The 57,671-nt window shown below is 51.3% G+C and carries 50 protein-coding genes (1 of these 50 running past the window's edge); 22 read left to right on the top strand and 28 right to left on the bottom strand.

Annotation, left to right across the window (positions count from 1 at the left end; all coding sequences use genetic code 11):
* A protein-coding gene (locus H8L32_RS20675; protein WP_186949161.1) for an AI-2E family transporter crosses the window boundary here: on the bottom strand, nucleotides 1-532 show its beginning. It extends 554 nt beyond the left edge of the window; the window shows 532 of its 1,086 coding nt (coding positions 1-532); its start codon is at nucleotides 530-532; the stop codon falls past the left edge of the window.
* Between the two features lie 154 nt (nucleotides 533-686).
* Between H8L32_RS20675 and purM the strand changes: the two genes are divergently transcribed.
* The 5 genes from purM to H8L32_RS20650 all read left to right on the top strand — a co-directional run bounded on the left by purM (nucleotide 687) and on the right by H8L32_RS20650 (nucleotide 6,511).
* The gene (gene purM, locus H8L32_RS20670; protein ID WP_186949160.1) at nucleotides 687-1,730 is read left to right on the top strand and encodes a phosphoribosylformylglycinamidine cyclo-ligase; all 1,044 of its coding nucleotides are present in this window, start codon (nucleotides 687-689) and stop codon (nucleotides 1,728-1,730) included.
* 380 nt (nucleotides 1,731-2,110) lie between these two features.
* Nucleotides 2,111-3,553, top strand: coding sequence for a circularly permuted type 2 ATP-grasp protein (locus H8L32_RS20665; protein WP_186949159.1), 1,443 nt, complete (start codon nucleotides 2,111-2,113; stop codon nucleotides 3,551-3,553).
* An 88-nt stretch (nucleotides 3,554-3,641) separates the two neighbouring features.
* The gene (locus H8L32_RS20660; RefSeq protein WP_186949158.1) at nucleotides 3,642-4,592 is read left to right on the top strand and encodes an alpha-E domain-containing protein; all 951 of its coding nucleotides are present in this window, start codon (nucleotides 3,642-3,644) and stop codon (nucleotides 4,590-4,592) included.
* A gap of 16 nt (nucleotides 4,593-4,608) precedes the next feature.
* Nucleotides 4,609-5,415, top strand: a complete 807-nt coding sequence (locus H8L32_RS20655; RefSeq protein ID WP_186949157.1) for a transglutaminase family protein — start codon at nucleotides 4,609-4,611, stop codon at nucleotides 5,413-5,415.
* A gap of 217 nt (nucleotides 5,416-5,632) precedes the next feature.
* Nucleotides 5,633-6,511: a proteasome-type protease gene (locus H8L32_RS20650; protein ID WP_186949156.1), complete on the top strand. Its 879-nt coding sequence runs from the start codon at nucleotides 5,633-5,635 to the stop codon at nucleotides 6,509-6,511.
* A gap of 84 nt (nucleotides 6,512-6,595) precedes the next feature.
* Here the strand turns inward: H8L32_RS20650 and H8L32_RS20645 are convergent, their stop codons facing one another.
* Complete coding sequence (locus tag H8L32_RS20645; protein ID WP_186949155.1) at nucleotides 6,596-7,192, bottom strand: DNA-3-methyladenine glycosylase I; 597 nt, start codon at nucleotides 7,190-7,192, stop codon at nucleotides 6,596-6,598.
* 258 nt (nucleotides 7,193-7,450) lie between these two features.
* Here H8L32_RS20645 and H8L32_RS20640 point away from each other — a divergent pair, with 258 nt between their 5' ends.
* Complete coding sequence (locus H8L32_RS20640; RefSeq protein WP_186949154.1) at nucleotides 7,451-9,634, top strand: DUF4214 domain-containing protein; 2,184 nt, start codon at nucleotides 7,451-7,453, stop codon at nucleotides 9,632-9,634.
* Between the two features lie 140 nt (nucleotides 9,635-9,774).
* Here the strand turns inward: H8L32_RS20640 and H8L32_RS20635 are convergent, their stop codons facing one another.
* The 4 genes from H8L32_RS20635 to H8L32_RS20620 all read right to left on the bottom strand — a co-directional run bounded on the left by H8L32_RS20635 (nucleotide 9,775) and on the right by H8L32_RS20620 (nucleotide 14,829).
* Nucleotides 9,775-10,968: a trans-sulfuration enzyme family protein gene (locus H8L32_RS20635; protein WP_186949153.1), complete on the bottom strand. Its 1,194-nt coding sequence runs from the start codon at nucleotides 10,966-10,968 to the stop codon at nucleotides 9,775-9,777.
* Entirely contained in the window at nucleotides 10,965-12,341 is a 1,377-nt protein-coding gene (locus tag H8L32_RS20630) for a pyridoxal-phosphate dependent enzyme (protein WP_186949152.1), read from the bottom strand. The genes H8L32_RS20635 and H8L32_RS20630 overlap by 4 nt, the downstream gene beginning before the upstream one ends.
* A 359-nt stretch (nucleotides 12,342-12,700) precedes the next feature.
* A complete protein-coding gene (locus H8L32_RS20625; protein WP_186949151.1) occupies nucleotides 12,701-14,035 on the bottom strand; it encodes an MFS transporter in 1,335 nt (444 codons plus the stop codon).
* 533 nt (nucleotides 14,036-14,568) lie between these two features.
* Nucleotides 14,569-14,829, bottom strand: coding sequence for a hypothetical protein (locus H8L32_RS20620; RefSeq protein WP_186949150.1), 261 nt, complete (start codon nucleotides 14,827-14,829; stop codon nucleotides 14,569-14,571).
* Nucleotides 14,830-14,955: 126 nt separating this feature from the next.
* On the opposite strand from H8L32_RS20620, the gene H8L32_RS20615 reads away from it, so the two are divergent.
* Entirely contained in the window at nucleotides 14,956-16,299 is a 1,344-nt protein-coding gene (locus H8L32_RS20615) for a GH1 family beta-glucosidase (protein ID WP_222619437.1), read from the top strand.
* A gap of 564 nt (nucleotides 16,300-16,863) precedes the next feature.
* Here H8L32_RS20615 and H8L32_RS20610 read toward each other — a convergent pair.
* A complete protein-coding gene (locus tag H8L32_RS20610) occupies nucleotides 16,864-19,278 on the bottom strand; it encodes a TonB-dependent receptor (protein WP_186949148.1) in 2,415 nt (804 codons plus the stop codon).
* Nucleotides 19,279-19,640: 362 nt separating this feature from the next.
* On the opposite strand from H8L32_RS20610, the gene H8L32_RS20605 reads away from it, so the two are divergent.
* The 9 genes from H8L32_RS20605 to H8L32_RS20565 all read left to right on the top strand — a co-directional run bounded on the left by H8L32_RS20605 (nucleotide 19,641) and on the right by H8L32_RS20565 (nucleotide 32,927).
* Entirely contained in the window at nucleotides 19,641-21,242 is a 1,602-nt protein-coding gene (locus tag H8L32_RS20605; RefSeq protein WP_186949147.1) for a tryptophan halogenase family protein, read from the top strand.
* 381 nt (nucleotides 21,243-21,623) lie between these two features.
* Nucleotides 21,624-22,613, top strand: a complete 990-nt coding sequence (locus H8L32_RS20600; protein ID WP_329605211.1) for a LacI family DNA-binding transcriptional regulator — start codon at nucleotides 21,624-21,626, stop codon at nucleotides 22,611-22,613.
* A 459-nt stretch (nucleotides 22,614-23,072) separates the two neighbouring features.
* Nucleotides 23,073-24,893, top strand: coding sequence for a glycoside hydrolase family 28 protein (locus H8L32_RS20595; RefSeq protein ID WP_186949146.1), 1,821 nt, complete (start codon nucleotides 23,073-23,075; stop codon nucleotides 24,891-24,893).
* Nucleotides 24,894-25,299: 406 nt separating this feature from the next.
* On the top strand, nucleotides 25,300-25,926 hold the full coding sequence (locus H8L32_RS20590) for a TetR/AcrR family transcriptional regulator (protein WP_186949145.1): 627 nt from the start codon (nucleotides 25,300-25,302) through the stop codon (nucleotides 25,924-25,926).
* A gap of 236 nt (nucleotides 25,927-26,162) precedes the next feature.
* On the top strand, nucleotides 26,163-27,320 hold the full coding sequence (locus tag H8L32_RS20585) for an efflux RND transporter periplasmic adaptor subunit (protein WP_186949144.1): 1,158 nt from the start codon (nucleotides 26,163-26,165) through the stop codon (nucleotides 27,318-27,320).
* Between the two features lie 2 nt (nucleotides 27,321-27,322).
* On the top strand, nucleotides 27,323-30,523 hold the full coding sequence (locus tag H8L32_RS20580) for an efflux RND transporter permease subunit (RefSeq protein ID WP_186949143.1): 3,201 nt from the start codon (nucleotides 27,323-27,325) through the stop codon (nucleotides 30,521-30,523).
* 42 nt (nucleotides 30,524-30,565) lie between these two features.
* On the top strand, nucleotides 30,566-31,216 hold the full coding sequence (locus H8L32_RS20575) for a protein-L-isoaspartate O-methyltransferase family protein (protein ID WP_186949142.1): 651 nt from the start codon (nucleotides 30,566-30,568) through the stop codon (nucleotides 31,214-31,216).
* A gap of 37 nt (nucleotides 31,217-31,253) precedes the next feature.
* Complete coding sequence (locus tag H8L32_RS20570; RefSeq protein WP_186949141.1) at nucleotides 31,254-31,577, top strand: rhodanese-like domain-containing protein; 324 nt, start codon at nucleotides 31,254-31,256, stop codon at nucleotides 31,575-31,577.
* A 24-nt stretch (nucleotides 31,578-31,601) separates the two neighbouring features.
* Nucleotides 31,602-32,927, top strand: coding sequence for a TolC family outer membrane protein (locus tag H8L32_RS20565; protein ID WP_186949140.1), 1,326 nt, complete (start codon nucleotides 31,602-31,604; stop codon nucleotides 32,925-32,927).
* A 141-nt stretch (nucleotides 32,928-33,068) separates the two neighbouring features.
* Here H8L32_RS20565 and H8L32_RS20560 read toward each other — a convergent pair whose 3' ends face one another.
* The 6 genes from H8L32_RS20560 to H8L32_RS20535 all read right to left on the bottom strand — a co-directional run bounded on the left by H8L32_RS20560 (nucleotide 33,069) and on the right by H8L32_RS20535 (nucleotide 37,727).
* Nucleotides 33,069-33,932 carry a metal-dependent hydrolase gene (locus H8L32_RS20560; protein WP_186949139.1) on the bottom strand — a complete coding sequence of 288 codons (864 nt, stop codon included), beginning with the start codon at nucleotides 33,930-33,932 and terminating at the stop codon, nucleotides 33,069-33,071.
* Nucleotides 33,933-34,021: 89 nt separating this feature from the next.
* The gene (locus H8L32_RS20555; protein WP_186949138.1) at nucleotides 34,022-34,819 is read right to left on the bottom strand and encodes a helix-turn-helix domain-containing protein; all 798 of its coding nucleotides are present in this window, start codon (nucleotides 34,817-34,819) and stop codon (nucleotides 34,022-34,024) included.
* A 185-nt stretch (nucleotides 34,820-35,004) separates the two neighbouring features.
* Entirely contained in the window at nucleotides 35,005-35,334 is a 330-nt protein-coding gene (locus H8L32_RS20550; protein ID WP_186949137.1) for a DHCW motif cupin fold protein, read from the bottom strand.
* A 120-nt stretch (nucleotides 35,335-35,454) separates the two neighbouring features.
* Nucleotides 35,455-36,087, bottom strand: coding sequence for a Vat family streptogramin A O-acetyltransferase (locus H8L32_RS20545; RefSeq protein ID WP_186949136.1), 633 nt, complete (start codon nucleotides 36,085-36,087; stop codon nucleotides 35,455-35,457).
* Between the two features lie 74 nt (nucleotides 36,088-36,161).
* Nucleotides 36,162-37,100 carry an aspartyl protease family protein gene (locus tag H8L32_RS20540; protein WP_186949135.1) on the bottom strand — a complete coding sequence of 313 codons (939 nt, stop codon included), beginning with the start codon at nucleotides 37,098-37,100 and terminating at the stop codon, nucleotides 36,162-36,164.
* A gap of 24 nt (nucleotides 37,101-37,124) precedes the next feature.
* On the bottom strand, nucleotides 37,125-37,727 hold the full coding sequence (locus tag H8L32_RS20535) for a phosphorylase family protein (protein WP_186949134.1): 603 nt from the start codon (nucleotides 37,725-37,727) through the stop codon (nucleotides 37,125-37,127).
* Between the two features lie 366 nt (nucleotides 37,728-38,093).
* Between H8L32_RS20535 and H8L32_RS20530 the strand changes: the two genes are divergently transcribed.
* On the top strand, nucleotides 38,094-39,827 hold the full coding sequence (locus tag H8L32_RS20530) for a DUF4214 domain-containing protein (protein ID WP_186949133.1): 1,734 nt from the start codon (nucleotides 38,094-38,096) through the stop codon (nucleotides 39,825-39,827).
* 24 nt (nucleotides 39,828-39,851) lie between these two features.
* Here H8L32_RS20530 and H8L32_RS20525 read toward each other — a convergent pair whose 3' ends face one another.
* From H8L32_RS20525 to H8L32_RS20485, 9 genes are all read right to left on the bottom strand, one after another.
* Nucleotides 39,852-40,886 (bottom strand): glycosyltransferase family 2 protein, encoded by a 1,035-nt coding sequence (locus H8L32_RS20525; RefSeq protein ID WP_186949132.1) that lies wholly within the window; start codon nucleotides 40,884-40,886, stop codon nucleotides 39,852-39,854.
* 7 nt (nucleotides 40,887-40,893) lie between these two features.
* On the bottom strand, nucleotides 40,894-41,820 hold the full coding sequence (locus tag H8L32_RS20520) for an NAD-dependent epimerase/dehydratase family protein (RefSeq protein ID WP_186949131.1): 927 nt from the start codon (nucleotides 41,818-41,820) through the stop codon (nucleotides 40,894-40,896).
* A complete protein-coding gene (locus H8L32_RS20515; RefSeq protein ID WP_186949130.1) occupies nucleotides 41,817-42,953 on the bottom strand; it encodes a glycosyltransferase family 4 protein in 1,137 nt (378 codons plus the stop codon). Before H8L32_RS20515 ends, H8L32_RS20520 begins: the two co-directional genes overlap by 4 nt.
* Complete coding sequence (locus tag H8L32_RS20510) at nucleotides 42,934-43,809, bottom strand: glycosyltransferase family 2 protein (protein ID WP_186949129.1); 876 nt, start codon at nucleotides 43,807-43,809, stop codon at nucleotides 42,934-42,936. Before H8L32_RS20510 ends, H8L32_RS20515 begins: the two co-directional genes overlap by 20 nt.
* A gap of 31 nt (nucleotides 43,810-43,840) precedes the next feature.
* The gene (locus tag H8L32_RS20505; RefSeq protein ID WP_186949128.1) at nucleotides 43,841-45,763 is read right to left on the bottom strand and encodes a hypothetical protein; all 1,923 of its coding nucleotides are present in this window, start codon (nucleotides 45,761-45,763) and stop codon (nucleotides 43,841-43,843) included.
* Between the two features lie 62 nt (nucleotides 45,764-45,825).
* Nucleotides 45,826-46,293 carry a pilin gene (locus H8L32_RS28030; protein WP_186949127.1) on the bottom strand — a complete coding sequence of 156 codons (468 nt, stop codon included), beginning with the start codon at nucleotides 46,291-46,293 and terminating at the stop codon, nucleotides 45,826-45,828.
* Nucleotides 46,277-46,666: a hypothetical protein gene (locus H8L32_RS20495; RefSeq protein ID WP_186949126.1), complete on the bottom strand. Its 390-nt coding sequence runs from the start codon at nucleotides 46,664-46,666 to the stop codon at nucleotides 46,277-46,279. Before H8L32_RS20495 ends, H8L32_RS28030 begins: the two co-directional genes overlap by 17 nt.
* Nucleotides 46,657-46,845 (bottom strand): pilin, encoded by a 189-nt coding sequence (locus H8L32_RS20490; RefSeq protein WP_186949125.1) that lies wholly within the window; start codon nucleotides 46,843-46,845, stop codon nucleotides 46,657-46,659. The genes H8L32_RS20495 and H8L32_RS20490 overlap by 10 nt, the downstream gene beginning before the upstream one ends.
* Nucleotides 46,846-46,979: 134 nt before the next feature.
* Nucleotides 46,980-47,411 carry a pilin gene (locus H8L32_RS20485; protein WP_408058957.1) on the bottom strand — a complete coding sequence of 144 codons (432 nt, stop codon included), beginning with the start codon at nucleotides 47,409-47,411 and terminating at the stop codon, nucleotides 46,980-46,982.
* A 416-nt stretch (nucleotides 47,412-47,827) separates the two neighbouring features.
* Between H8L32_RS20485 and H8L32_RS20480 the strand changes: the two genes are divergently transcribed.
* The gene (locus H8L32_RS20480) at nucleotides 47,828-49,510 is read left to right on the top strand and encodes a PglL family O-oligosaccharyltransferase (protein WP_186949123.1); all 1,683 of its coding nucleotides are present in this window, start codon (nucleotides 47,828-47,830) and stop codon (nucleotides 49,508-49,510) included.
* Nucleotides 49,511-49,562: 52 nt separating this feature from the next.
* Here the strand turns inward: H8L32_RS20480 and moaC are convergent, their stop codons facing one another.
* Complete coding sequence (moaC, locus tag H8L32_RS20475) at nucleotides 49,563-50,066, bottom strand: cyclic pyranopterin monophosphate synthase MoaC (RefSeq protein ID WP_186949122.1); 504 nt, start codon at nucleotides 50,064-50,066, stop codon at nucleotides 49,563-49,565.
* Nucleotides 50,067-50,198: 132 nt separating this feature from the next.
* Here moaC and H8L32_RS20470 point away from each other — a divergent pair, with 132 nt between their 5' ends.
* Nucleotides 50,199-51,674 carry a M48 family metallopeptidase gene (locus tag H8L32_RS20470; protein ID WP_329605210.1) on the top strand — a complete coding sequence of 492 codons (1,476 nt, stop codon included), beginning with the start codon at nucleotides 50,199-50,201 and terminating at the stop codon, nucleotides 51,672-51,674.
* Between the two features lie 24 nt (nucleotides 51,675-51,698).
* On the opposite strand, the gene H8L32_RS20465 is transcribed toward H8L32_RS20470, so the two are convergent.
* Genes H8L32_RS20465 through H8L32_RS20450 form a run of 4 tightly spaced genes read right to left on the bottom strand, consistent with a single transcriptional unit; the run spans nucleotide 51,699 to nucleotide 53,977 of the window.
* Complete coding sequence (locus tag H8L32_RS20465) at nucleotides 51,699-52,322, bottom strand: DUF2946 family protein (RefSeq protein WP_186949120.1); 624 nt, start codon at nucleotides 52,320-52,322, stop codon at nucleotides 51,699-51,701.
* On the bottom strand, nucleotides 52,322-53,278 hold the full coding sequence (locus H8L32_RS20460; protein WP_186949119.1) for a YheT family hydrolase: 957 nt from the start codon (nucleotides 53,276-53,278) through the stop codon (nucleotides 52,322-52,324). Before H8L32_RS20460 ends, H8L32_RS20465 begins: the two co-directional genes overlap by 1 nt.
* 51 nt (nucleotides 53,279-53,329) lie before the next feature.
* Complete coding sequence (locus H8L32_RS20455; RefSeq protein ID WP_186949118.1) at nucleotides 53,330-53,761, bottom strand: YybH family protein; 432 nt, start codon at nucleotides 53,759-53,761, stop codon at nucleotides 53,330-53,332.
* A gap of 12 nt (nucleotides 53,762-53,773) precedes the next feature.
* A complete protein-coding gene (locus tag H8L32_RS20450) occupies nucleotides 53,774-53,977 on the bottom strand; it encodes a zinc-finger domain-containing protein (RefSeq protein WP_186949117.1) in 204 nt (67 codons plus the stop codon).
* 305 nt (nucleotides 53,978-54,282) lie between these two features.
* On the opposite strand from H8L32_RS20450, the gene H8L32_RS20445 reads away from it, so the two are divergent.
* The 3 genes from H8L32_RS20445 (at nucleotide 54,283) to H8L32_RS20435 (ending at nucleotide 56,373) form a co-directional block, all read left to right on the top strand.
* On the top strand, nucleotides 54,283-55,029 hold the full coding sequence (locus H8L32_RS20445) for an AzlC family ABC transporter permease (RefSeq protein WP_186949116.1): 747 nt from the start codon (nucleotides 54,283-54,285) through the stop codon (nucleotides 55,027-55,029).
* On the top strand, nucleotides 55,026-55,349 hold the full coding sequence (locus H8L32_RS20440; protein WP_186949115.1) for an AzlD domain-containing protein: 324 nt from the start codon (nucleotides 55,026-55,028) through the stop codon (nucleotides 55,347-55,349). Before H8L32_RS20445 ends, H8L32_RS20440 begins: the two co-directional genes overlap by 4 nt.
* Before the next feature lie 352 nt (nucleotides 55,350-55,701).
* Nucleotides 55,702-56,373: a hypothetical protein gene (locus tag H8L32_RS20435; RefSeq protein ID WP_186949114.1), complete on the top strand. Its 672-nt coding sequence runs from the start codon at nucleotides 55,702-55,704 to the stop codon at nucleotides 56,371-56,373.
* A 103-nt stretch (nucleotides 56,374-56,476) separates the two neighbouring features.
* On the opposite strand, the gene H8L32_RS20430 is transcribed toward H8L32_RS20435, so the two are convergent.
* Nucleotides 56,477-57,550 carry an IS3 family transposase gene (locus tag H8L32_RS20430; RefSeq protein WP_268977646.1) on the bottom strand — a complete coding sequence of 358 codons (1,074 nt, stop codon included), beginning with the start codon at nucleotides 57,548-57,550 and terminating at the stop codon, nucleotides 56,477-56,479.
* Nucleotides 57,551-57,671 lie beyond the last annotated feature (121 nt).

Raw genomic sequence — 57,671 nt, 5'->3', positions numbered from 1 at the left:
GATAGAACAGTACGATGGGGATCAGCAATAAATTGGCGACCATACCGAGCAGGGCAGTGCCGCCAACACGTATCGAATTCAGGACGGCTTTACCGATGACATCACCGCTGCTGGCCATCTGTTCCGTCAGTAATGCCTTGATGCCATTGCTGTCGAGACGGACCTTGATGCCAAATTCAGACAACATGGGAGCCAGCATCTGATCCAGCTTGTCAAAGAAACGTGGAATCTGATCCTGGAATTGCGGTACTTCCTTTTGCAGGATAGGTACCATGATCAGGACCATGGCCAGTATTGCCGCAATCAGGACTACGATGATCAGTGTGGCCGCCACCGAGCGCGGCAGGCTGAATTTGCGTATGCGCAGGGCGCACAGCTTGTCCACCCAGGGGGTCAGCACATAGGACAGGATACTGGCGACGATGAAGGGCATCAGCACCGGGCCCAGCAGTGACAGCAGTAACAGCAGGCCAAATGCCAGGGCCAGCCACAGCATGGATTGTTTTTGCTCCGACGTAAAAGAAAATGGCATTTTTATGGCTGGTTAGTAGTCAAAATGTTATCAAATTTGCTGCATGGTCCCAAAAAACAGAGTTTTCGCGGTCAATTTGTTAAAATAGCGGTTTTGCCGGACTTTTCTGGCAATTTCTCTATTTTACCGCCTCCTGCCCCTATTGCCGAATATCATGAGCACTTCTACCCCTGTTTCTCTCTCTTACGCCGACGCTGGTGTCGATATGGTCGCTGGCGACGCCTTGGTTGACGCCATCAAACCTTTTGCCAAACGAACAATGCGCGAAGGTGTCATGGCTGGCATAGGCGGTTTTGGCGCCATGTTTGAAGTCAGCAAAAAATACAAGGAACCTGTCCTGGTTTCCGGCACTGATGGCGTGGGCACCAAGCTGAAACTGGCTTTCCACCTCAACAAGCATGACACCGTGGGCATCGACCTGGTGGCCATGAGTGTCAATGACATTCTGGTGCAGGGGGCGGAACCACTGTTCTTCCTCGACTATTTTGCCTGCGGCAAGCTGGACGTGGCAACCGCCACTGACGTTATCAAGGGCGTGGCCTTTGGTTGCGAACAGGCGGGTTGCGCCCTGATCGGTGGTGAAACCGCCGAAATGCCGTCCATGTATCCTGATGGTGAATATGATCTGGCCGGTTTTGCGGTCGGTGCCGTAGAAAAGTCGAAAATCATTGATGGCAGCAAAATCCAGCCAGGTGACGTGATTTTGGGCCTGGCTTCTTCCGGCATCCATTCCAATGGTTTTTCGCTGGTGCGCAAGATCATCGAAGTCGCCAAACCAGACCTGAGTGCTGATTTCCATGGCCGCAGCCTGGGCGATGCCCTGATGGCTCCTACCCGTATCTACGTTAAACCGCTGCTGGCCCTGATGGAATCGCTGGAAGTCAAAGGCATGGCCCACATCACCGGTGGTGGCCTGGTCGAAAACGTCCCGCGTGTACTGGGTGACAAGCTGACTGCCGTCCTGCACAAAGACGCATGGACATTGCCACCGCTGTTCACCTGGCTGCAACAGCACGGCGGCGTCGCTGATGCAGAAATGCATCGCGTATTCAACTGCGGTATCGGCATGGTGGTGATTGTTGCTGCTGAACTGGCAGACGCTGCCCTGGCCCAGTTGGCCGCAGCCGGTGAAACCGTGTACCGTATTGGTGAAATCCGTGCACGTGCAGGTGATGAGCATCAGACTATCGTAGTTTAAAAACCTGTTCACGATCTTACTGCGCGAGCGCAATGGGAATCCACGCGGGGCTCATGTGCTGCTCAAAATGCTCATGTACTAGAGTACATGAGCATTTTGCGCTGCGCTTAGTCACCCTGACCCCGCTGACGCTCGCTCGCTACAGATCGTAAACAGGTTTTAAGTAGCGACACCCACGTAGTTCATACCGACGCAAGCTGCCAGCCAGCTTGTGCGTTTCTTCTCAATATCCCTGCATACTCCTTCATCTTGCATCCGGCAAGCATGTTTTGCTCGCCAAACAACACCCGCCTGAGAAAAATTCGCTCACTGCAAATCAGCACAAGAACTGGCACGTTTCTTGATATGCTGTTGTAGTACTGTAACCGCGAGACTTGAACATGGCAAAATTTTTCAATGAAATGGCGGCCGAATATGCAGGCACGCCAGGCAACCCCGGCAACAACAGTCACACCCGCGAGCACTATCGCGAATTTTGCAACTGGCTGGCACAGCAGTCTGCCGACAGGCTACAGCGCAAGCGCGCTGAAGCCGACCTCAGCTTCCGTCGTGTTGGCATCACCTTTGCCGTCTATGGCGACGATGCCGGTACCGAGCGCCTGATTCCCTTCGACATTATTCCCAGGATCATTCCTGCGAATGAATGGGCGCAATTGCAAAAAGGCCTGGTGCAGCGGGTACAGGCACTGAACATGTTCATTCATGATATTTATCATGACCAGAAAATCATCAAGGCAGGCATTATTCCTGCCGGACAAATCTACAAAAATGCCCAATACCGGCCAGAAATGCAGGGTATTTCGGTCGCTTCCGATATTTATGCCCATATTGCCGGTGTGGATATCGTGCGCGCCGGTGAAGGTGAGTTTTATGTGCTGGAAGATAATCTGCGCGTACCTTCCGGCGTGTCGTATATGCTGGAAGACCGCAAGATGATGATGCGCCTCTTCCCCGAGCTGTTTGCCCGCAACAAGATTGCCCCGGTTGATCATTATCCCGATATGTTGCTGGACAATTTGCGCTCGGTTGCACCTATGGGGGTGGATGACCCTACGGTAGTGGTCATGACCCCCGGCATGTATAACTCTGCCTATTTTGAACATGCTTTCCTGGCGCAGCAAATGGGCGTGGAACTGGTGGAAGGGCAGGATTTGTTTGTCAATGACAATGCCGTCTTCATGCGCACGACACGGGGCCCCAAGCGGGTCGACGTGATTTATCGTCGTATTGATGATGATTTTCTTGATCCGCTGGCCTTCCGCCCGGATTCTTCGCTAGGTGTCCCTGGCTTGCTGTCAGTCTATCGCGCTGGCAGGGTCACGCTGGCGAATGCCATCGGCACCGGCGTGGCAGATGACAAGTCCATCTATCCTTTTGTCCCGGACATGATCAAGTTTTACCTGTCTGAAGAAGCGATATTGAATAATGTTCCGACTTTCCAGTGCCGCAAACCGGAAGACCTTTCCTACACCCTGGCCAACCTGTCCGAACTGGTGGTCAAGGAAGTACATGGCGCCGGCGGTTACGGCATGCTGGTCGGGCCTGCATCCAGCAAGCAGCAGATAGAAGATTTTCGTCAGCGCCTGCTGGCCAAGCCGGACGGATATATCGCCCAGCCTACGCTGGCATTGTCATCCTGCCCGACCTTTGTAGAAAACGGCATCGCTCCGCGACATATTGATTTGCGTCCTTTTGTCTTGTCGGGCAAGCATATCTCCATGGTGCCGGGTGGTCTGACCCGCGTCGCCCTGCAGGAAGGTTCACTGGTAGTGAATTCTTCACAGGGGGGCGGTACCAAGGATACCTGGATACTGGAAAATTAATCGCCTCATGCACCTTCGCAGCCTTGTGCATAAATGCCGGGTTGCCATTGAATGTTGCAACAGGTTTTGAAGATTGAGGAAAAATACCATGTTAAGCCGCACTGCCGATCACTTGTTCTGGATGGCGCGTTATACCGAACGCGCTGAAAATACCGCACGCATGCTGGATGTCAATATCCAGACATCAATGTTGCCGCAGTCGGCAGAAGATGCAGAACGGGGCTGGCGCGCCATGCTCGGTATCTCTGAATTGCAGTCTGCCTTTGACCATCAGTATGGGATACTGACCAAAAAAGATGTGCTCGATTTCATGGTGAAAGACCCCATGAATCCGTCATCGATTGCCTCCTGCCTGAAAGAAGCGCGCGAAAATGCCCGTGCCGTACGCGGTACCCTGACCACTGAAGTGTGGGAAACCCAGAATGCCACCTGGCTGGACATGCAGGAAAGATTGTCTGACCATGTGCTGGAAAATGATCCCAGCCAGTTTTTTGAATGGGTCAAATACCGCTCCCATCTGTCACGTGGCGTCACCCTGGGTACCATGCTCAAAGATGAAGCCGTGCACTTCATTCGTCTTGGTACCTTCATTGAGCGTGCTGACAATACGGCGCGCATACTGGATGTGAAATTCCATGGTGCGAAAGAAAGCCAGCGTGGCAATGACAGCCTGCAAAGAGAGTTCTATTACTGGGCCGCGCTGTTGCGCTCGGTATCGGGCTTTGAAATATACCGCAAGGTGTATCGCGATGTCATCACCCCTGAACGGGTGGCTGAATTATTGATGTTGCGTGGTGATATGCCGCGTTCGCTGCTGGCCTGCATGGATGAAGTGGTCGCCAACCTGCGTGAAGTGCGCAATGACGTGTCTGCTGATACCGAGCGTTTTGCCGGTAAATTGCATGCAGAACTGAAATTTGCTCACATAGAAGAAATCCTTGCTGCCGGCCTGCATGATACCCTGACCACATTCCTGGAAAACATCTTTGAGCTGGGTAATCGTGTCAGCCGCGACTTCCTGGTTCCGCTGGCAGCTTAAGATCACCTGGAAAATCATGCAACTTATCATTCGTCACGAGACCATTTACCATTACTCTGCACCGCTGACCTATACCATACAGCAGCTACGGCTGACACCGCGTGCCGAGCAACACCAGCATGCGATGTCCTGGCAGATCAGGACGGCCGGGCAGCGCCATGCGTATATTGATGCGTATGGCAATCCTTCACACACGCTGACCATCACTGGCCTGCATCATGAGGTATCCATCATTGCTGAAGGTGTGGTTGAACTGGCCATGCCGTATCAGGGCAGGATTACTGATCAGGACACCTTTTCACCACTGGTATTTACCGTACCTACCCGCCTGACCGAGCCGGTTGCTTCCATTCTTGATTTTGCTGGTAGCCATTTACCCGATCAGGGCAAGACCACAACTGGTGCAATGCTTAATCTGGCGGCGCACATTCGTGGTGCGGTCGAGTACCAGACTGGTGCAACCATTGTCACTACCAGTGCCAGCGATGCCTTGCAATTGGGACGCGGGGTTTGCCAGGACCATGCCCACCTGTTTCTGGCTTGTTGCCATGCGCGCGGCATTCCGGCCCGTTATGTGTCTGGCTATATTGATCCGGAATCGACTAATCATGCCGAGAGCCATGCCTGGGTCGATGCCTGGGTGGAAGATGCAGATTACACCGGCTGGGTCAGTGTGGATGTGACTCACGCCCGCTTGATGACCGATACCTATTGCCGTTTGGCTATCGGTCGCGATTATGATTCGGCGGCTCCGGTGCGTGGTGTCAGGCGCGGCGGCGGGCTGGAGACCATGAGTGTCAACGTAGCTGTGACACAGCGTTGAGCGTGCTATCGCATCAATACAATATGTAAATGCAATGTGACAATACAATAAGCAATACAATAAGCAATTCAATATAAAAAATTTAATTGATTCAGAAACCTTTCCTGATTTACCCCGCATTTGCAGGCATGTGCGCCACATTTTGCAACATGCTGGTGCTTTATCCGGGACAGGATTAAGGTAGAATCCCCACTTCGTTCCACCAAGACTTTGCTCTATGACTTACTGTGTTGGCATGCGGCTTGACGCCGGCCTGGTGTTTCTTTCTGATTCTCGTACCAATGCGGGCGTGGATCAGGTAGGCACTTTCCGTAAAATGTCGGTATTTGAAAACCCGGGCGATCGCACCATGGTGCTGATGAGCGCTGGTAATCTGTCGATCTCGCAATCGATACGACAACTTGTTTCCGAACATATAGATGGCAAAGGTAATACCATCTGGACCGCCCCGAATATGTATGAAGCCGCCCGCATCGTCGGTGAGGCGGTACGTATGGTGCATCATCGCGATGCCCAGGCTTTGTCCGAATTCGGTATCGATTTTAATGTCAGCCTGATTTTCGGTGGACAGATCAAGGGTGAGCGCTGCCGCCTGTTCCAGATTTATTCCGCCGGTAATTTCATTGAATCGCATAATGAAAACACCTATTTCCAGATTGGCGAAGCCAAGTACGGCAAGCCCATCATAGACCGTGTGGTTACCCCCACCACGCCGCTGGATGAAGCCGCAAAATGCGCACTGATTTCCATGGATTCGACACTGCGTTCCAATGTGTCTGTTGGTTTGCCGCTGGATTTGCTGGTATATGAAGACAATAAACTGGCAATCACCCATTTCGTCACCATCGATGAAAAGAACCAGTATTTCCAGATGATACGCAATACCTGGGGCAAGCAATTGAAAAGCGTATTTGAAAGTATCGATGACCCGGTCTGGAATGCCAGCCCCGAGGTCGATAGCAATGTCCTGTCTGCCACCAACATGCATAGCAAGCCCGTGCGCGTGGAAGTGCCGGTGCAGCTGTTGGAAAACCCGCAACCGCCGGGACCTCTGCAATCACTGGCACAACATCCCAACAGTAATACACAGGCCTGAATCGAGACGCCTGAATCAGCAAGCTTGAATCTTGCACCCACAGGTGCAGGTGCAATCAGGCGGCACCTGCTTACCTGATCTGGCTTATTTTGTACTTCCCCCCACCGTCTTGCGAGTAGCCTTGGGTGTACCTGCCTGCTGTCGCCATGCGCAATCTGCAGCATGGTCGTTGACCATGCCTATACCTTGCATATAGGCGTAGATAATGGTGGAGCCAACGAATTTGAAACCACGTTTCGCCAGGTCTTTTGAAATGCGATCCGACAGGGCTGTCGTGATGATGCGTTCGCCATTGTTAAGCAGCGGCTTGCCGTCAATATGGCCCCACAGGTAAGCATCGAGCCCGCCAACTTCTTCACACAGGCGCAGATAGGCCTGTGCATTGGTGATTGCCGCAGCGACTTTCAGACGGTTTCTGACGATGCCGGGGTTGGCCAGTAATTCTGCGACTTTGTCCGGGCCATAGACGGCAATTTTTTTTGCATCCCACTGGTCAAATGCCTGTCTGTAATTTTCTCGCTTGTTCAATATGGTTTCCCAGCTCAGGCCGGCCTGCGCACCTTCCAGGTTCAGCATTTCAAACAGACGTCGTTCATCATGACAGGGCACACCCCATTCATGGTCGTGATAATGCAAGTACAAAGGATTAGAGGGGTTAGCCCAACTGCAACGTGTCGTCATGCTTGGCAATCATAAAATTTGAGATATGATTCTGAAATATTAATTTTTAACAATGTGTTTCAATTTGCTTCGCTATTTTACTTAATTCGTTTAAAGCCTGTTGCAGAATGGTGCTACAGGTGAGCAATAGCAATGATGAAACTTTATCATGGTCCGGATTTATCATGGTCCATATATGCGGGGCGTATTTAGCCCCTGTTAAGAAAATGTGTTCGCAGTACTGTTCATAATCAAACGCAACCCGATTCTGGAATCAACATGTTGAGCTTTAAGCAAAGAAGTAACGCGCTATCTGCCTTGTCGGTCCTTACCCTGACCCTGATATTGGCAGCCTGCGGTGGCCAGGACAGTAAAACTGCTGCTAATTCTGCTACTCCCGCCGCTGCACCGCCAGCGCAGGCAGCACCTGTCAGTGCAGATACCATGGTATTTTCTGGCAAACGTCAGGACTACACGATTACCAAAGTCACGAATTCCGGCATCAGCGGTTTTATCGTCAGTGATACGCGGGCTGGTGGTACAACAGTGACACTGGCCAGCAATATTACAACCATACAGTTTTCTGATTTTCATGTGAACCTGAGCGTTGGTGACAAAGCCAATTCCATTTCCACGACCAGTTTGAATTCTCTGATCGACCTGTATGTCGCCTTCTTTAACCGCGTACCGGACGCGGATGGACTGGCTTACTGGATAGACCAGATGAAGGCAGGCATGTCGGACGACCAGATCGCAGACAGTTTTTATCTGGTTGCCTTGCAGTCACCGGCTTTGACCGGTTATACCAGTGGCATGAGCAATGATGACTTCATCCGCATCATTTACAAAAATGTGCTGGGTAGAAGTGGCAGTACGGCACCGACGGTGCTTGAAATTGATTACTGGTCCAGCCAGTTGACTGCCGGTACTACAAAGGGACATATCGTCAGGGCTATGCTGATCGCCGCACGTGCCTACGTGAATGACCCGACCTGGAGCTGGGTGCCAGCTTTGCTCAATAATAAATTGAATGTCGCCAATTATTTCGCGGTACAGCAGGGCTTGAACTACAACAGCCTGGATGACAACATCAGCAAGACCATGGCCATTGCGGCGGCTGTTACCAGTAGCTCAACCACTGCTGCGCTTGATCTGATCGGTGTCAAGGACAATAACCTGAACCTCGCCAGTACGCTGGCCACACCTGAGAGTCTGGCGAATATCTGTACGGTAGACGGTAAAAAATCCTGGGTGCGTTCACATCTGGATGATGTGTATTTGTGGTATCGCGACATTATTGATGTGCCGCCTGCGCAGTACAGTACGGCAGAAGATTATTTCACGGCATTGCTGGTCAGATCCAAGGACAGGTTCAGTTTTACTTCTGAACAGGGCAGCATAGACAGTTATTTCCAGTCGGGTGAAGATGTCAGCTACGGCTATAGCCTGGTGCGTGAAGGCAGCAAGATACGCGTGCGTTATGTACAGCCCGGGTCACCTGCTGATCAGGCGCAGATCAAACGGGGTACCACGCTGGTCAGCGTCGATAATGCTGCGCTGGGTTCGTACATCAATGATGCGCAATACAATGCCCTGTACCCGTCCAAGTCCGAATCCCATAACTTTCAGGTGCAGGACGGCAGCAGTGCCAGCCGTGCCGTGACCATGACAGCAGTGACGGTGACGACCACGCCGGTGTTGCAAAATCAGGTGTTGAACGTCAATGGCAAGAAGATAGGCTATATGGTGTTTACCGACCATATCCGCACGGCGGAATCACCTCTGGTCAGCAGCATACGCAAGTTCCAGCAAAGCGGGATTGATGATCTGGTGCTGGACCTGCGCTATAACGGTGGTGGCTATCTGTATATAGCCAATGAACTGTCGGCCATGATAGGTGGCAGCAAAGTTACCAACAAGATATTTGAACAACTGCAGTTCAATGACAAGCATGCCGACATGACGGCTGATAATGTGTCCTATTTTTATGACACGGATTCGAATAACCGCTTCCTGCCGACGCTGAACTTGCCACGTGTGTTTGTGATTACCGGCAGCAATACCTGCTCAGCCAGCGAATCCATCATCAATGGCCTGACGCCTTTCATGAAAGTGATACTGATCGGTGATACGACTTGCGGCAAGCCCTATGGTTTTATCCAGACCAATAACTGCAACACGGCGTATTTTGCGATTCAGTTTGCGGGTGTGAATGCACTGGCCAAAGGTGATTACACCAATGGCTTCACGCCGGCGTGTTATGTACCGGATGACTTGAATCATGAGTTGGGCAATGTCAGCGAATATCGTTTGTCTGCTGCGCTGACTTATGCCAGCACCGGTGCCTGCCCAACCCTTGGGGTCAATGGTGTAGCGGGTATTGCCGCACCTCCGCCAGCACAGTTCAGTGCCATCGTCGACAAGGACCCGCGTCCATGGCGCAATATCAAGTTGCTGAAATAGTGCGTGGAGTAAAGACAAGGTAAGGTAAGACAAGACGAGGTAAAAAACAGGGGGTGTACTGATAGAAGTACACCCCCTGTTTTTTTTGTCAGTTATCTGGAACCCATCTCATCCCTACTGATGAAATGAGTTCTGGCTATCTAGATGGCATTCAGCGCCTGTTGCAAATCGTGGCGCAGATCTTCCACATCTTCTATGCCAACGGACAGGCGTACGAAAGAATCAGTGATCCCCAGTATCGCCCTTTGCTCCGCAGGGATGGTGGCATGCGTCATGATGGCCGGGTGTTCGATCAGGCTTTCTACACCGCCCAGACTTTCTGCCAGCGCAAAGACTTCGCAGCGTTCCAGGAAGCGGCGGGCGCCTGCCAGATCGGTATCAAGCTCGACGGAAATGATGCCGCCAAAACCATCCATTTGCTGCTTCGCCAGTTCATGCTGCGGATGACTGGCAAGGCCGGGGTAATACACTTTTCTGACCTTGGGCTGCTGTTCCAGCCACTGTGCCAGGTCCAGTCCGTTGGCATTATGTCTTTCGACACGGATATTCAGCGTCTTGATGCCGCGCAGAGCGAGGAAGCTGTCGAAGGGGCTGGCTATCGCACCGACAGAATTTTGCAGAAAGCCCAGACGCTCGCGCCATTCAGCCTGATGTGCTTCGCCACCGACGATGGCAATACCGCCGATGATGTCAGAATGGCCGTTCAGGTATTTGGTCATGGAATGCACGACAATATCAAAACCCAGTTCCAGCGGACGTTGTACACGCGGGCTGGCAAAAGTATTGTCGGCCACTGCAATGATGCCGCGTTCACGGCAGATGGCAGCAATGCGGCGCAAGTCGGCCAGTTTCAGCATGGGGTTGGTCGGTGTTTCCACCCACACCATTTTGGTGTCTGGCCTTAGTGCAGCCAGCAAGGCTTCCGGTTTGGTCATGTCCACGTAAGTGAAATCCAGGCCGGCGCTGCGTCTGCGCACACGTTCAAACAGGCGATAACTGCCGCCATACATGTCATCGCCAGCAACGATGTGCGCACCACTGTCGGCGATTTCCAGCACGGTGGCGATGGCTGCCAGGCCTGATGCAAAGGCGAATGCCTGGGCGCCGCCTTCCAGATCGGCCACGGCACGTTCCAGTGCCCAGCGGGTAGGATTGTGTGAGCGCCCATAATCCAGCCCCTTGTGCACGCCAGGGCTGTCCTGTACGTAGGTGGAAGTGGCATAAATGGGCGGCATGATGGCGCCGGTAGTCGGGTCCGGGAATTGTCCGGCATGGATGACACGTGTGCCAAAGGCTTGCTGATGTTCAGGTTTCTTGTATTCGGGATAGCTCATGAGAGTGTCCTGCGTAAATGGTTAAGAAGATCGAAACGGGTAATCAGGCCGTGAAAATGTTGATCGGATGCGATGATGGCGACTAGTCCACGATTCAGCGTGGCACGCAATGCGGCTATGCCAGCATGCGGGCTCAGGGTTTCAATCTGGCTGGTCATGGTATCTTGCACCGGGCTGGTGAACAGGGTGGCGTCAGCCGACACTTTCAGCAATACATCTGATTCATCGATGATGCCGATGATCTCGCCATGATGGATGACCGGCAATTGCGAGATATCGGCGCTGCGCATGCGGTTGAAAGCCACCATCAGCGTATCGCTGCTATCAACGCTGATGACGCCGCCATCATCAAAGCGGCGGCCTATGATGTCACGCAGGTCGCCATACATCTGACGTTTCAAAAGCCCCTTGTCTATCATCCAGTTATCGTTATACACCTTGGACAGATAACGTGTCCCGGTGTCGCAGACAAAGGTGACTACACGTTTCGGTGTGGTCTGGGCACGGCAATAGTGCAAGGCCGCTGCCAGCAAGGTGCCGGTGGACGAGCCTGCCAGTATGCCTTCGGCACGCAGCAGTTCACGCGCAGTCCCAAAACTTTCGGTGTCATCAATGGTGTAGGCATGCTTGACTGCCGTCAGGTCGGCAATCGCCGGAATGAAATCTTCGCCTATGCCTTCCACTGCCCATGAACCGCTGACTTCATTGACGTGGCCGGTGTCTATATATTCTGCCAGGATGGACCCTTTAGGGTCTGCAAGGACAAATTCCAGTTCTGGCTGCGCCTGGCGGAAGAAGCGCGTCAGCCCCGTGACCGTGCCGGCAGAGCCGACGCCTACCACGATCGTATCGACATCATGACCGGTCTGTTCCCAGATTTCGGGGCCTGTCGTGGTTTCATGCGCATAGGGGTTGGCCGGGTTGTTGAACTGGTCGGCAAAGAAAGAGCCGGGGATTTCTTTGGCAATACGGGCCGCATAATCCTGGTAATACTCGGGATGGCCCTTGCCGACGTCGGAGCGGGTAATGCGTACTTCTGCCCCCATGGCGCGCAGGTGCAGTATCTTTTCGGTGGACATTTTATCGGGTACCACTAGCACCACGCGATAGCCTTTGGCACGCGCCACCAGCGCCAGACCCAGGCCGGTATTGCCAGCGGTTGCCTCAACCACGGTACCCCCTGCCTGTAGCCTGCCATCGGCTTCTGCTGCATCTATCATGGCCAGGCCGATACGGTCCTTGATGGAACCGCCTGGGTTTTGCGATTCCAGTTTCAGAAACAATTCACACGGTCCGGTATCTAGGCGGGTAAGCTTTACCAGAGGTGTATTGCCAATCAACGCAAGTACTGCGGGATTAGTTGGATGGGTCATTTTTTCTCCAAGCCTGCAATGGCAGATCATGCCGCGCATCTTGTTACGCTTTTGTTAAAGAGGCAGTCATGCTAGCCATGTCTGCTTCCCGGGCTAAGGAATTTTTGCAACTATGCTTATACGAAAAACGAATTCCAGTGACCTGTCAGGGTTTCAGTATAGTCTTTGTGCCAAATCCTGCTGAAAGCCAGAAAACAGGGCAGCGCCATGAAGAAAAAAGCGGAAGGCAGAAAATATAAATGCCGCCCGAAGGCGGCATCAAAAGTGGGGGACTGTGATACGTTAAAACGTGCCCGGTTGGGACGAGCCGCTCTTCTTTTATTATAAACCTGTATAAACTTCTGATACTACTGTCGTTCTTATGCGGATGTGACCTGGTCTTCCTTATGGTGAAAAGGGGCAAACCAGCAGACTGCGAAAGAAGGTACGGTTGCCAGCATGACGAACACAAAATAATTGGTATAGCCCAGCAATTGCTGCAGATGGCCGCTGATGACACCGGTTACCATCATGCACAGTCCCATCAGGCCGGTGCCGAAGGCATAGTGGGTGGTTGTGTATTTGCCCGGGGCCAGTTGCTGCATCAGGTAAATCATGAAGCCGACAGAGCCGAAACCAAAGAAGAATTTTTCGATGGCCACACCGGCGGTAATCAATAGCTGGCTTTCCGGCTGGAAGATACTCATCAGCAGGAAGGTAGCATTCGGTATGTTGACTGCACAGCACAGCAGGAACAGGCTGGGTTTCAAGCCACGTTTTGCGACGAACACGCCACCCAGCAAGGAACCCAGCAGTACCGCAACCAGGCCATACGTGCCATAGATCAGGCCCAGTGATTCATTCGACAGACCCAGTCCGCCTTTGGCAACCGGATCAACCATGAAGAAAGGGCCGATTTTTTCAAGAAAGCCTATACTCAGGCGAAACAGGAAGGCAAATGCCACCATCAGCCAGACATCACGTTTCTGGAAGAAGGTGACGAAAGAATCGCGCAAGATATACACTGCATCGCCGATGCTGGCAGGGGTATTTTCTGCCTTGGCACCATCCGGCATGGTACGCATGTGCCAGAACGCCATCAATGCGGTAATCCCTGCCACGATGAGAAAAATGATGCGCCAGGAATCCATCCATTCAGCACCAAATACCTTGGGATCATGATGGAAGAAATCAGTATGCAGTTTGCCGCTCAGGTACACCAGACCGCCAGCGGCGACGATAGGACCGATATTCCAGCTCAGGCTTTGTATGCCGCAGTACAGGGATTGCGTTTTGCCGTCCAGCGAGGTGACATATACGCCGTCGGCAGCAATATCCTGGGTTGCACCCAGGAATGAAATCAGCCAGAACAGCAGCATCATGATCATCATGTAGCTAGGCAGTGACATAACCAGTGCCACACCGACAAAGCCGGCGGCGATGGCCAGCTCGGTACAGATGACAAAGAATTTCTTGGTCTTGTACATCTCGACAAAAGAAGCAAACAGCGGCTTGATGGTATAGGCCAGGATGAGGTAGCTGGCATATTCGGCAGCCTGGCCATTATCCATGCCCAGATTTTTAAACATGATGGCGGTGACGCTGGTCAGCGTCATATACGTCAGTGCCATGGTGAAATACGTGGTGGGTACCCAGAACAGCGGGGAGGGCTTTCCTGGTGCTGCACGCAGATGGACTTCTGTCTGTGTAATCATAGTGGCGGCTAGGGTGGCGCTACGCTTTGCCTGGCTTGACACCGGGCGGTTGTGCTGTAGCTGTCTGCCCTGATATGGCTCAGCAAACTGCTTCAGCAGGCAACCCAAGAATAGCTGGTCTCGTAATATTTATTATTTGCCTTGCACAATCAAGCTGGCACTGCGGGATCCATTTAAGCGGATATCTGGGGGCAGCATGCCATCTTTATGTTGCAACAGCTTCTTATGAAAAGTTTTCAATAATCATGCCTTGAAAACCTTTTCAAGAAAAAGAATAGCACGAAATTTGAGAATTAAAAACTTTTGTTCATCAGAAGCAGGTATGCAGACACCTTCCTGAGGTAAAGAAAACCCTTGTGTGTGAATGACAAACAGGCTTGCAGCCGGGTTTTATACCTCATTGCATATTGTTGTATGCCGGTTGATTGGCACTGTGCTTAGGTGTGAAATCAGGTATTTATGGATCAGAAGCGTGAAATTGTTTTCACTATTTGCACGCCAATTCATCTGCACTATTCTTTTTCTATTCTTCTTTAACAGATTTTACCCAGACGGATTGTTGACACGGCACAAAGCGGGTGATAAATTCCGTTTAACTTGAAAACGTTTTCAATTTCTTTGCTGTTTACGCTGACTTGGCTGTCGTTTGCGTACATGGTTGATATGGCCTGGAAGTAGAGGCCATATTTTTTGTAGTAAATTGAAAACGTTTTCAGTTTGAGTGGTTTGGTCATTTGCCATGCACTGACGCCCATGCGCAGCATGCATGCAGATGGCACCAGGAATTCTTTCATAAAGCAGGCGCAGGAGGGCAGGGTGGTTGACTTGCCAGGTCGCCGCTATGCAGCACTTCCTGAGAATAATAAATAAAACCGGAGTACGGTCTATAGGCTGGCATCCGGATTAATCCAACCCTACAAATGAATACTATGAATAATTCGTCAGCATCACTTGTGTTTTCACCGGCTTTTACCTGGGGCGTGGCTACCAGCGCCTATCAGATTGAAGGCGGCGCAGCTGCCGATGGGCGCGGCCCATCCATCTGGGACACGTTTACCCATACGCCAGGCAAGGTCATTGACGGCAGCACCGGTGACGTGGCCTGCGATCACTATCATCGCTACGCCGAAGATGTGGACATCATTGCCTCGTTGGCGGTAGATTCCTACCGGTTCTCCATTTCCTGGTCACGGGTGCAGCCATTGGGATACGGAGCCTGGAACGAAGCAGGTTTTGATTTCTATTCAAACCTGTTGGGCAAGCTGGAAGAAAAAAACATCAAGGCCCATATCACTCTGTATCATTGGGATCTGCCACAAGGCTTGCAGGACAAAGGTGGCTGGCTGAACCGCGAAACCACGCTGCGCTTTGCCGAATATGCTGCCGAAGTGGCGCGGCGTTTTGGCAAGCGTGTGGCTACCATTGCAACGCATAATGAGCCGTGGTGTACGGCCAATCTTGGCTATGGCAATGCCCAGTTTGCGCCAGGGGTTGCCGATACCGTGCAGGCCTTGCAGGTATCCCATCATCTGTTGTTGTCGCATGGCCTGGCCATGCAAGCCATGCGTGCAGTGAACAGTCCGGCGCGCCTTGGCATCGTTCTGAATCAGTGGCCAGCCACACCAGCCACCGACAGTGCGGAAGATATTGCTGCCGCTGAATGGGAATATGCACGTTCGGTGCAATGGTTCATGGACCCGATATTCAAGGGACGTTATCCGCAGAAAGCGCTGGACCGTATGGACATGGCGCAATTCCAGGTGCATCCGGAAGATATGCAGATTATCCGCCAGCCACTGGATTTTCTGGGAGTGAATTATTATTTCCGTGCCTTTGTCAGTACCGAAAATCCACCCCGGCAGCCAGAGGGAAAACTGGGCTTCTCCGACATGGGTTGGGAGATTTATCCTTCCGGTCTGACCGATCTTTTGCTGCAGTTAAAGGCAGAATATCCAGACTTGCCGGCGGTTTATATCACTGAAAACGGAATGGCCGTTGCCGATCAGATCGTTGATGGAAAAATCAATGACCAGGCGCGCATCAACTATGTGCAATGGCATCTGGAAGCCGTGCAGGCCGCGATTGCGGGCGGGGTCAATGTGCAGGGTTATTTTTACTGGAGTCTGCTGGACAATTTCGAATGGAATTCAGGCTATGAAAAGCGCTTTGGCCTGGTGCATGTTGACTATGCCACGCAAAAACGCACCCTGAAAGAAAGTGCTTACTGGTACCGTAATTTCATTCGCTCACAGACTGCAGCTTAGGCCATATCAGTCAAAGGTAGCAGCCTTAACTATGCCTGATCCGGTGTGTGCCGGATCAGGCATTTTCATTTGTATATCCCGCAACCTTTCAGTACATCACCGACACGTTCAATGCCGGTTGACCTGGCTTCCAGTTCCTTGGTATTGAGATTGGGCCATTTATAGTCTGCCCACTCATGGACAGTCTTGCTGTTGGTTATAAATAGGGGTGAGTACGAACAAGATGATTTGAGATGTCGTGCAAGGCGTAAGGTGTGTACCATGCGCAACTAAGGCTGACGCCTTGGCAAACGCATCTCGCCCCTATTAATGAAAGGAGTTCTATATAGGATTTCTCTTTGCCATTGGCTTTCAGGTACGCCACCGCTTTTTCACGAGGGCGATGGCGTCGTTTGCAGTGCCCTGTCTGCTGCCATGAGTGCCTTGCTGAATTCCGCTAAAGATAATCCGGGAGTCGCCAGTGTTATTTCGATCAATTGCCTATGCATCTTTCCATGCAAAAACCCCCGGTCACTTGCGTGAACCGGGGGTTTTATCTGCTTGCGCTGAATGGATGGTGCTTATTTAGAAATCGATACCAACATTCACACCAACTGTACGCGGTGGCAGGTATTGTGCCTGCCATGGTCCATTGGCATTCAAAGCACTGGTCTTGATTTTATTGTCAGTAACATTGCGGACAAAGAAATCAGCATACCAGGCAGTTTTGCCTGTGGATTGATAACGCATGCCGAGGTCGGCACGGGCATAGGCTTCCTGCTTGTCGCCGTCACCATAGTTGAACACACTCAGCCAGGTATCTGTTTCGTAATGCAGACTCAGACGTGGTGTCAATGTGCCTTCATTCAGATGAAAGGTATGCTGATACATGACCTGTGCAGAAAACTTTGGTGTATGTGGCATGGTGTTGCCTGACACGTCCAGACAGTTGCTGATACCAGGGATCTTGCAGGCTGGCAGGGCATAGTCGTTCGAACCACCAATCAAATTACCCAGCGTTGCCTTGGCAATGGCAATGGTGATTTGCAGCTTGTCGTCTTTGCTCAGCTTGGCGGCCAGCTCGGATTCAAAACCGTACACAGTAGCGCCGTCAGCATTCGATGTTTGCAGACCACGAGTGCCATCAGGTGCCGTGACTGGTGCGCTGAACTGGAAGTCCTTGAACTTGCCATAGTACAGTGCATTGTTCAGCCTGACTGTGCCACCCAGCAGGGTGCTCTTGGTACCGACTTCAAAGTTGGTCAGTGTTTCAGGACCGTAGGTTTTACCACCATCTTGCAGACCGCCCGATTTATAGCCGGTAGAGATGCTGCCATAGATCATGTTGTCTTTGTCGATATCATGCGAGATGCGCAACAGGCCTGTCATCTTGCTGCCGCTGTAGCTGCCATCATTGAACGAATAGGCGGCAAAGTTGGATGTCGCCGAAGCCGGATCCACATTCGGGGTAATGGCAGACTGGCTCAGTTCCGGTTTATTGGAAAAGCCGTAGCCGCGACCACCGACGTTAGTCCGTTTGTCAGAGGTGAAACGCAGACCGCCAGTGATATGGGTGTCACTGCTGGCATTCCAGGTTGCCTGACCAAAAGCCGCAGCAGTTTCCACTGTTTCTTTTGGCTGGATAAAGGAACCCTGCCAGCCCACTGTGCCTTGATAGGTAGCGTTCAGGATAGGAATATCAAAACGGATATCATTGGTTTCAGAACCATAATACAAACCCAGTTGCCAGTCGATATCACGCGCACCTATGGATTGCAGCTCGACTTCATGGCTGAAGTTTTTGTAATTGGATGAGACTGTATTGTTGGCCTGCATGTTGCCGCCAGTAGTGAAACTGGTTGGCAAGGTGGCGCCACCATCCTGGTCGAAACGGGAAGAACCACTGAACTTGGAATAACCGCCGATGTAAGTCAGTTGCATGGACTTGTCGATGGCGTATTCGATTCTGCCGCGAATGGAATCGGTGTCACGTTTCAGGAAAGGCGCGGTATCAATCAGCGCTGACCACTGGCTTTGTCCTGCGCGCGGATTTTGCAGCAGGTTCATCGATGGCGTGCCACGGTCCACGAATTTTTCATAGGACAGGTCTATCTTTGTAGCAGCATTCGGTTTCCACAACATGCTGATACGGGCGGCGCTTTGATCCTGCGCACTGTATTTAGGTCCGTCCTGTGTAAACAGCGCGTAGTTGATAGGCTGGAATGGTACGACAGTGCCACCGTTTTTAAGGTAAGTGGCAAATGCTGCTTTCTGGCTGTCAAGGGACAGGGTAGGCGGTGTCTGGAAATCGACATAGCCATCATGTTTTTCATGGACGAAGGCAAAGCGCAAAGCGAATTCACTGCTGACCGGTACGTTGAAGGCGCCGCGTGTACCAATGCGGTTGTAGCTGCCTACACCACCTTCAAAATTGCCGGAACTGTCACCGATCTTGGCCTTGGCCGTTTGCATATTGACCGCACCCACTGTGGCATTGCGACCCCACAAGGTACCTTGTGGGCCACGCAGAACTTCTATGCCTTCCAGATCAAACAGCAGGGAAGTCGCACCTTCAGGACGAGGTGCATAAATACCGTCGATGAACAAGGCGACTTCAGGGTCGGCGTATTCTGTTTTGGCGCTATCGTTACCAATGCCGCGCATGGTCATGGTGATGACGCCATGGTCACCCTGGCCGGTGGCCTGGAAACCAGGCACCAGGTTGACGACGTCCTGGACGGTTTGTACGTGTGCATCTTCCAGTGTTTCGGCGTTGATGGCGGTGATGGCCACTGGTGTGCGCTGCAATGACGTGGCACGTTTGGTACCGGTCACAATCACTTCAGAAATGGTGGCGCTTTCTTTGGCGGCTTTTGCCTGGGCTTGAGCGGAAGTTTGTTCTTGTGCCTGAACGCTGCCCATGCTGGCGAGCAGGGAAAAAATGGCGAGCTGGATGGGAGTGCACGCGGCTTTCCGCGGCACGAATGTGCTGATTTTCATATGTCTCCTGTTACACGGTTAGATTTATTGGCTTATTAAACCATTACGTCTTTATGTGAAAACGTTTTCTTATATATGTTTTGCGATTTCTTGTTTTGAAACCGTTTTCATATTACATAGAAAGGGAATTCTGTGTCAAATATAAAATGGTAACGTTTTCAAAATGTTGTAATATTAAATGCCAGAAGGTAGCGCAGCACGGATTTGGCTCAACTTCTCTCATAGATGATTGCAGATCTGGATGGCGTGTCAGTCGCGTAAGGTGTTACAGCAAAGCCGTGTGAATTTTGCAACAGGCGCATATAAAAACAGGAGAACTTGCTTCTATTCATGAAATGAGTTCCAGAAACAGGAGACTTTGAATGAAACCAGTATCAAATATCAGGAATATTTTGATTGTGGGCGGTGGAACTGCTGGTTGGTTGACCGCATGTTTTTTGGCCAGCAATCTTTCTCTCGCTAAAAAAGCAGGTGCATCCCCGGATGGCATCAGCATTACCCTGGTGGAATCCAAAGAGATAGGCATCATCGGTGTAGGAGAGGGCAGCTTTCCCTCCATACGCGGCACCCTGGCCGCCATAGGCATTGACGAGGCGCGTTTCATTCGCGAATGTAATGCCACATTCAAGCAAGGCATACAATTTACCGACTGGGTAAGACCTGCTGGTGCAGAAGGGGATGCACATTATTTCCATCCCTTCAGCCATCCCAGCCAGCGCCAGGGTGGGCCGGAATTATTGCCTTACTGGTTGCTCGGTGCTGCCGGTTCTGGCAAGGCACGTCGTCAGTTTGCCGATGCGGTCAGCATGCAAAAGCGCATTGCCGATGCGCATCGCGGCCCCAAGCGTTTCGACGACAAGGATTTTCTGGGCCCCATGAATTACGCCTATCACTTTGATGCCGGCAAACTGGCGACCCTCTTATGCGAGCATGGCAAATCATTGGGTGTGCAACAGGTGCTGGCAACGGTCGAACATGTGCAACTTGATGATGACGGTGCCATTGCCGCCGTGCATACCAAAGAAGGGCTGGCACTTACTGCTGACCTGTATGTAGACTGCACCGGTTTTCGTGCTGCCCTGATAGGCGAAGCACTGGGTTCCCCTTTCCGCAACATGAATGACGTGCTGTTTGTGGACCGTGCCGTGGCCATGCAGGTACCGTATGCACAGCCAGATACACCCATCCCTTCCTACACCATTTCCACTGCGCATGAGGCCGGCTGGACCTGGGACATAGGCTTGCAGCAAAGACGCGGCATAGGCTATGTGTATTCCAGCCGCCACACGGATGAAGCACGGGCAGAGCAGGTCTTGCGCAATTACATAGGCCCGGCATCAGATGGCATGTCTGCCAGGTTGCTGAAACTGAATGTGGGCTACCGCGAAACACAATGGGTCAAGAACTGCGTGGCGATTGGTTTGTCCGGCGGCTTTCTGGAACCGCTGGAGTCATCCGGCATCGGCCTGATAGAAACGGCCGCCTATCTGCTGACTTATCTGTTCCCATTCAATGGTGAACTGGCACCGGTTGCCACCCAGTTTAACCAGCATATGAAGGAACGTTATGAACGCATTATCGATTTCGTCAAAATGCATTACTGCCTGACGCAGCGCAAGGACAGTGCATTCTGGCGCGACAATGTTGACCCTTCCACCATCCCCGAAAGTCTGCAGCAGAGAATGGCAATGTGGCGTTGCCGTCCGCCCAATCGCATGGATTTCGTGACTGACCTGGAAATGTATCCACCATCCAGCTGGCAGTTTGTCCTGTACGGGATGGAATTCCAGACCGACATGGGCATCAATCAATTTGCCTACCCGCGTTTTGAAGAAGCCGCTAAAGAGTTCCAGATGATCGCGCAGATGTCCCAGCATGCCATGAATGACTTGCCTGATCACCGGAAACTGGTTGAGCACTTGTGCAAGGTATCCGGCGGTATGCCGGTGGCGCGCCGGGCTTGATCAGGCTGTCAGGATGTTTGCTGCCTGGGCCGACTGCAATGACGCCCTTATGACGTCCTTATGACGCCGCAAATTGGTCTGGCCTCTTTTGATGAGTAATCATGAGCAAAAGCTGATTGGAAGTACCGGCGTTTGCTCATTTGAAAAGAAGCGTGCTATCCTGATTGTGAAAAGCTTTTCATAGTAAGACTTACGTAAAATTGCCCTAAAGCCTTATAGCTTCTGGCTGTACGGCCGTACTGTTTGTACTGCTGGTGTACTTCGCCTTGCTGGAACAACTTTGCCTGAGTCCTATGTGTTTAACAATGATCTTTCCAAAGAATCATCCCGCCCTACGGAAGGTATTGCGTGGTCGAAAAAAATAGAACAAAAAATGAGCCAGTGACTTTATTGGATGTAGCACGCGAAGCAGGTGTTTCACCCAGCACCGTGTCGCGCATACTCAATGGTACTGCCAAGGTGTCGCCAGACAAGCGCAAAGCTGTTGAAACTGCCATCGCAGAAATGAAGTTCGAGCCTAACCAGTTGGCGCAAGGCCTGAAAAGCGGCCGTTCCATGACCATAGGCATCGTAGTGCAGGATATTGCCAGCCCTTTCTTCGATGAAACCCTGCATGGTGTGGATGAGGGGCTCAAAGGCACAGGCTATGCATCCGTCATCGTCAGTGGTCACTGGAATGCAGAAGAAGAGGCGGCACGCATCAAGCTGCTGCTGGCGCGCAAGGTGGATGGCATCATCCTGCTGTCTGGCCGCATTGCCGACAAGACGGTATTGGAATTTGCCCGCGACAAACCGATCGTCGCCACTGGCCGTGCCCTGCAAAGCAAGACAGCAGTGGGCTTCAAGCTTGACAATGAGCATGGTGCCTATCTGGCAACCCGTCACCTGATCGAACTGGGTCACAGACGCATTGCCTTTGTCACTGGCCCTGCGAATAATACGGATGCGCTGGAACGGCAGGAGGGCTATCAGCGTGCCCTGCAAGAATCGAATATCGCATTCGAAGAAAACCTGGTGGTCGAAGGTAATTTCCATGAAGCCAGCGGCCTGATGGCGATCAACCGCCTGCTCGAAACCCAGCAGCAATTCAGTGCCGTCTTTGCTGCCAATGACCTGTCAGCCTATGGCGTGCGGCTGGGTTTGTACAGAAAAGGCATACGGGTACCGGAAGATATTTCCCTCATCGGTTTCGATGATTTGCCCAGTTCACTCTATACCACGCCACCCCTGACGACTATCCACCAGCCTTTGTATGACATGGGTTTGCTGGCCACCAGGACACTGCTGGGTTTGATCAGCGGAACCGATGTGGACCTGACCTTGCCAGGGCTGGAATTGATCGCCAGGGAAACTACTCGGCGCCTGAGATAAGCTTAACTAAACTTAACCAAGCTGAACTAAGCTATAACAAGTTCGGGCAAGCCCTCCTGTCGCAGAACGGTGTCTTTTAAGCCTATGGGTAGCCTGCTGCCTGCCAGCTTTATCTACTCTCATCCTTCCTGGCATGAAACCAGCGGCCAACGTATCGCATCGCCTTTCAACGCCGTTTGAAGCTTCATACATATTCTTTGTGTCTATTTTTTCAGGTCACTTATTGGAATGCGCTGGTAGTGACAGCAACTGGCCGGTTGCTGTTTGTCTGTTTGCAAAACATGGAAATCTTGGTTAAACTCGCATCGACATCGGACATCGTACAACTTGCCTGAAGAAGCCCTGTGCATCAAGGGGCCAGCTCAGCAGCAGTAACGATTGAATGGCTGCTTTCTTTTTCAGCATCTCAGGTGGCGCCAAAGCGAAAAAACGCGATAACAACTAAATGGAGAGCAGACAGTGAACAAACATCAAGCGCACCCGGTCAATCAGAAACGCCGCCGATTGCTGCAGGCAGGTGCAGTGCTGGCCAGTAGTCTGTCTCAACCCGTACTGGCCGCAAGCAAGGATGATCCATGGCAGGCAGCACAAACCATTATTGACCGCTGCACCCGTACACTGAATTTTCGCCAGCAAGACTTTGTAATTACCGCCTATGGTGCCAGTGAATGCGAAGTCGGGCAGGCGGATGCTTTCATCTCTCATGATGAGCGTGGCAAGGTCAAGGCACCCAAACCAGGTGCTGCCGATTCTTATCCGGCGATTACGGCAGCCATCGCGGCTTGCCATGCGACTGGTGGTGGGCGCGTACTCATACCAAAGGGTAACTGGTTATGCTGTGGCCCCATGGTACTGCGCTCGAATGTACATGTGCATCTGGCTGCCGGTGCCCACCTGTTTTTTAGCAATGAGCCAACCGACTACGCACGCCATGGCGACTATGATTGTGGCCCGAATGGAAAGCTGGTGCTATCACGCTGGCAAAGCAATGACTGTCTGAATTTTTCGCCGCTGGTGTACGCCTATGGCCAGCAAAACATCGCCCTCACTGGTGAAGATGCCACCAGTATTCTGGATGGTCAGGGTGGCGTTGCCTTTCCCGGCAGTAAAGATTGCTGGTGGGGCTGGGCCGGCCGCAAGGCAGACGGTGCACCCGCGAATGACAGGCAAAGCGTGGTTAATCCGCGCAATCCGGCTTCGCTGGAATCACTGGCACCCGGTTTGTCGCCAGAACAGGCAAAGCTGATCGAAGGCGGCCGCGAAAGCTGGCGCTCCGACCATTATTTCCTGCCCGCCTTGTCTGAGGCAGGAGTGCCGGTTGAACGCCGGATTTTTGGTCTTGGTCATTTCTTGCGGCCACATATGATACAGCTGATAGGTTGTACCGATGTATTACTGCAAGGCTATCAGGTGCAGGCTGCGCCGTTCTGGTTGCACAATCCTGTCAATTGCCGCAATGTTCTCTTCCGCAATGTACAGATGAACAGCATGGGCCCGAACAGTGATGGTTTCGATCCGGAATGCTGCGACAACGTGCTGGTCGATGGCTGCACCTTCAATACCGGCGACGATTGCATTGCTATCAAGGCTGGCAAAAATCGCGACATCCAGTATGGTGTAACACGCAATATCGTGATCCAGAATTCCATCATGAATAGCGGTCACGGCGGCGTCACGCTGGGTAGCGAGATGGCTGGCGGTATTGAAAACATCTATGTGCAGAATGTGGAATTTCGCAATCTTCACTGGGCCAGCGATGCCCTGCGCACTGCCATACGTCTGAAAACCAATATGAACCGTGGCGGATTTTTGCGTCACCTGTATGTGCGCTATGTGACTTTGCCTAACGGGGTGCAGACCAAGGCCAGTTTTTCCAATTTGTTGCCAGGTTCCGAGGTGCCGCCACGCAGTGCATCGGTCGGCGGTGGGGCGGTCGTTACTTTCGATTGCGATTACGCCCCCAGGGATGACGTGATGCGCATACGGTCGCCACAGGTATCGCATGTCTACATCAGCGGAGTCAAAGTCAGCAATGTGAATACTGATCAGGGCGCGCGTTCCTGCTATCAGGCGATAGTCTTGCTCGGGCCCTTGAAATCCAGTTACAACGGCCCGGACAAGCCCGTGGTGTCGCCCATTACGAACGTGACCATCAGTGACTGTGATTTCGGCACACCGGTAAATGACAAGCAAGCGTGGTTCATCCATAACGTGCGTGATCTGGTATTGCGTAACGTCACCATTGCGAACAAGGTTTACAACGAAGTGCTATCTGCGTGACGCAGTGCCCCGGTCCTGCCGCACGTTGAAATGCTGTAGTACCAGTTCAACATGTCCTGGAATACGCATGGCAAATAACATGTCTTATTTTGAGCATGTCTTCAGCTAGCTGCAGGATGGCTCATCGCGTCAGCCATGCAATTCCATATAAAAAGTATTGCACAATGAATACTTATTCAGGAAATAGTGCTTTGGCAGATACCTGCATATAAAAGCGGCATTATTTACTTTTATTCCAGTTATTTCTCATTTCCAACCCCGATTTCGTCAGTCTGTCGCAAATGCCAGGCCAATTTCCCCTGGATTTGTCAGAATGCCTGCCTGAGAGATGGTGTTTGTCTTGACGCTGAAAGGGACGGGGACTATATTACTGACTCAAAAGTAAGTTAATTGATTTATTGCTATAATGTCATGTCCTTTTAAGCCTAAATGGGAGCGTCGTAAGGATGCCCGCCCGCAAGAATTGCTTGCTGCTGCCCTTGAACTGTTTGTCGAGCGCGGTTTTGCTGCGACACGTCTGGATGACGTGGCGCGTACTGCTGGCGTTTCCAAAGGTACCTTGTATTTGTATTTTTCCAGCAAGGAAGAGTTATTCAAGGCAGTCGTCAGGGAAAGCATCGTGCCTTTGATTGGGGCGGCAGAGGATGCGATTGGTCAGTTTAACGGCAGCAGCGAAGAGCTGTTTCGCCTGATCACGCATACCTGGTGGGACAACGTTGGCAATACCAAGTTATCCGGTTTGCCGAAACTGATGATGGCAGAAGCCGGGAATTTTCCCGAACTGGCCAGGTTTTATCAGGAAGAAGTTGTTGATCGTGGTGAAAACCTGATGAAAACAGTGTTGCGTCGGGGCATGGAGCGCGGTGAGTTCCGTCAGGTGGATCTGGAAATTGATGCCAGAATACTGACGGCACCCGTGATCATGATGATGATGTGGAAGCATTCACAAGGTGTCTGCCAAATTGATCCTGGCAAGCTGGATACCTATCTTGAGCATTATATAGAAATCGCATTGCATAGCTTGCGTATATAGAAAAAATTTGATGCACCACCAGAAGGTTCGAGTGTAACTGCCGCGAGCATGACAATGCCTGCGCGGGATGATGCGGGTTGCGTTTGCGGCGGTTTTGCTTAGGTCCAGTTATATATAGATGCGCTGCTTGACCCTTACACAGTGTCAGGCATTAAAGTCAGGGTTTCATCTGATCCTGGGGACTTGTTGCCCATGTTTCCAGGTCTTGAAACAATTACTTTTTGGAAAAAACAATCATGTTAAAGCGCAGGACATTCTGGATCATCGCTGTAGTGGTGCTGCTGGCAGCAGGCCTGCTGCTGGCCAAAAGAAAATCGCAGGGGACTACTGCTGCCGCTAATGCAACGACTGCAGCGACTGTCAGTGCCAGCACAGCAGTGCAGGTACTGGAATTTTTACCAGCCGATATTACCGAAGTCAAAACTGCCGAAGTCAGAAAATTGCTGGTATTGTCAGGCGCTTTGCGTGCAGTGAATCAGGCTGCGGTCAAAGCCAAAGTGGCAGGTGACATCACCGAAGTGCTGGTGCGCGAAGGTGAGGCCGTGCAGGCGGGCCAGATACTGGTGAAGATGGATAGCAGCGATTATCTGGCGCGGCAGGAACAGGCACGCGGTGCGCTGGCTGCAGCCCAGGGGCAACTTGAAATCGCCCGCACTGCGCGCGACAATAACCGCGCCTTGCTCGACAAGAGTTTCATTTCCAAGAATGCCTACGACAATACCAATAATCAGTATGCGATAGCGGTAGCCAATGTCGATAGCGCCAAAGGTGCGCTGGCTGTGGCACAGAAAGCTCTGGCAGATACCGTCATCCGGGCGCCGATTAACGGCATGGTCAGCAGCCGCATGGTGCAGCCTGGCGAAAAGATATCCCCCGATAATCGCCTGCTGGATGTGGTCGATTTGCGCGTGCTTGAAATGGAAGCGCCGGTACCGACCCAGGATATTGCCAGCATCCGCATCGGTCAGGCAGTGCAATTGAAAATCGAAGGTGTGACTGCGGCGGTGGAAGGCAAAGTCGTCAGGATCAATCCGTCCACGACTGCCGGTTCGCGTTCCATCATGGCCTATGTGCAGGTTGCCAATCCCGATACGGTATTGCGTGCCGGCATGTTCGGCGAGGCGCAACTGGTGGTAGATAAAAAATCCGACGTACTCACCGTGCCGGACACTGCCATACAGTATGAAGCTGAGCAGGCTTTTGTGTATGCGATAGAAAACAATGTCTTGCAGCAAAAGCCGGTGAAACTGGGTTTGCGTGGTGACAGCAAGGGCCAGACCGTGGTTGAAATCACCGCAGGTCTGACGCCGGATGCCCGCATTGTTAAGGCCAACCTGGGACGCTTGCGTGCCGGTGTTGCCGTCAAACTGATAACCGCCACAGGCAAGGTGTAAGCATGTGGTTCACACGTATCAGTATAGGCAATCCGGTGCTGGCTACCATGATGATGGTGGCTTTTGTGGTGCTTGGCCTGTTTTCATATCAGCGCCTGCGGGTTGATCAATTTCCTGACATTACCTTTCCGGTGGTCGTCATCCAGACTGATTATCCAGGTGCTTCGCCGGAAACCATCGAATCGGATGTGACGCGCAAGGTGGAAGAAACCGTCAACACCATCAATGGTATCAGCGCACTGACGTCGCGTTCGTATGAAGGTACGTCGGTGGTCATCCTGGAATTTGACCTCACGATAGACCCGGCACAGGCTGCGCAGGACGTGCGTGAAAAAGTAGCGCTGATCAAATCCACCTTCCGTAAAGAAGTCAAGGAACCACGCGTCACCCGCTACGATCCTTCGGACAAGCCCATCTTTTCCGTATCGGTAACGAATGACGACAAAATCAAGAAACGCGATTTCCGCGAGCTGACCACCATCGGTGATCAACTGGTCAAAAAGCGTCTGGAAAATGTACGTGGTGTCGGCTCTGTCACCCTGGTCGGTGGTGTCAAACGCGAGATCAAGATTTACCTGAAACCGAATGAGCTTGAGGCACTGGGGCTGGGCGTGGATCAGGTCATCACTGCCTTGCGTAATGAAAACCAGGAATTGCCTACCGGTGCCATCCGTGCGCTGGACAATGAAAAAGTGGTACAGATACAGGGCCGCATCCAGAATCCGCAAGACTTTGGCCGCATCATCGTTGCCCGTCGTGGCGGACAACCGGTCTTGCTGTCGCAGGTGGCGACCGTACTGGATGGGCAGGAAGAACAAGAGAGTCTGGCCCTGTATAACGGCCAGCGTACCGTGGCGCTGGATATCCTGAAAGCCCAGGGGCAAAACACCATAGAAGTAGCCAACGGACTGACTGAGGCGCTGAAGGCACTGGAACCGCAGTTGAAGGCGCAGTATCCCGGTGTCAGGGTGCAGGTCATCAAGGATGGTTCCCGCCAGATACGTGTGGGTGTGGAAAATGTCCGCCGTACCCTGATAGAAGGGGCCGCACTGACAGTATTGATTGTTTTCCTGTTCCTGAATTCCTGGCGTTCCACGGTCATCACCGGCCTGACCCTGCCGGTTGCACTGATAGGCACCTTCCTGTTCATGGACATGTTTGGCTTCACCATCAACATGATTACCCTGATGGCCCTGTCGCTATGTGTGGGTTTGCTGATTGATGATGCTATCGTGGTGCGTGAAAACATCGTGCGTCATGCCGGCATGAAGGTGAATGGCAAATTCAAGGATCACCATACTGCTGCGCTGGAAGGCACGGCAGAAATCGGTCTGGCCGTGCTGGCGACGACTTTCTCCATCGTTGCGGTGTTTTTGCCGGTGGGTTTCATGGGCGGCATCATTGGTCGTTTCTTCCATCAGTTTGGCATTACCGTCACGGCTGCCGTGCTGATTTCCATGTTCGTGTCTTTCACACTGGACCCGATGCTGTCATCCATCTGGCCTGACCCGGATGCCCATGGTCACACTGCGACAGATGAAAACGGCAAGCCCATTCGCAAAGGCTGGTATGCGAATAGCATAGGCCGTGTGCTGGAACAGTTTGAACGTGGTGTGCAATGGTTTTCGCGTGGCTATCAGGTCATGCTGCGCTGGTCGCTCAGGCACCGCGTCAAAACCCTGCTGATCGCGGCCCTGACTTTTTTCCTGGGGCTGGCGATACCCGGCACTGGTCTGATCGGTTCTGAATTCGTGCCACAGGCGGATTACTCTGAAACCGGCGTCACCTATTACACACCGGTAGGTTCATCGCTGGAACTGACAGAAACCAAGGTGCATCAGGTGGAAGCCGTGGTCAAGGAATTCCCGGAAGTACTGGATACCTACAGCACCGTGAACACCGGTGCGGCGCAGGGCAAAAATTATGTGACCACTTTTATCCGTCTGGTGCCACGCAAGGACAGGGCCAGATCGACGGTGCAGATGTCGGTGCCGTTGCGCGCACGTTTGAGCCAGATTGCCGGTATTACCGTCACCCACATCGGTGCGCTGGATGGCGTGGGTGGTGATAACAAGAACCTGCGTTTCAGCCTGCAAGGCAGTGACCTGGTGGAACTGGGTAAATTATCGGAACAGGTGCAGGAAAAATTGCGCACGATTCCTGGCCTGGTTGATCTTGATTCCAGTCTGAAGGCACAAAAACCAACCATCTCGGTACAGCCACGCCGTGATATCGGGGCTGACCTGGGTGTGGGTGTGGCCCAGATAGGCGGTGCCCTGCGGCCTTTGCTGGCAGGTGAAATCGCCACCACCTGGCGGGCGCCGGATGATGAAAACTATGATGTCACGGTACGTCTGTCACCCAACGACAGGAATAATGCCGAAGACCTGTCGCGTCTCATGCTGACCAGTTCACAGACGAATGCCGACGGCTCGCCAAAGATGGTGCCCTTGCGCCAGGTAGCTGATATCAAACCATCGACCGGTGCCAATCAGATCAATCGTCGTGATTTGAACCGTGAAGTCGAACTGTCTGCCAATGTGGTGGGGCGTTCTGCCGGTGAAGTCAGTGCTGAAGTCAAAAAAGTGCTGGAAGGCATGCAATGGCAGCCCGGCTATCGCTACAAGATGGGTGGCGCGACCAAGAACATGACCGAATCCTTTGGTTATGCCCTGTCAGCGCTGGCCCTGGCAGTAATTTTCATTTACATGATACTGGCGTCGCAGTTTGCCAGCTTCCTGCAGCCTGTAGCCATCATGTCGGCTTTGCCCATGACTTTGATTGGCGTATTCCTGGCCCTGATGTTCTTCCGTTCAACGCTGAACATGTTTTCCATCATCGGTTTCATCATGCTCATGGGATTGGTTACCAAGAATGCCATTTTGCTGGTAGATTTTGCCAATCAGGCAAGAAAAGATGGCATGGATCGCATGGAAGCACTGCTGGAAGCTGCGCATGTGCGCCTGCGCCCCATCCTGATGACGACGCTGGCGATGGTGTTTGGCATGGTGCCACTGGCTTTTGCCCTGTCAGAAGGTTCCGAGCAGCGTGCACCGATGGGCCAGGCAGTAATAGGTGGGATTATCACTTCGTCATTGCTGACTTTGGTGGTTGTGCCGGTGATTTACACCTATCTGGATGATTTGGGCCTGTGGATTACGCAAAAATGGCGCGGTAATCGTCAAACTGCCCAAGTGCTTTGATAAAATGCCGGTTCCCTATTAATTTTGCAATCGAGTAAAGACATGAACATCGAAAAAGCCCGCTTCAACATGATAGAGCAACAAATCCGCCCATGGAATGTCTTGAACCAGGAAGTGCTGGACATGCTGATTGTTGTCAAGCGTGAAGATTATTTTCCGGCAGAACAAAAAAGCCTGGCGTTTTTTGACACGGAACTGCCTTTGCCCGATGGCAGCAAGGCCATGACACCAAAACTGGAAGCCCGCATCCTGGAAGAACTGGCCCTGAAAAAACAGGAAACAGTATTACTGATCGGCGCTGGCAATGGTTACCTGGCAGCGCTGCTGGCTTACCGCGCGCGTCATGTCACGGTGCTGGAATCATCTTCAGACTTGCGTGACCTGGCTATCGGCAATCTGGCGAACAACCATGTAAGCAATGTGGATGTCGTATTGGCAGATGCATTCAGTTTCAAACATACCGGCACCTATGACGCCATCGTCATCGCCGGCGGTCTGGAACAAGTACCCGAACAATTGCAAAAGCAATTGAATACCGGTGGCCGTCTGCTGGCGTTTGTTGGCCAGTTGCCTACTCTGACTGCGCAGTTGCAGACCCGTACTTCCGGCACTGATGTATCGACACGCAATTTGTTTGAAACCGTGGTTGCCCCTGCTGTTGGTGCGGCACCGGTTTCGCATTTCAGCCTGTAAATTTCAATCGATACGCTAGAACACAACGGAAAAAATCATGCAACACATCACTGCCACCGAGCTTGCGCAATGGTTGAACGATAGCAGCAGAAATCCACCTGTTTTACTCGATGTACGGGAACCTTGGGAACATCAGACTTGTCATATCCCCGGTGTGCAACTGATGCCCATGCAAACGGTACCAACGAGTTTTCATGACCTGGAACCGGATGACGTGATTGTCTGTATCTGTCATCACGGCGGACGCAGTATGCAGGTAGCAAATTTTTTAGAGCGTCAGGGTTATACCCAGACAATTAACCTGACGGGTGGGGTGCATGCATGGGCGCAGCAAGTCGACCCGGCAATGCCTACCTATTAATTTACTTTTTTTTCGGAGCGTTACATGCGTAATCCTATTCTTGCCACACTGCTTGCCAGTGCCTTCCTTTCTCTGAATGCAAACGCCACAGATTTGCTGCAAATCTATAAGGATGCTCTGGCCAATGATGCGCAGTATGCAAGTGCCCGCGCATCGCTGACAGCTGGACAGGAAAAACCGATACAGGGTCGTGCCGGACTGCTGCCAGGTATCGCTCTGAGAGGAACAGATACCAAATCCAGCACCGACGCTGAAGTCGATGCCGTTGCCGGTTCCCGTACCGTGAAAGGCACATCCAATGCCTGGACGCTGGCCCTGTCGCAGCCCTTGTTCAACTGGACCAACTGGCAGCTATATGAGCAAAGCAAGTTGCTGCTGCTGGTCAGCGAAGCACAGTTTGCCCAATCCAAACAAGACCTCATCGTGCGTGTAGCACAAGCCTATTTCGATGTGCTGGCAGCACAGGACACGCTGGAAACCCTGCGTGCACAGAAGAGCGCCATCTCTGAACAATTGGCTTCTGCCAAACGCAATTTTGAAGTCGGCACTTCCACCATCACCGACACCCATGAAGCGCAAGCGCGTTATGACCTGGTGACTGCACAGGAATACGCAGGCCAAAGTGATCTGCAAGTCAAGCGCGCAGCCTTGCAACAAATTATTGCCAAGGAAGCCGGTGAACTGGCACCACTGCAACCGGGCGTGAAACTGAATGCACCATTGCCGGCAGTGATTGATGACTGGGTCAGTTCGGCAGAAAAACAGAATTACAGTGTGGTCGCTTCGCAAGTGGCGGTGGAAATTGCCAAGCGCGATATCGAAAAAAGCCGCGCTGGTCATTACCCGACAGTTGACCTGGTAGCGACGACCGGTCGGCAGTCGACTGGTGGCGCGACTAACCCGCCTTCAAGCGGTGTCGTCAAGCCTACTACCATAGGCATACAATGGAATATCCCGCTGTTTTCCGGTTTTGCCGTCAACAGCCGCGTCAAGGAATCGATCGCGCTGGAAGACAAGGCACGCAGTGACTATGAAAATGCACGCCGTACTGCGGCTCAGGGTGCACGTCAGGCTTTCGTTGGCGTGACTTCTGGCCTGGCCCAGGTGAAGGCCTATGAAGCTGCGGAAATCTCCAGCCAGTCTGCACTGGATTCAAACAAACTGGGTTATCAGGTTGGTGTACGTATCAATATCGACGTGCTGAATGCGCAGCAACAGTTGTATACAACCCGTCAGACTTTGGCAAAAGCGCGTTATGACACTGTCCTGAATGGCCTGCGTCTGAAGTCTGCAGCCGGTACGTTGAAAGAAGAAGATTTGGCAGAAGTGAATGCCTTGCTGCAGCATTGATTCGCATTGATTCGCATTAATTCGTATTGATTGCAGGTTCAGACAACCTCGTAAAAAAGCTCGCTTCCAGCGAGCTTTTTTATTGAGATGGTGAGAATCGTGAAAATGGTGAAAATAGCGTGGCTGATGAGTGATGTCTGTTCAAGTCCCGACACGCTTGCCGATTTCACGATAGGCTTCGCTGTGTTCCTGCAACCATTGGTGGGTCAGGTGCAGATTATCGTGGTCCCAGGGTTGAAAGCCGGGCTTGAAATAAGCGAGATAATGCGGCAGTGAAAACCACAACAGTCCACGGCGGCCAAAGTAAAATTTTAATCCTTGCCACAAGGTTTTGGCTTTGAACAATTCTCCATCGCGATACAGACAATGCGTGGTTTGTACCAGGGTATCAAGGCTGAACAGCATCGTTACATAGAGCAGCCAGGCAACCCGCCGCCAGTAGCCGCCTCCCAGCGCCTGATAGACATCAAAGACCACGGATTTGTGTTCGGTTTCTTCTATGGAATGCCAGGTCCATAGGCGTTTCATTGGTTCTGTTGCATCGTCCACCCATTTTGCCTCACTCAAAACGCCATCGGCAAAAATCGCCGTGAAATGTTCATATGCCATGGTGACTGCCAGATTGTTTTTGACACCCAGCGCGGCTGCCGTGCGTATGCGCCAGGCGACAAAGGGTTCGATGAAATAGCTGAGACCCTGAGCATTCAGTTGCAGGTTGTATTGTTCATGAATATGGCGATGAGTGGATTCCTGGCCGATAAAACCCCTGACATCGGCCTTTAATTTTTCATCTGTCAGTAGTGGCAGGGCTGCACGCACGCTGTCGATGAAATACTGTTCACCCAAAGGAAAACTGAAGGACTGGGCATTGAATAACTGTGAGCGAAACGCATCGTTACCCAGCCAGTGGCGTGGAAAACCTTGAGAGAAATCGATATGCAGATGCCGGACCTGCAAAGTTGTATCTGATTTGCCTGGTGCGCTGTTTTCTTCAATCCCGCTCATCTTGTTTCTCCATGTTTAATCATGGAAAACAGTCTAAACAATATGCGTACAGCGTACTTGTATCAAGGCGTCAAATTTGTACCGACCCGTCATTCGACCGATAAAAACAGGTCATAGAAATCTTGCGCAGCGATGCGATAAATCCAGTAGGCCGGGTCTTGTCCATTGATTTTTTGCCTTAGCTGGGCCGGTGCAATACCTGCCAGTTCCAGGTATTCCCTGTGCATGTGGGCCTGGTCGTAATAACCGGTATCTTGCGCAATCTGGGTCAGATCACCCCAGGCGACATCCGGCTTGATCAGGGACGGCAGGGATTGGCCAAAGCGCACGATACGCCGCACGTCACGTAGCGTGACACCAAAAGCATCACGCACCCGACGTTCAAGTTGCCTTTGCCCTATACCAAAATAGTCGGACAGATCAAGCAGCGGAAAGAAGATTTTCTTGTGTGCAGCCAGGAAGGCGGCACCGATACTGCTCTTTTTTTGATGATCAAGTATCTCCAGCAAAAAATCCTGAAACAGGCTGACGATACGGTCAATCTCTTGTTCATTCTCCAGGGATTGCAAGAAGGCATAGAGTTTTTCCTGGTCCACCAGCTTGTCCATTGTGACGTAGCCGTCAGCGATATCGTTGGCGTTCAGGCCGGTCGCCTGATTCAGCATGCCGGGACGCAGACAGACTGACACGGTCAGGGTATTGGTTTGATAATGCACATGCATGGGCATCATGGTTGGACCACGCAAGAAAAAGCGTGGTGATTCCGTGCGGCTTTCATCAGCATTTTCTATGCAGCCGCCTCCGCGCACGAACAGCATGATGGCTGGGCATAGCGTGGCAGGCAAGGATGCTTCGCAGCCGTCCAATTCCACGACCAGTATATGCATGAGCAACGGCACCAGCCTGGGGTGCGCGGGGAAGACGTGGTGTCTGACAGGGGAGACGGTGATATTGGGCTGGTTCAAGATACAGTAAGCAGTATAGGCATGATCAATCACTGCATTTTACTGGTTTTACACGGATGCTGGCCCATGTATACAAGCCACTTTATCAAAGTCACTTACGTGGCTTCTTAATCGACAATAAACAGCTTGGCTCCGGCAGTTGTCGATGAGCGGTGGGCCTCGGCGTTGTCCGCTACCTGATAGCTCATGCCTGCCCGCAAGTTCATTATGCGGCCATCGTCCAGTTCTGTTTGCAATTCACCTTCCAGGCATAGCAAGATATGGCCTTTGCTGCACCAGTGGTCTGCCAGATAACCGGGCGTATATTCAACCATACGCACGCGTACAGTGCCGAAGTGGCAGGTGCGCCAATAGGCTGTACCGGTCACGCCCGGATGGGTGGTGGCCGGGATGGAGTTCCAGTCTGTCGTACCAAAGGGGATGTCCGTGATGTTCATAATTATCCTTCATCGCTGCCAGTTGAAAACAGGTACAACTGTAGACTGGCTGTTGCGAAAGCACAGGTAACAATTACGGCTTATTTTGACGACATTCTGTAATGCAGTTCAGTTGTGCTGTCAGACGCAGGTCTGTAAAACAGCGATGTCGCCCGCAGTGATGAGATTGATGTTGCGGGAAATTTTTTCTACCGGCCAGTCCCACCATGCCAGCTCTTCCAGTGCAGCGATGACTTCAGGCGCAAAGCGCTGACGCAGTGCTTTGGCAGGATTGCCGCCGACGATGGTATAGGCCGGTACATCACTGACGACAACAGCGCGGGAAGAAATAATGGCGCCATTACCGATCTTGACACCCGGCATGATGAGCGCTTCATAGCCTATCCAGACATCATTGCCAATGACAGTGTCACCCTTGTAGGGCAGCGATGCCATATCCATGGGTGTGCTGTCCCAGCCATTGCCAAAAATTTGAAATGGATAGGTAGAAAAGCCAGCCATATTGTGATTGGCACCGTTCATGATGAACTTGACGCCACGGGCCAGTGCACAGAATTTTCCGATGATGAGTTTGTCACCGATAAATGGAAAATGATAGAGCACATTGCGCTCGAAATTTTCTGAGTTTTCCGGATCATCGTAATAGGTGTAGTCACCAATGATGATATGAGGGTTGTTGACGGTATTGCTGATATAGCAGACTTGCGGAAAGCCTTGCATCGGGTGTTTGTTGTCTGGGTCTGGGCCGTTCATATGAACCTTTGGCACTGAAAAAAGTTTTGGTTTTTTATATACGTGCCAAGTCTAATCATGCACGCTTGGGCATCTCAATTTTTTGGCAATTCGTTCATACATGCAATACCAATTTGCTCATCCAGTCTGTGATTGATGGTAATGCTGCAAAAACGCAGGATGCTCATACCTATCAACGCTCGTTCGTCGGTTTTGTCGCTATGACGTATTTCCTTTTGAAGCACGACGCTGGCGAGAGTCAATTCCTTCCCTGCGAAGGATATCCTGGTAGGGGTGTCATCTCTCTGACCCTTGCCGCAACCCGCCACACCCCGAACTGCACAATCCATTTCCTTGAGACTTCTGCCCAGATAGTCTGCTTCAAATTTGGTGGTGCCCGAGCCGGTGTCCAGCATGGCCAGCACAGGCGCACGGGTTTCAGCGGTAATTTCAGTAAAAATTTTATTCTTTTTGTACCAGTAGGCTTTACTGGTTTTTTCCAGAACGAAGGGCTTTGTTTTAGGATTGACTACCCATTTCTGGTGGGCAAAGTCGAGTTGAATGGGGTTGTCAAATAAGAGCTGTGGTGAGATCACGCCGGCAATGCCCAATTTGCTCATGTCCGGATTGTCGGGAATAATGACGACATTGTTCAATGTGACTTCATGCGAGGCCATGCTTGCATGAAGCATAGCCAGTACCTTTATGGGTACCGGATTGCCCGCATGGTCTTTGCCTTTACCTACTTCAGGAAGCTTACTCGTATCGATGCCCAATAATCTGGCCGTGCTGTCATTGATCACCTGATTGCTTGAGCCTGAATCGACGATCAGTTTCAAGTTTGTATTGCCGATGTTGACGTCAACCGTGAATACCGACGCTTGTGCGTTCCAGGTCATGGGAATGGTCAGCGGTCCATACTCAACAGACTCAACATATTCAGCAGCAATGGCACTGCTAGTAGCGCTGGTAAGGAGCGCGACGGCAGTTCCCAGAATAAATAATAAGCTGCTTTGTAAGTTGTATCTTTGCATGGCAAAACTATGCCTCCAATTTTTCTATTGTGTGGATTGCAATAGTGAGTCAATCAAACGATGCAGGCCCGCTGTCATGGCTTTGACCGAACCTTGCATATCCCATTCATCATTGTGAATATTGACAAAATTGGAGATAGCGCGCAACTCCAGGAAGGCCTGGTTTTCTTGCAGGCAGACATGAAAAAAAGCAGCACCTTCCATATTTTCCAGATCAACTTCACCGGTATCCACAAACGGTGCCATGGCTGCATTCAATGACATGCTGCGTGCCAGCGGGAAGAGCGGGTTGGCTGGTATATGCGGGCAGGCCAGGGTATGGCGGCGTTCAAATTCCATGTCTATCGGTAAATGGGCGAGATGCACAAAGCCGGATGGGTTGAAGAAGCCGAGATCGCCTTCCACTTCTGTGGTGATCAGGGTGACATCGCCGATTTTCAGGCCGGAATGGGGATAGGCACCAGCGATGCCTGCCATGATCAGCAAATCGGGCTTTTGTTGACAGATCAGTTTGGTCGTCGCATGCGCCGTGGCGCTCAGGCCGACACCAGAGATGATAGTGCTGACATCGTCACGCTGAAACAGGCTGGCTTCGGTCTGGGTGGGGAATAGTACGGTGATTTTCATGGTTCTCTTGTGAATCGATAACTTATAAATCGATAAATTTCTGACATGCTTTGCCTTATGATTTTTCTTGCTGACAGATTATCGCATTGAATTGTTGACATCAGTCAGAGTACAGCATCGCTGCTTTTGGGTTTGAGCCGGTGTGAGGCACCTGGCGAATTACCCTGTTTTTCACTGGCTATTGTTTGAATTGAGCGTGGAATTTATCCTCTATACTTAGCAAAAATAGTGTTTTTGCTGCCCAGAAAAGTAGCTGCGCTGTAATTATCGGAAATTCTGCCGTTATTAGGCTAGAGGCTTGCTTGCAGGTAAGTTGCGCCATGTTTTGTTTTTCTTTCCTTTGCTGTAAATCGTTCAGGTGCAATGATGGCCAAAACCAATAAAGAATTTGTCACAGGCCTGTATCAGGTGTTGTGGAATAAACCAGCTGATCAGGCCACGGTCGATCTGTATGCGGCACGTCTGGATTCTGGGCTGCTGACACGTGCTGGTGTTGAATACAATTTTTTGACTGCAACGGATTACAGCCCGGCAGCGGAGCAGATTGTGCGGCTTTATTTTGCGGCATTCAATCGTATTCCTGATTATGAAGGATTCCTGTTCTGGATGGGCGTGCAAAGAAACGGCGGCAGTAATTTGCAAGTTGCCCAGACCTTTGCACAGTCAGAAGAGTTTGTTACCAAGTATGGTAGCAACATATCGAATACTCAGTATTTGAACCTGATCTACCAAAACGTACTGGGGCGTAATGCTGATGCTGCGGGTCGTGATTACTGGCTGCAGCAAATGGCCAGTGGTATGTCGCGTGGCGAAATTCTGAACCAGTTTGCGCAATCAGCAGAATTTCAAACCTCCGCAGCAACGAAGGTATACGCCAGCGTGGTGTATACGACCTTGCTGGGACGTATGCCTACTGCGGCAGAGGCAGCAGCAGCCCCCACCAATGTTGAACAACTGGTGCTGAAGGTGGCGCAAGCTTCCGAAGTGGCACCGACCATCGGCAGTATTACCTATTCTTCCACGGTATTTAATGAAAAGCAGCTTAATGACGGCAGTATCGTCAATACCATTACCCTGACCGTGACAGGCGATACTTTCAAAGGCAATGTCGGTACCACTCTGGGGAAAATATCGAATGTGCCAGTCGGTCTGACGGCCAGTCTGACCAAGACCACTGATACCACGGCGACCCTGACATTGACGGGTTTCGCCACCAGCAACAATAGTATCAATAATGTCAGCAATCTGACCGTAACGCTGGACAATACCTCGTTTACCGGTGGCAAGGTGGTGAATATCATCAATGCCGTCAAGTCTGACCTGCAAATCAATTTTATCGATATCCCCTTGAATGAAACCAATCATCTATTGAGTGGCAAGGGCGCATTGACGACACCGCTGTCGGTGGATTTGTTGCTCGATAAACTTTTGCTCGACGGTAAAAACCTGGATTTACTCAGTGGCAGCATACAGCAGGTCAACAACGTCGATCTTAGCAGCCTGGCTGCTGCTACCACCACGACCACCGGTGGTAGCAAGGTGACGGTGACGACTACTATCAAGGGGGATGACGGCAACAATCTGCTGATAGGTTCTGCTTACCCGAATTTTTTTGAGGGCGGTAAAGGGAATGACACCATGCAGGGTGGGATAGGTATCGACACCTATGCGTTTGGTATTACGCCGCAGGCAAATGGCAATGACCTGATCACCAATTTCACGATAGGCAAGGGTGGGGATGTATTGAATTTTTCATCCTTCCTGAATAAAACCGGTACTACCAAGATTGCTGCGGTGAACGCTGCCAGTACGGTGCCCAAGGCCTGGGCAAATGGTGATGTGTTAACTGTCCAGGGCAATGCCCTGGACCCGGCAAAACTGGCCGCCTTGTTCGGCACCGGCAAAGCCTTCGCTGCCCCGACGGTCGCCACCAAGATGGTGCTGATCACTGCAGATATCATAGGCGACGCCAGTATCTGGTTTGTGATTAATCAGAACGATGTTGCCAACATAACACCCGATGAAATTACCCTGGTTGGCACGCTCAAGAATATCAATAACCTAAGCCTTGTTGGATTTGATGTGACGAACTTTTTGTAATGCGGAGCATTGAAAAAACTGGCGTTATTTCACTTCTGGTACGCCATATTTAAATAGCAGCCTTAATTTATGCGGCAACAAAGAAAATACCTGCAAATAGTTTGTCAGCCTGATTTTTTTGTTCTCTTGTATGCTTTTTCTCATACTCGACAGGCGTTTTCTTTCTACCCATTGCGCAGTAAGGCAATTCCAATAGACTTCGGTAAATAAACGCCAACTGCGTTTTACCAGGCTTAGCACCAAACCTTCGATCAACAACAGACTTAAATGCACAGGCACCAGGATATATACCAGTGGTGCGGGGCAGGTCATGATCATGACGAAGGTTTTGTTCCTTTCCGAAATCGTCCGGCGGGATAGCTTGGTACTCAGTCTGTTTTCCAATATCCTGCCACCACCAAAACTTTGCCCGCCCCAATGACGAAAGCCGGATATTGGAAGCGCCTGTACCGGATGTCCGCGCAGGCGTGCAACGGTGCAGATATAAACATCTTCTGCAATTGAACCGAACCAGGCAGGGAAGCCACCAATATCATTCCACAGTGTCCTGGGTATCCACAGGCAGGCACCGATCACCATGCCGACACCGGGCAGCGCGCGATCAAAATTGGGAATGGGGTTAAAAAACAGATCAAAGGTATTGCCCACGTCGACCAGATCACCAGTCGGCAGGTCGTATTGTGGCAAGCCCAGTATGGCTGGCTCATTCAGCGCTTGTGCGTGTGCATGGAGCCGGGCGATGGCGTCGTCAAACAGTTCGGCATCGTTGTTCAGCAAGAGTATGTATTCACCGCTTGCGGCTTCAACCATGCGATTATTGGAAACGCAAAAGCCTGCATTGTCTTTGCTTGCAATAAGTACGACGGACGGATAGTTGGTGCGGATATATTCAGCAGACCCGTCGGTTGAGGCATCATCATGGACGATAATTTCGATGAGGCCAGCAAATTGCTGCTGCAAGACAGATTGCAGGCAGGCGTCGATGAGCTTGAGTCCATTGTAATTGGCAATGCAGACGCTGCAGACGGGTGTTTTGTCCGGCCTTGATACTGGAGTCATCTTGCTTTTATCCTTGCAGGCTTTGCCAGGTCAGTGCTATCCCCTGGTCGAGTGAAACCTGAGGCTGCCAGTTCAATTGCCGGGCCAGCTTGTCATTGTTGAGGACAATCCGTGCCACATCTACCTGGCGTGCTGGCTGATAATTCACTTTGAGCTTGCGCCCGCACACGGCTTCGATGCTGCGTATGACTTCGTTAAGACTATGGCCCACGCCATAGCCGATATTGTAGCTGCCACTGATATTGCCCTGTTTGATGATGGCCAGGCAGGCATTCACCAGATCATCGATATACAGAAAATCACGTATGGTTTCGCCGTCGCCCCAGATATCTATGGCGGTGTCGCGCAATACATGTTCCAGCATGGTACGGATAACACCAAAGCCCGGTCGGAAGGGTTGGCCACAGCCATACACATTGGATGGCCGCAATATACTTATCTTGCTGTCCGTCTGCACCTGGCAAACCTGCAAAAATGCTTCTATGGCGATTTTACCGGCACCGTAATACGAGCGTGGCGAGAAAGGGGCATTTTCAGATACTGGTGAGCTGTCCGGATTGCCATAAAACGTGCCGCCAGAAGAAAAGAACAGCAATTGTTTAGGGCCGCATTCATTCAGCAATTCAATGAGACGTAAGGTCGGCAATATATTCTGGTTTGCTTCCAGCATAGGCTGCCTTGCCGATACTCCTGGTGTCGTCGACGATGCCGCATGGATAATCGTCGAACAGAATGGCAACAGCGTGCGCAACAGATCGCTGTTGTCCATACTGCCACGGTGTACTTGTACATTTGCTGGTGAGGCGGGGTCAGCATGCCTTGCCAGGATATGGATGGGCTGTTGCCGGCAAACAGCATCATTTTGCAGGCCGCGGGCAATCGCTGATCCCATGAAGCCAGTACCGCCAATAATCAGGATGCCATCGTTGCTCATTTTTTTGCCATCAAATCAAAATAGGCTGATTCATAACGACTTGCGCAATCGTCCCAGGTACCGATTTCTGTTTTTATCCAGGCTTGAGCTGCTTTGCCTGTGCGTTCATTATTCTCTTGAACGTCAAGGAAATCCAGTGCCTGTTGCAGTTTGGACTGGCTATCGCAAATCCATCCGGTTTTTTTGTCCTGCACCAGGCTAGCATGTCCAGGTATGTCAGAGACGATTACCGGCAGGCCAGCGGCCATGGCTTCCAGCAAGACCTGCGGACGGCCTTCATCATGCTGACTGAGTGTCAATACACCAGCTGCTTGTGGAAACCATTCGCCAACCAGAGCAGTGGGGTTGGTGGGACCGTGATAATGCAGCCAGTCAGGCAGTTCTATCTGCTCTTGCATGGGGCCGAAAAGATGTATTTCGCGTTGTTCGTGCACCAGATTTTTGGCCCATTCCAGCAAGCTACCCAGCTTGTTTTTAGTGATGCGGGTAATGACCAGCCATTTCTTGATCGCTGGTGCCGGAGTGTGCCTCTGCACGGCAAACCACTTCTTTTCCACCCCGAAAGGAATGACGCGAATTTCAGCGACGTCACCAAAGGCTTCTTGCAATGCTGGCTGCATCCATTCTGCGTTGGGGGCAATGATGCAGGAGCGTTGTGCCATGACACGACGCAGAGCTGTCTTCATACCCGGCAGGCGCAGCAGGGCGAAGTCGGTACCGAGGACAGTAATCAGTGCCGGCGTGGAGGTTCCCCATAAAGGCAGGGCGTTTTGCAGCCAGTTGACATGGGCTACATCAGGCCGATACGGTCCGCGATAAGTATGTTGCAGCAGGTTTAATAGTTTAAGTACGTGAAACACGCCTTTTATACCTTTGCTGCGCACGATATGGGCGATGCCACCTTCCGCCAGCATGCTGTCCAGCCATAATGCATCTGTAGCTGACAGGCTGTTACGGACATTGGCAGGTATATCACCGGATGGTGCCAGCAGGCTGAGCGTCAGCGCCGGTTTTTCCGACAGGGATTGCAACATGTCGGCAATAAATCGTCCCTGCCAGTCTTTTGCATTTTTCGGATACGAGGTGCTGACCAGCAAGACATCAAGACTAGCCTTATTGGCCGGATGGCTCATTGTCGCTATCCTTGTAGTGCAAGGCAGATACCTGCTCCGAGACTATCCCGATCAGGAAGGTGAGTATGGCCGAGATAAACATCAGCGCACTCATATTGGTGAAGCGGTGTGTGGTGATAAACGTGTACAGATAATAAGCCAGTCCGGTCGTGAAAAATGACAGGCTGATCGGCAGGAACAGCTTCTGTGGTGAATACAGGGTACCAATCTTGATAATGATCAGCAAGAACCGGAAACCGTCCTTGATCACATGTACATGGCTTTTACCGATGCGTTTCGGCGCTTCGATCGGCACATAGGCGATTGCATAGCCAGCACGAAAGAAACTCATGGTAATCGTGGTCGGATAGGAAAAGGTATTCGGCAGCAGGTACAGGAATTTACGAAACTTTTTGGCATTCACGGCACGAAAGCCGGATGTCAGGTCATGTATCTTTTGTCCCACCATCCAGCTCGACAGACGATTGTAAAAACCATTGGCAACGGCGCGATGGGCACCTGCTTGCGACGCCCGGTCACGGGCACCGACTACCATGTCATATTTTTCACCTAATTTCGCCAGCAAGCGTGGAATGTCTTCCGGTTTGTGCTGGCCATCCGCATCCATGAATAGCAGCGTTTCACCCTTGGCCGCCCGGGCGCCAGACTTGATGGCACCGCCATTGCCTATGCTGTAAGGGTGAGAGATGACTTTCACCTGATTTTGCTGACATATTTCTACCGTGTTATCGGTAGAGCCATCATCAACGACGATGATTTCTGCGTCGCCTGCATATTCGCGCAGTTTGGGCAACAGGCTCTGCAGGGAAGCAGCTTCGTTCTTTGCAGGAAGGATGATGGACAGGGTAGCTGGCATAATAATGATTTTGCTATTTTTGCTTGATAATTTACTTGATAAGTTTTTCCAGATCCTTCAGGGAACTGGTATATGTTTGCAAACGATCAAGCTGACGAATGACGGAGATTTGTTTTCTCGCCTCTTCGTTCAAATTTAGATTCACGAGGATGATAGCAAGGTTCATTTGTGCGTCTATATCAGTGGGTTCCCGTGCTGCGGCTTCTCGCGCGGCTCGCAAGGCGGCAGTCTGATCTTGTCTGATTTGCAGCAAATAATCGCTCCAGGCAAACAGCAATTGCGTTTTTGTTCTGCCTGACAATGTCGGATTTTTGAATGCCGCCTCAAACAGTTGTCCGACAACATCATCAATTCCCTGGCAGTTTTTGGCGATGGTGCACTGGCTTAATCTTGATAAAGAGTTTCCAGTATTGGTTGCAAAGGGGAGCTTAGTCAAGCGTTGCGTCAGAACTGTAATCCATGCAGTTTCAACAGGCATCGCTCGATTTGCATGTAATGAGATCAAACCCATGAGACCAAGTGTATCTGAAGAGGATAATTCGGCTGCGCGGACATAAAACTTGTACGCCTCACTGTAATACTCATCAGCTTCTATTTGATTCGTTGCTGGCAATGATGCATAAAATGTCGCGATATCCATATTGGCTCTGTGTGACATAGGGTGGTGCGCTACCTCTTTCAGTTTCATTTCTGCCACATCACCCCATTGTGCCGCTCTCAGATAGCTGATACTGCCCAGCATGAATAGAATAAAAATCGCCAACAAGCTGCGAATTTTCATGCTCTCGTTATGTTTTCCCGGTACAAACAGGTAAAACGTCAGGGCAAAAATCAGGCCGAAAGACGGTAAATAGTTCCTGTGTTCATGGATTAATTCCAGTGGAATGAAACTGGACTCCAGACTATGTCCTAGCAGGAAGAACAATATGCCATACGCCACTATCGGCAGGCGTTTATAGCCAGCAATGCCAGTTATTGCCAATCCCAATATTCCCAGGCAGGCAGGCAGGGTGGTGATGGGGTCCAACAAGTCTCTGGATATGGCGATATCGTCGTGATATAGCCCCAGCAGATTAATGTCCGGCACAAATATCAGACGGATATAGAACCAGACTATGCGCGCTTCCGTCAGCAATCGTTCAGCAAGGGTAAAGTCGCGTATCTTGTAGGTATCGCCCAGCCATTCCGGATGCCATGCTGTGTAAGCCAATATCACCAGCAAGGGCAGGGCCAGGGTGCAGGTATAAATCGTCTTCAGTAACTTTCTGGACAGAATGGGGGCATCAAAGCGAAAGAAAATAGATTCAGTCAAAAAAAGGAAAAGCGGCAACAAGGCCCCATTTTCCTTGCTGAAAATGGCCAGCGGGGTGAATACAAAGAAGGCAGCAAATACGTATAACCAGCCTTTGCTGTTGGCAGCCATCAGCAGGCGGCCATGAACATAAAAGATCAGTCCAAGAAAGCAAAACAGGCTGCTCAGGCTTGTCATGCGCTGTACTACATACAAAACGCTGGACAGATTCAATGGGTGCAACAACCAGGCTGCGGTGATACAGACGCTAACCCAGCCAGCGTTCGCAACCGGAATACTAAAGGCAAATTTTGTACGGTGTGCTTTTAGTAGCAAAAGGGCAAGAAAATAAATACAAATGCCGTTGAGCAAGTGAATGATCAGATTCGTGCGTTTGAATTGTGCTGGATTATTGTCCGCTACCAGATAATCCAGTGCAAAACTTAACATGCTGATGGGGCGGCCTAACATGCCGGCAATTCCTGACATTGCAGCCTGTTTTAAACCGGGCCAGTCCAGATTGTGTATATGTAGCTGATTATTCTCAATGATGTTGACGCTGTCATCAAACAGGAAGTAACCACTTAGTCCAGGTTGATAGACAAAAAATGTCAAAACCAGAACCAGCAATAGCGCAAACAATGGAATACGGTTTTTTGTCATCGATTTAAAAAAAGAAGGAGGTCTTAAGACCTCCTATTTTGCAGCAGAACTAAAGCTTTAGTTTATGCTTTAGGTAAATACTTTGATGGAACCGTGCCCGTAACTGTCCAACGTAAGGATCCAACACCACAGACGCCGTTATAGATAACTGTGCCTGAGCCCGCAGTTCCCAATTCAGGAATGGTGTCCATCGTCGCAGTGACCGTTACAGAGCTTGCTGTGCCGTTACTGACGGAAATTTTTTTGACATACTTGCCCGCAATAGATACGTCTGTAGGTATGCCAACTGCAGAATTACTTGTTGCAGTATTAAGTGTGCCGCTAGAACACATCACGCCAGCTACTTGCAAGGCCGGACTTACCAGATTACCTACCTCGGATACCTTTGATTTGACTGTGTAATCCTGATACACGGGGATCGCAACAGCGGCCAGAATGCCAATAATCGCAACCACGATCATCAATTCGATTAAAGTAAAGCCACGTTGGGCGTATTGTTTCGTCGTTAAATTTTTAGTCAGCTTTTTCATTTGGCAAATCCTTCATTGCTTGGAAATTTCTTGGGCTGGACAATGGTGATTGAATCGGCTTTTTGATTTTCCTCTCAATAGGAGGACCCAATATCTTATCAAGCCTTGGGCAACCATTTAGCAGGAACCGTGCCAGTAACTGCCCGATGTCACAGACACCGTTATAGATAACTGTGTCTGAACCCGCAGTTCCCAATTCAGGAATGCTGTCCATCGTTGCAGTAACCGTCACAGAGCTTGCTGTGCTGTTACTAACGGAAATTTTTTTGACGTACTTGCCTGTAATAGATAGGTCTGTAGGTATGCCAACTGCAGAACTGCTTGTTGCAGTATTAAATGTACTGATAGAACATATAACGCCAACTACTTGCAAGCAGGACTTACCAGATTACCTACTTCGGATACCTTTGATTTGACTATGTAATCCTGATACACGGGGATCGTAACAACGGCCAGAATGCCAATGATTGCAACCACGATCATTAATTCAATTAATGTAAAATCACGTTGCACATGTTGTTTTGCTGTTAAACGATTGATTTGAGTTTTCATGCATTGCATCTTATATTATTCTTGTTTGAATTATCAAAAAAGCAGCAACTGCACTTTAATTCTTGAAAGTGACAACTAAAAAAAAATAGGGAGATGCAAGCATCTCCCTATTTTTGTACCGTATCTTTAAGCTATTATGCTTTTGGAAGGTATTTGGAAGGAACAGTGCCAGATACTGTCCAACGCAGGGAACCTACACCGCAAATGCCAGTGTATGTAACTGTACCATTTGCAGCTGTGCCCAACTCAGGGATGGTGTCCATTGTTGCTGTGATAACGATTGAGGTAGAAGTTGCTGCGGTATTCACGCCAATTTTTTTGACATATTTACCAGCGATGGAAACGTCAGTTGGAATGCCCATTGTGGCATTGTCTGCTGCAGTTGACAGATTAGCACCAGAACACAATATACCAGCTTGAGCCAATGCTGGAGCGATCAAGTTACCAACTTCAGATACTTTGGACTTAACTGTGTAATCCTGGTAAGCAGGAATAGCAACAGCAGCCAGGATACCGATAATCGCAACAACGATCATCAATTCGATAAGGGTAAAACCCTTTTGCATAGTTTTCATGATAAATCCTTAAATTTGAAGTGAAACAAGGCTATTAAGTGCTGCACTCACCTATAAGCATGATATGTGCCAGCTTTTTTAAACGAGAAACTTCTGATCAAAATAAAGACAGTTCAGAAGCTGACTCAGGACAAGCAAGTTGCTTGCCAGCCATATTCTGGCATGGAGGCAATACAAGTAGTCGATTTTTTTACATCTGCTTACTTGCGCTGTCATTTTTTGTCAGTACAGGAAATGGCAGTGACAGAATTTGTTAGTTGACGATTTTTGTTGACCACTTTGGTCGGTGGTATGTTGATCGCCGTGCGATAATTTACTTGTCGTCAATATGAAAAGCAGATTGCTACATGGTTCCCAGCGTATTTTTGAAAGAAAAATCAACAATTGCAATTGTCGTTTTTGCTTTTTTGTTAATCTGCTCTTACGCCCATCCGTTTCATATCCATCCCTATCGTACTTATTATCATGACATTCTGAGCATACTGGGCCTGGTACTGGCTTTTGCATTTCTTGCAACTGAGAAAGCGCCGCGCCTGCAAGTGCCTGCCATCATTTATCTTTTCGTCAGTTTGCTGTGTCTGATTGCCGTGCAGTTTGTTGCGGGCCATCTTGAAAATGCGGCTGATGTCATTTTGCCTTTCATCTATATAGTTGCACTGATCGCGGCCATCAGTATGGGGGCGACCTGGGCGGCAAAAGAGGGCGGCGTGACATTGCTGTGCCAGGCTCTGGCTGCTGCTCACCTGTTTGCTGGTCTGCTGTCGGTGGTATTGCAAAGTATACAGTTATCCGGCCTGTATGCCTGGCCGTTCGTTATGTATATTGCGACGAACGCACAGCCTTTCATGCGGCCGTTTGCCAATGTGGCACAACCGAATCAATTGGCTTTGTTATTGTGTTTTGCCCTGGCTTCGGCCTTCTATTTATATAGGGCACGCAAGATGCCAGCCTGGCTGGCGACGCTGACAGTGATTTTTCTGCTGTGGGGATTGACGCTTACTCATTCCCGCATAGCCTGGGTGATCGTTCCAGCCTTTGTGCTGCTATGCGGTCTTGGCCGGCCGGCAATCACCGGAAATGCAATTGAACGACGCATCAGTCTGCTATTTTGTCTTGCCATGGCCTTGTTGTATGCAGGTATGGTGACGGCGTTGCCTTTTCTGGGGGACATCTTCGGGTTCAGTGGTGGCTCGATTGCCGAGCATGTAGGTGGACGTTCCGAGCGCATGGTCTTGTGGTCGCAAGCATGGCGAATGGCGGCAGAACATCCCTGGTTTGGTGTGGGCTGGTTTGGCTTTGGCTCAGAACAGGTCAGGATAGCGGCAGATCTGGCTTCCGGCACCTATGCCGAACATGCGCATAACCTGATCTTGAATTTTGCAGCAGAACTGGGCTGGCCTTATACCCTGATGTTTATGGTGACACTGGTATGGTGGTTTGTGCAGACTTGCGTCCGGCCAGCGCCCCACCTGGCGATACAGTTTGCCCGCCTGTGTTTTGTGGCTGTGATGGTGCACAGCATGGTTGAATTTCCTTTGTGGTATGCCTATGTATTGATACCGGTTGGTGTGCTGATGGGCATGGTGCACCAGATGCGCTGGCCGGCTGCTGGCGTGCGGGTGGCGCCAACTGCCTTGTCCGTGCCGGTGGCTGTGTCGCTGTTGTTGATGGTACTGATCAGTATGGATTTTCAGCGCGTCGTTGCCGGTTTTCATGCGCTGCGTGCCGAGCAGTCTGGCTACAGTGCACCACAGGCTCCCATGCAAAAGCCTGCGCTGACTTTTTTTCCGCAATTTTTTGAATATTTCACCCTGACCAGAATCAATCCCCGGGAAGGTATGTCAGCAGAAGAAATAGCCTATCTTGAAAAATGGGGAGCGCGATTCGGTTTCGTGCATATCATCAACAAACTGGCTGAAGCCTATGTATTGAATGGGCAAGCAAAAAAAGCGGAGCGCGCCATGCTGAGCCTGCAGCGCCTGCACCCAGGCGCCTATACGGAATACTGGGATTACTGGAAAGCCAAGTCGGCACAGGATGAGCGCTACCAGACAGTCTTTGTCACGATGCCACCGCGTGACGCACCTTGATGCCAAGAAAGGCTACGGTACTGCTGACAGGTTTCAAACGGCGGATTGCTTTTTAACCGTCAATCAGGCTGACCCAGTCGCCCGACTTGCCGCCATGTTTTTCCAGTACGCGTATATCGGTCATGACCATGCCCCGGTCAGTGGCTTTGCACATATCGTAAATTGTCAGCAGACCGACCTGGACGGCGGTCAGAGCTTCCATTTCAACACCGGTTTTACCAATTGTTTCAACCTGGGCCTGGCAACTGATCGTGGCTGTGGCTTCTTCAATGCTAAAATCAACAGTGACCCTGGTCAGCGCCAGAGGATGGCAGAGCGGAATCAGATCACTGGTGCGTTTGGCCGCCATGATGGCAGCGATGCGGGCGATACCCAGTACGTCTCCTTTTTTTGCGGTGCCTTGCTGGATGATGGACAGGGTTTCCGGTTTCATGCGGATTTTCCCGGCGGCAATGGCGCTGCGGTGACTGTCATTTTTGTTAGCGACGTCGACCATATGCGCTTGCCCGCTGGCATCAAAATGGCTCAGGCCCTGGTTTGTTGAATCGTTACTCATTATTGTGATAACAGGCAAAAAGTGAAGAGAAAAGAAAGCAATTCAGTGTCCAGGCATCATAGCATTGCGAATACAGTCCGACGCACATTTCGCCGGACTTCTTTATGCGCCGCCCTCCTGCTGATCAGCGGCTTGGCCAATGTTGGCATCGCGCCCGAACTGGCACATGCGCAAAACTTGCCTACCCTGGGCGATACGTCACGTGAAGAACTGTCGCCCCTGGCGGAACGCAAGCTGGGTGAGCAGATCATGAGCGTGGTGCGGCGTGATCCGGATTTCATGGATGATGCCCCCGTGTCAGAATATCTGAACCGCCTGGGTAACAAAATGCTGGAAACCCGCCCCGATGCACGTGGTGAAACATCATTCAATTTCGAGTTTTTTGCTGTTCGTGACCCTGTGCTGAATGCCTTTGCTTTTCCAGGTGGTTTTATCGGCTTTCATTCTGGTCTGATTCTGGCAGCGCAATCCGAATCAGAACTGGCTTCGGTTATGGGGCATGAAATTGGTCACGTGGCCCAGCGTCATATTGCCCGCATGTTGACTAGCCAGAAGGGGGATGCACTCATTCCGCTGGCCGCATTGGCACTGGCCGTGCTGGCCGCACGCTCCAGCCCGGATGCCGCCATGGCACTGGCGGCTGGTGGACAAGGCCTGGCGATACAGAAGCAGTTGAATTTCGGCCGTGATGCTGAACGCGAAGCCGATCGCGTCGGTTTCCAGATTCTACGTGATTCCGGTTTTGATCCTTCCGGCATGGTGAGCTTTTTTGGGCGCCTGCAAAATTCCACACGCAATTACACTGACAATGTGCCACCCTATTTGCGCAGCCATCCACTGACCAGTGAGCGTATTGCCGACATCCAGTCGCGCCTGGTAGACCAGCGCTATCGCCAGCACGCCGACAGTCTGGAATTTTTGCTGACCAAGGTCAGGGTGCGTGTCTTGCAGGACAGTAGCATTCAGGGCTTGATGGATGCCATTACCTATTTTGACGTACAAGCCAAATCCGGCAAGCTGGAAGACCAGATCACCGCCAAATATGGCCATGCCTTTGTTGCCTATAAACGACTGGATTACACGGCAGCAAGAACTCTGCTGGACCAGGCGCAGAAGATGGTCGAAAAGGATGCCCGATATAAAGACCTGCTAACGCAAAGCAATATGTTTGCCGATCTGTCCATCGACATCCTGATAGGCAGCCAGCAAACTGCTGCTGCCGTCAAAGAAGCGGAAAAAGCCATGCGTGAGCTACCTCTGTCACGCGGTGTGGCCCTGCAATATGCAGAAGCCTTGCTGGCCGATAAAAAAGAAGAACAGTCCGCCGCATTTTTGCGCGACCAGATTGTCCTGTACCGGCAAGAACCGCAACTGTATAGCCTGTTAGCCAAGGTCTACGACGCCCAGGGCAAGCAAGCCGCCCAGCATCTGGCCCTGGCTGAAGCCTATGGCATACAGAGTAATTGGGACGCCGCGCTGCAGCAACTGGAAATCGCCCGCCGCGACAAGGACGCCCAGTATTTTGAATTGTCCGTCATTGATGCGCGCGAGCGTGAATGGAAAGAAAAGCATAAGGATCAGATGGCGGATGAGAAAAAACGGCGCTGATGTCGTTGCAGTCGTTTATTTATATCAAGGTTTGCCAGCAGTATTTTCTGGTCTCGGCTTTTGCACAAACCCAAATTCCCGCATCAACTGATGTTCTTCGCAACGCTGCACGTCTATGCATAGCCCGTTTGCGCCAGGTGGGCGCAGTTGTAGCTGACCTGCGGCGTTGTTATCTTCCAGCCATGCCAACAGCGCTTCATCACTGATGACTTGCTGATCGAGGGTGAGCCAGGGCAGGCAGTTAGCCAGGTCACGGTCGTCGAGTTGGGCCAGCGTGTTGCCGCTACTGAGTTGCAATCTGCCTTGCGGGTCAAGGAAGGCCAGTTCGGGTGTGAAAGCCTGTTCGCCGTGTTGCAGGGCAAAGCTGCCCTGGGCGGTGGTGGTCGCGATGAAGGGCGTTGCTTCCAGATCGACATACACGCGTTGCGGGCCATTCTGAAAATACCAGCAGCCTTGTTCATTGCAGAGATAGTTGCGGACGATGAAGGCCAGCAGGGTGGGGTGGCGAATGATGTCGCCAGGCAGGTTCAGCGCCTGGCAACGTTCGTCACGCATGCGCCAGTTACCTCGCGCATCAAGGGCCAGCCATCCATAGCAATGCGGAACATCAGGCCATTTTGCCAGTGCTGCCTTGACGATCTCATCCATCAACTATTCGCCTCAAAGAAGTGCAGTATCTTTTGTGGTAACCAGTTCAAATGACCTGGCACATTGCCTGCCGCAAAACCGACATGGCCACCATGTGCAGGGTATTCCAGTGTCACGCATTGGGCTGCACGGGTAGGTAAATGTTGGGCCGGTAGGAAAGGGTCATTCCTGGCATTCAGTACCAGTGTCGGTACGGTGATGTCGTTGAGTATATGCTTGGCGCTGGCTCTATGCCAGTAATCATCGGTATCCAGATATCCATGCAGAGGGGCGGTAACGACGTTGTCGAATTCATACAGATCGCGGGCGTTGAGCATGGCATCTTTGTTGAACAGGCCGGGGAACTGGTCGAGCTTTTGCAGACACTTGGGTTTCAGGGTCTTCAGGAACATGCGTGTATAGACCATGTTGAAACCGCTGGACAGCGAAGCGCCGCCCTGCGCCAGATCAAGTGGGGCAGATACGGCGCAGGCTGCGCTGACGATATCTGCATGGTGTTGCGATTCGCCCAGCCAGCGTAACAGGGCATTGCCACCCAGTGATACACCCGCCGCATAAAACTTGCCGTTGGCATGTTGCTGGCGATATTGCTGGTACAGACGGTCTATGATCCAGCCTATTTCTTGCGCATCGCCAGAATGATAAAAGCGTGGTGCCTGGTTCAGTTCGCCAGAACAACCACGAAAATGCGGTATGGCCCCCGACCAGCCACGGTCACGCAGGGCTGCCATCATGGCACGCGCATAATGGCTGTCGCTGGAACCTTCCAGGCCATGAAACATCACCACGAAGGGTTTGCCCGGTTCACCATCCAGAAAATCAACATCCACAAAATCGTCATCCGGCGTGGTCCAGCGTTCACGTCGCAAGGCCGTGACGGGCTTGTTGATAAACACGGCCGGATAAATCGTTTGCAGATGGCCGCCGGGCAACCAGCGTGGTGACAGGTATTTCATGTAAGCCTATTTCATGTGACTCAATGCCGGTGGCGTATAAATCATTGCGGTTTAATGCAGAATGCTGGCCTTGAACATGTCCAGCGGTGCCTTGCCCGACGCAACCGACGCATGGTGCATGGTGATACGCCAGCCATGCGGGGTTTTGACATAGACATTGGTGGCAAGCACATGCACGTCCTGCTTGCTGTCACCGGTGCGCTGAAATTCTTCTATGATGCTGTGTACCGCAGTCAGCATATTGTGGGTGGCATGCAACTGCAAAGGACGAATGTTGACCTGACCACGTTCAAAGATGCTTTCCCATGAGCTGCGTATGGCAGCGTGACCGATCAGCCTGCCCGCACCCGGGTGGATACAGACGATTTCTTCATCTTCGGCCCACAGGGCCATCATGCCATCCAGATCGGCACGGCTAAGGGCATCATAAAAGGCAGCTTCGACATCATCTGCACTGCCATTCATTTGCGTTTTTGCGGGCATGATCTTAAAAAATCAATGCGCCTTGAGCACAACGCCCGGCGCCAGTTTGTATTGCGTGCCGCAATAGGAGCAGGTCGCCGTGCCGCCATGCGACAAATCCAGAAACACGCGCGGGTGAGATGACCACAGCGGCATGGCAGGATTGGGGCAGTGCGCCGGCAGATCCGTGGCTTGCAGTTCGACGATGTTGCTGGTGGTGCTGGCTGGTGTGGACATGGTGACTCCAGTAAATAAGGATGGTGCGGGAAGCCGCCGGGCCTGCTGTCAGGCAGCCTGCTTTCCCAAAATAGAAATTGCCACCGCGATTTTAACGGATTCTGGCCTTGCAGAGTGAGATTGCGTAGTCAGCGGGGCTGAATTGGCGATTTGTCAAATTGAGAATGCTTGTCAGAGCGCATCCCTGTTTATGAAATGAGTTCCAGTAATAGTTGTTTGTAAATGAACTTTGGCTGGCAGTCTTTGGCAAGCTTTTAGTTTCACCGCTACAATAGTGGACTTTTCCGCATTTCCTCTCTCCCCACATGTCATTCGATAGCGACAAGGCCGCATTCAAAGAAGGTTTGAAGGTGGGCGCACCTACCTGGTTTGGTATTGGTGCCTGGGGCCTGGTGGTTGGCATTGCCATGATCAAGGCTGGCCTGACATTGCCGCAGGCGCTGGGCATGAGCCTGCTGGTTTTCGCCGGATCAGCCCAACTGGCTTCATTGCCGCTGCTGGCGGCACATGCCCCGGCCTGGGTGATTTTTGCAACTGCCCTGGTGGTCAATCTGCGCTTCCTGATTTTTTCTGCCATTCTGGCACCGCATTTCTCGCACCTGCCGTGGCGTACCCGCGCCTGGCTGGGCTTTATGACTGGTGATATTGCCGTTGGCCTGTTTATGCAGCGTTACCCAGAATCTGGCGAGCAAAAAGGCAAGCTTGCTTATTTAAAAGCGCTCATTTTTCCTAACTGGTTGTCCTGGCAAGCAGGTTCCATCATCGGCATTCTCCTGGGTAGTCAGGTACCTGGCAGCTGGGGCCTGGGTTTTGCCGGTACGCTGGCCATACTCTGCATCATGCTGCCGCTGATCATGAATCGCGCTGCCTTTGCCGGTGTGGTAGTGGCCGGTATCTGTGCTTTGCTGGCGGTGAACTTGCCATACAAACTGGGTTTGTTGCTGGCAGTCTTGCTGGGCATGGGCACAGCGATGATGCTGGAAGAGTTTTTGGAAGGCAAAAAAACGGGCAATGATCAGGCTGGCAAGAACACTGGTGAGGAGTCAACATGAACGATTGGGAAGTCTGGCTGGTCATCGTCCTCTTGACCCTGGCAACTTTCATTGCACGCAGTGGTTTCTGGCTGGTCGGGCATCATATCAATTTGCCAAAACGGGTACAGGAGGCTTTGCGCTATGCGCCGGGTTGCGCCCTGGCTGCCATCATCGTGCCAGATCTGTTATTGACCAATGGCCAGGTAGAAATCGGCCTGAGCAACCCACGCCTGCTGGCGGGCTTGCTGGCAACCGCCTTCTTTTTGGTGCGCAAGAATATGTTGCAGACGATATTTTTTGGGATGGCGGTGTTTACTTATATTCGGTTGGGGTTGTGAGGCGGGGGCTTTGCTGGTGATCTGTATCGAAGTTTGAATCTACAATGGTCCTATACATTTAATATCGTCATTCCTGCGAAGGCAGGAATCTACCGGGCTGGCGCTCCAGTGGCGTTTGTTGTATGCCGTACTTTGATTAAAAGATTGCCCTTCGTGGATACAAGCCGGGTCTCGGCCCGGCGGCCGAAATACGTTCTTTGCTTCGCCAAAGAACGTATTCAAAGAAAGGCGACCGCAGACTTGCCCTACGGGTGCTTACGCTACGCTTCAGCATAATTTGTGCGTCCCAAAAAATGGGAAAGCTTCGAAACTCGCCTTCGGCTCAAACACGAAGCTTTCTGATCCATTTTCTGTGAAGCACAAATTACATCGTCCCAAGCGGATTAAGGTCAAAAACAACTACAACCCCACACCATCGCCAATCAACGGCACTCATAATATCGTCGCTCCAGCGAAGGCTGGAGCCCAGCGGCGTTTGTTGTATTGCCGTACTTTGGTTAAAAGATTGCTCTCCGTGGACACAAGCCGGGTCTCGGCCCGGCGGCCGAGATACTTTCTTTTGCTTCGCCAAAATAAAGTATCCAAAGAAAAGGCGACCGCAGACTCGCTCCCTGCGGGAGTGCCCATTTATGTAGCGCAAAAAATGGGAAGGTCCGCAACTCGCTTCGCTCAGGCATCGGACCTTCTTTTTCCATTTTCTGCACTACACAAATGGCTTCGTCCCAAGCGGATTAAGGTCAAAGGCAAGGTCAAAAGCAACAACAACCCCAACGTCAAAAACAACTGCAATGTCAAAAACAACTGCAATCCCCACACATCGTTAATTGACGGCACTCAAATAAATATGAATGAGGTTGTGTTGACGTTGGTTTTGACTTTTTTGCTGTTGCAGTTGTTTTTGACGTCAATCCGTTTGGGACGATGTAATTTGTGCGTCACAGAAAATGGATCAGAAAGCTTCGTGTTGGAGCCGAAGGCGAGTTTCGAAGCTTTCCCATTTTTTGTGATGCACAAATTATGCTGAAGCGTAGCGTAAGCACCCGCAGGGCGAGTCTGCGGTCGCCTTTCTTTGAATACGTTCTTTGGCGAAGCGGTGTGTGTCAAGGTAGTTGTCGCCTCAATTTAAATTAAGCAGCCTTCATGTATGCCTTTTCTTCTACACGAGCCTTCTCTGGATTGAGATAGACGCAGTCACTCAATGCCCAATTTCTTGTTTTTCCCGACCAGCGCAAAGGATTTTTCTGTCTGGCCAATTGATACACGCTTGCACGTTGTATCAGTAAAGTACTGGACTCACCACGATGCCTTTGTCTTGGTGTCAGGTATTTCAAAGCGCTGTGGCAATGCTCTTCGTTATACCATTCAACAAATTGCGTGACCCACAGACGTGCTTCTTCCAGAGTGTCAAATGGCCGTTCAGGCCATTGTGGACAATACTTGGCCGTTTTGAATAATGCTTCCGCATAGGCATTGTCATTGCTCACTCTGGGGCGGCTAAAGGAAGGTACCACTCCCAGGTCATACATCGCTGAGAGCATGTTGGCTCCTCTCATGGCAGTGCCATTGTCTGAGTGTAGTACCAGTGGCTTACCTGCTATCTGTTCCCGCAAACATCCACGCCATAGCAGATGGCTGGCATGTTCCGAGGATTCTTTCTCATGCACTTCATTGACCACCAGCTTGCGGCTGTAGATGTCTTTCATCATGTACCAGTAAAAGAATTGTCCTTTGACTGTAGTTGGTAACCAGGTAATGTCCCAGCACCAGACTTGATTCGGGCTACTTGCCTGATGGGTAGTCAGGGGGCGTTTCTGTGGGACCTTGCTTCTGCCCCGTCGTTGACCTTGCCCGGCAGCTTTCATGACGCGGTAAAAGCTTGATTCAGAGGCAAGATAGATACCTTGATCTGCCAGCTTGGGAACAATCTGGTGCGGTGTCAGGCTGGCATACTCAGGGAGGTTGGTGGTCATCAATAAAGCGGTTCGCTCTTCCTCACTAAGTTTATTGGCGGGTTCCGGATGAATGACATCGGGCCGTCTATCCTTGGGTGTGTGCCGCCAGCGCTGCACGGTACGTTCACTGAGTCCCAGCAGCTCGCAAGCCAGATGCTGGCGTGCACCAGCAATGACGGCTTCATCAATCAATTGCAGGGCATCAAGGCGATCCGGGGAGGCGATCATTCTTCCTTTACCACACCCCAAATCGCCGCGGCTTTTTTTCTTAACACCAATAATGCCTCCGACTCTGCCAGTTGATTCTCTCTCTTGATGAGCTTGCGTTCCAGTTCGTTGATTCGTCTGGTTTGGCTGGCACTAGGATGGG

It is taken from the genome of Undibacterium hunanense (assembly GCF_014284335.1).
GTDB classification, from domain to species: domain Bacteria; phylum Pseudomonadota; class Gammaproteobacteria; order Burkholderiales; family Burkholderiaceae_D; genus Undibacterium; species Undibacterium hunanense.
Note: the sequence above shows the minus strand (reverse complement) of the source record. Positions and strands in the feature narration are given on the sequence as shown.

Excerpts from the sequence above, each read along its gene's own strand:
- H8L32_RS20465 (WP_186949120.1), bottom strand. The coding sequence starts at position 52,322 with ATGGATGAGATCGTCAAGGCAGCACTGGCAAAATGGCCTGATGTTCCG.
- H8L32_RS20560 (WP_186949139.1), bottom strand. The coding sequence starts at position 33,932 with ATGAGCGGGATTGAAGAAAACAGCGCACCAGGCAAATCAGATACAACT.
- H8L32_RS20530 (WP_186949133.1), top strand. The coding sequence starts at position 38,094 with ATGGCCAAAACCAATAAAGAATTTGTCACAGGCCTGTATCAGGTGTTG.
- H8L32_RS20535 (WP_186949134.1), bottom strand. The coding sequence starts at position 37,727 with ATGAAAATCACCGTACTATTCCCCACCCAGACCGAAGCCAGCCTGTTT.
- H8L32_RS20445 (WP_186949116.1), top strand. The coding sequence starts at position 54,283 with ATGTCATTCGATAGCGACAAGGCCGCATTCAAAGAAGGTTTGAAGGTG.
- H8L32_RS20645 (WP_186949155.1), bottom strand. The coding sequence starts at position 7,192 with ATGACGACACGTTGCAGTTGGGCTAACCCCTCTAATCCTTTGTACTTG.
- H8L32_RS20540 (WP_186949135.1), bottom strand. The coding sequence starts at position 37,100 with ATGCAAAGATACAACTTACAAAGCAGCTTATTATTTATTCTGGGAACT.
- H8L32_RS20610 (WP_186949148.1), bottom strand. The coding sequence starts at position 19,278 with ATGAAAATCAGCACATTCGTGCCGCGGAAAGCCGCGTGCACTCCCATC.
- H8L32_RS20450 (WP_186949117.1), bottom strand. The coding sequence starts at position 53,977 with ATGTCCACACCAGCCAGCACCACCAGCAACATCGTCGAACTGCAAGCC.
- H8L32_RS28030 (WP_186949127.1), bottom strand. The coding sequence starts at position 46,293 with ATGAAAAAGCTGACTAAAAATTTAACGACGAAACAATACGCCCAACGT.
- H8L32_RS20515 (WP_186949130.1), bottom strand. The coding sequence starts at position 42,953 with ATGAGCCATCCGGCCAATAAGGCTAGTCTTGATGTCTTGCTGGTCAGC.
- H8L32_RS20490 (WP_186949125.1), bottom strand. The coding sequence starts at position 46,845 with ATGAAAACTCAAATCAATCGTTTAACAGCAAAACAACATGTGCAACGT.
- purM (WP_186949160.1), top strand. The coding sequence starts at position 687 with ATGAGCACTTCTACCCCTGTTTCTCTCTCTTACGCCGACGCTGGTGTC.
- moaC (WP_186949122.1), bottom strand. The coding sequence starts at position 50,066 with ATGAGTAACGATTCAACAAACCAGGGCCTGAGCCATTTTGATGCCAGC.
- H8L32_RS20460 (WP_186949119.1), bottom strand. The coding sequence starts at position 53,278 with ATGAAATACCTGTCACCACGCTGGTTGCCCGGCGGCCATCTGCAAACG.
- H8L32_RS20655 (WP_186949157.1), top strand. The coding sequence starts at position 4,609 with ATGCAACTTATCATTCGTCACGAGACCATTTACCATTACTCTGCACCG.
- H8L32_RS20580 (WP_186949143.1), top strand. The coding sequence starts at position 27,323 with ATGTGGTTCACACGTATCAGTATAGGCAATCCGGTGCTGGCTACCATG.
- H8L32_RS20615 (WP_222619437.1), top strand. The coding sequence starts at position 14,956 with ATGAATACTATGAATAATTCGTCAGCATCACTTGTGTTTTCACCGGCT.
- H8L32_RS20525 (WP_186949132.1), bottom strand. The coding sequence starts at position 40,886 with ATGACTCCAGTATCAAGGCCGGACAAAACACCCGTCTGCAGCGTCTGC.
- H8L32_RS20520 (WP_186949131.1), bottom strand. The coding sequence starts at position 41,820 with ATGAGCAACGATGGCATCCTGATTATTGGCGGTACTGGCTTCATGGGA.
- H8L32_RS20485 (WP_408058957.1), bottom strand. The coding sequence starts at position 47,411 with ATGCAAAAGGGTTTTACCCTTATCGAATTGATGATCGTTGTTGCGATT.
- H8L32_RS20665 (WP_186949159.1), top strand. The coding sequence starts at position 2,111 with ATGGCAAAATTTTTCAATGAAATGGCGGCCGAATATGCAGGCACGCCA.
- H8L32_RS20585 (WP_186949144.1), top strand. The coding sequence starts at position 26,163 with ATGTTAAAGCGCAGGACATTCTGGATCATCGCTGTAGTGGTGCTGCTG.
- H8L32_RS20570 (WP_186949141.1), top strand. The coding sequence starts at position 31,254 with ATGCAACACATCACTGCCACCGAGCTTGCGCAATGGTTGAACGATAGC.
- H8L32_RS20635 (WP_186949153.1), bottom strand. The coding sequence starts at position 10,968 with ATGAGCTATCCCGAATACAAGAAACCTGAACATCAGCAAGCCTTTGGC.
- H8L32_RS20620 (WP_186949150.1), bottom strand. The coding sequence starts at position 14,829 with ATGAAAGAATTCCTGGTGCCATCTGCATGCATGCTGCGCATGGGCGTC.
- H8L32_RS20510 (WP_186949129.1), bottom strand. The coding sequence starts at position 43,809 with ATGCCAGCTACCCTGTCCATCATCCTTCCTGCAAAGAACGAAGCTGCT.
- H8L32_RS20455 (WP_186949118.1), bottom strand. The coding sequence starts at position 53,761 with ATGCCCGCAAAAACGCAAATGAATGGCAGTGCAGATGATGTCGAAGCT.
- H8L32_RS20505 (WP_186949128.1), bottom strand. The coding sequence starts at position 45,763 with ATGACAAAAAACCGTATTCCATTGTTTGCGCTATTGCTGGTTCTGGTT.
- H8L32_RS20545 (WP_186949136.1), bottom strand. The coding sequence starts at position 36,087 with ATGAACGGCCCAGACCCAGACAACAAACACCCGATGCAAGGCTTTCCG.
- H8L32_RS20605 (WP_186949147.1), top strand. The coding sequence starts at position 19,641 with ATGAAACCAGTATCAAATATCAGGAATATTTTGATTGTGGGCGGTGGA.
- H8L32_RS20640 (WP_186949154.1), top strand. The coding sequence starts at position 7,451 with ATGTTGAGCTTTAAGCAAAGAAGTAACGCGCTATCTGCCTTGTCGGTC.
- H8L32_RS20550 (WP_186949137.1), bottom strand. The coding sequence starts at position 35,334 with ATGAACATCACGGACATCCCCTTTGGTACGACAGACTGGAACTCCATC.
- H8L32_RS20590 (WP_186949145.1), top strand. The coding sequence starts at position 25,300 with ATGTCATGTCCTTTTAAGCCTAAATGGGAGCGTCGTAAGGATGCCCGC.
- H8L32_RS20555 (WP_186949138.1), bottom strand. The coding sequence starts at position 34,819 with ATGCATATACTGGTCGTGGAATTGGACGGCTGCGAAGCATCCTTGCCT.
- H8L32_RS20440 (WP_186949115.1), top strand. The coding sequence starts at position 55,026 with ATGAACGATTGGGAAGTCTGGCTGGTCATCGTCCTCTTGACCCTGGCA.
- H8L32_RS20650 (WP_186949156.1), top strand. The coding sequence starts at position 5,633 with ATGACTTACTGTGTTGGCATGCGGCTTGACGCCGGCCTGGTGTTTCTT.
- H8L32_RS20565 (WP_186949140.1), top strand. The coding sequence starts at position 31,602 with ATGCGTAATCCTATTCTTGCCACACTGCTTGCCAGTGCCTTCCTTTCT.
- H8L32_RS20660 (WP_186949158.1), top strand. The coding sequence starts at position 3,642 with ATGTTAAGCCGCACTGCCGATCACTTGTTCTGGATGGCGCGTTATACC.
- H8L32_RS20575 (WP_186949142.1), top strand. The coding sequence starts at position 30,566 with ATGAACATCGAAAAAGCCCGCTTCAACATGATAGAGCAACAAATCCGC.
- H8L32_RS20625 (WP_186949151.1), bottom strand. The coding sequence starts at position 14,035 with ATGATTACACAGACAGAAGTCCATCTGCGTGCAGCACCAGGAAAGCCC.
- H8L32_RS20630 (WP_186949152.1), bottom strand. The coding sequence starts at position 12,341 with ATGACCCATCCAACTAATCCCGCAGTACTTGCGTTGATTGGCAATACA.